Origin of the sequence: Mitsuaria chitosanitabida ATCC BAA-476 = NBRC 102408 (assembly GCF_001598255.1) — a bacterium.
Classification (GTDB): Bacteria; Pseudomonadota; Gammaproteobacteria; order Burkholderiales; family Burkholderiaceae_C; genus Roseateles; species Roseateles chitosanitabidus.
Genome location: NZ_BCYP01000022.1, coordinates 1 through 55925, shown reverse-complemented (window position 1 = coordinate 55925; position 55925 = coordinate 1). Strand labels below are relative to the sequence as shown.

At 70.5% G+C, this 55925-nt stretch carries 50 protein-coding genes (1 of these 50 running past the window's edge); 33 read left to right on the top strand and 17 right to left on the bottom strand.

The window, feature by feature from the left end; genetic code table 11:
- From MCHT01_RS26775 to MCHT01_RS14900, 3 genes are all read left to right on the top strand, one after another.
- A protein-coding gene (locus MCHT01_RS26775) for a YDG domain-containing protein (protein WP_067066135.1) crosses the window boundary here: on the top strand, nt 1-1673 show its 3' end. The gene continues 4174 nt to the left of window position 1, outside the view; the window shows 1673 of its 5847 coding nt (coding positions 4175-5847); the start codon falls outside the window, past its left edge; the stop codon is at nt 1671-1673.
- Nucleotides 1674-1914: 241 nt separating this feature from the next.
- Nucleotides 1915-3231 (top strand): GAF domain-containing protein, encoded by a 1317-nt coding sequence (locus MCHT01_RS14905; RefSeq protein ID WP_067066134.1) that lies wholly within the window; start codon nt 1915-1917, stop codon nt 3229-3231.
- Nucleotides 3212-3784 carry an MOSC domain-containing protein gene (locus tag MCHT01_RS14900; protein ID WP_067066133.1) on the top strand — a complete coding sequence of 191 codons (573 nt, stop codon included), beginning with the start codon at nt 3212-3214 and terminating at the stop codon, nt 3782-3784. Before MCHT01_RS14905 ends, MCHT01_RS14900 begins: the two co-directional genes overlap by 20 nt.
- Before the next feature lie 273 nt (nt 3785-4057).
- Here MCHT01_RS14900 and MCHT01_RS14895 read toward each other — a convergent pair whose 3' ends face one another.
- Entirely contained in the window at nt 4058-5134 is a 1077-nt protein-coding gene (locus MCHT01_RS14895; protein ID WP_067066132.1) for an alkene reductase, read from the bottom strand.
- Between the two features lie 287 nt (nt 5135-5421).
- Between MCHT01_RS14895 and MCHT01_RS14890 the strand changes: the two genes are divergently transcribed.
- On the top strand, nt 5422-6627 hold the full coding sequence (locus MCHT01_RS14890) for a right-handed parallel beta-helix repeat-containing protein (protein WP_067066131.1): 1206 nt from the start codon (nt 5422-5424) through the stop codon (nt 6625-6627).
- A gap of 199 nt (nt 6628-6826) precedes the next feature.
- Here MCHT01_RS14890 and MCHT01_RS14885 read toward each other — a convergent pair whose 3' ends face one another.
- On the bottom strand, nt 6827-8440 hold the full coding sequence (locus MCHT01_RS14885) for an anti-phage dCTP deaminase (protein WP_067066130.1): 1614 nt from the start codon (nt 8438-8440) through the stop codon (nt 6827-6829).
- Between the two features lie 209 nt (nt 8441-8649).
- Between MCHT01_RS14885 and MCHT01_RS14880 the strand changes: the two genes are divergently transcribed.
- The gene (locus MCHT01_RS14880; protein ID WP_067066129.1) at nt 8650-9504 is read left to right on the top strand and encodes a 23S rRNA (adenine(2030)-N(6))-methyltransferase RlmJ; all 855 of its coding nucleotides are present in this window, start codon (nt 8650-8652) and stop codon (nt 9502-9504) included.
- A 145-nt stretch (nt 9505-9649) separates the two neighbouring features.
- Here MCHT01_RS14880 and MCHT01_RS14875 read toward each other — a convergent pair whose 3' ends face one another.
- Entirely contained in the window at nt 9650-10291 is a 642-nt protein-coding gene (locus tag MCHT01_RS14875) for an NAD(P)-dependent oxidoreductase (protein WP_067066128.1), read from the bottom strand.
- Between the two features lie 152 nt (nt 10292-10443).
- Here MCHT01_RS14875 and MCHT01_RS14870 point away from each other — a divergent pair, with 152 nt between their 5' ends.
- A complete protein-coding gene (locus MCHT01_RS14870) occupies nt 10444-11421 on the top strand; it encodes a LysR family transcriptional regulator (RefSeq protein WP_084452679.1) in 978 nt (325 codons plus the stop codon).
- A 64-nt stretch (nt 11422-11485) separates the two neighbouring features.
- Entirely contained in the window at nt 11486-12160 is a 675-nt protein-coding gene (locus MCHT01_RS14865) for a CAAX prenyl protease-related protein (protein WP_067066127.1), read from the top strand.
- Nucleotides 12161-12229: 69 nt separating this feature from the next.
- On the opposite strand, the gene MCHT01_RS14860 is transcribed toward MCHT01_RS14865, so the two are convergent.
- Nucleotides 12230-12994: a helix-turn-helix domain-containing protein gene (locus tag MCHT01_RS14860; RefSeq protein ID WP_067066126.1), complete on the bottom strand. Its 765-nt coding sequence runs from the start codon at nt 12992-12994 to the stop codon at nt 12230-12232.
- Between the two features lie 147 nt (nt 12995-13141).
- On the opposite strand from MCHT01_RS14860, the gene MCHT01_RS14855 reads away from it, so the two are divergent.
- From MCHT01_RS14855 to MCHT01_RS14835, 5 genes are all read left to right on the top strand, one after another.
- On the top strand, nt 13142-14428 hold the full coding sequence (locus tag MCHT01_RS14855) for an amidohydrolase family protein (protein WP_067066125.1): 1287 nt from the start codon (nt 13142-13144) through the stop codon (nt 14426-14428).
- 169 nt (nt 14429-14597) lie between these two features.
- On the top strand, nt 14598-15071 hold the full coding sequence (locus MCHT01_RS14850; RefSeq protein WP_067066124.1) for a YiaA/YiaB family inner membrane protein: 474 nt from the start codon (nt 14598-14600) through the stop codon (nt 15069-15071).
- Between the two features lie 68 nt (nt 15072-15139).
- A complete protein-coding gene (locus MCHT01_RS14845; protein WP_067066123.1) occupies nt 15140-15583 on the top strand; it encodes a hypothetical protein in 444 nt (147 codons plus the stop codon).
- Nucleotides 15580-16428 (top strand): DUF2145 domain-containing protein, encoded by an 849-nt coding sequence (locus MCHT01_RS14840; RefSeq protein ID WP_245643319.1) that lies wholly within the window; start codon nt 15580-15582, stop codon nt 16426-16428. The genes MCHT01_RS14845 and MCHT01_RS14840 overlap by 4 nt, the downstream gene beginning before the upstream one ends.
- A gap of 46 nt (nt 16429-16474) precedes the next feature.
- Nucleotides 16475-18400, top strand: a complete 1926-nt coding sequence (locus MCHT01_RS14835; protein WP_067066122.1) for an MFS transporter — start codon at nt 16475-16477, stop codon at nt 18398-18400.
- 93 nt (nt 18401-18493) lie between these two features.
- Here the strand turns inward: MCHT01_RS14835 and MCHT01_RS14830 are convergent, their stop codons facing one another.
- Both MCHT01_RS14830 and tgt read right to left on the bottom strand, forming a co-directional pair.
- Nucleotides 18494-18994: a hypothetical protein gene (locus tag MCHT01_RS14830; RefSeq protein WP_067066121.1), complete on the bottom strand. Its 501-nt coding sequence runs from the start codon at nt 18992-18994 to the stop codon at nt 18494-18496.
- 116 nt (nt 18995-19110) lie between these two features.
- Complete coding sequence (gene tgt, locus MCHT01_RS14825; protein WP_067066120.1) at nt 19111-20238, bottom strand: tRNA guanosine(34) transglycosylase Tgt; 1128 nt, start codon at nt 20236-20238, stop codon at nt 19111-19113.
- Nucleotides 20239-20349: 111 nt separating this feature from the next.
- Here tgt and MCHT01_RS14820 point away from each other — a divergent pair, with 111 nt between their 5' ends.
- The 3 genes from MCHT01_RS14820 to argG all read left to right on the top strand — a co-directional run bounded on the left by MCHT01_RS14820 (nt 20350) and on the right by argG (nt 23336).
- Nucleotides 20350-21132 (top strand): substrate-binding periplasmic protein, encoded by a 783-nt coding sequence (locus tag MCHT01_RS14820; protein ID WP_067066119.1) that lies wholly within the window; start codon nt 20350-20352, stop codon nt 21130-21132.
- 58 nt (nt 21133-21190) lie between these two features.
- Nucleotides 21191-21787, top strand: coding sequence for an IMPACT family protein (locus tag MCHT01_RS14815; protein WP_067066118.1), 597 nt, complete (start codon nt 21191-21193; stop codon nt 21785-21787).
- A gap of 208 nt (nt 21788-21995) precedes the next feature.
- Complete coding sequence (gene argG / locus MCHT01_RS14810; RefSeq protein ID WP_067066117.1) at nt 21996-23336, top strand: argininosuccinate synthase; 1341 nt, start codon at nt 21996-21998, stop codon at nt 23334-23336.
- 114 nt (nt 23337-23450) lie between these two features.
- On the opposite strand, the gene sigJ is transcribed toward argG, so the two are convergent.
- From sigJ to MCHT01_RS14795, 3 genes are all read right to left on the bottom strand, one after another.
- Complete coding sequence (gene sigJ, locus MCHT01_RS14805; RefSeq protein WP_245643317.1) at nt 23451-24602, bottom strand: RNA polymerase sigma factor SigJ; 1152 nt, start codon at nt 24600-24602, stop codon at nt 23451-23453.
- Nucleotides 24603-24648: 46 nt separating this feature from the next.
- Entirely contained in the window at nt 24649-25692 is a 1044-nt protein-coding gene (gene queA, locus MCHT01_RS14800) for a tRNA preQ1(34) S-adenosylmethionine ribosyltransferase-isomerase QueA (RefSeq protein WP_067066116.1), read from the bottom strand.
- A gap of 178 nt (nt 25693-25870) precedes the next feature.
- On the bottom strand, nt 25871-26641 hold the full coding sequence (locus MCHT01_RS14795) for a substrate-binding periplasmic protein (RefSeq protein WP_067066115.1): 771 nt from the start codon (nt 26639-26641) through the stop codon (nt 25871-25873).
- A gap of 224 nt (nt 26642-26865) precedes the next feature.
- On the opposite strand from MCHT01_RS14795, the gene recG reads away from it, so the two are divergent.
- Nucleotides 26866-29013, top strand: coding sequence for an ATP-dependent DNA helicase RecG (recG, locus tag MCHT01_RS14790; protein ID WP_067066114.1), 2148 nt, complete (start codon nt 26866-26868; stop codon nt 29011-29013).
- Nucleotides 29014-29162: 149 nt separating this feature from the next.
- Here the strand turns inward: recG and MCHT01_RS14785 are convergent, their stop codons facing one another.
- The 3 genes from MCHT01_RS14785 to panB form a co-directional block, all read right to left on the bottom strand.
- Nucleotides 29163-29855, bottom strand: coding sequence for a peptidylprolyl isomerase (locus MCHT01_RS14785; protein WP_067066113.1), 693 nt, complete (start codon nt 29853-29855; stop codon nt 29163-29165).
- A gap of 257 nt (nt 29856-30112) precedes the next feature.
- The gene (gene panC, locus MCHT01_RS14780; RefSeq protein ID WP_067066112.1) at nt 30113-30946 is read right to left on the bottom strand and encodes a pantoate--beta-alanine ligase; all 834 of its coding nucleotides are present in this window, start codon (nt 30944-30946) and stop codon (nt 30113-30115) included.
- Nucleotides 30947-30959: 13 nt separating this feature from the next.
- Entirely contained in the window at nt 30960-31826 is an 867-nt protein-coding gene (gene panB, locus MCHT01_RS14775; RefSeq protein ID WP_067066111.1) for a 3-methyl-2-oxobutanoate hydroxymethyltransferase, read from the bottom strand.
- 86 nt (nt 31827-31912) lie between these two features.
- On the opposite strand from panB, the gene MCHT01_RS14770 reads away from it, so the two are divergent.
- From MCHT01_RS14770 to MCHT01_RS14760, 3 genes are all read left to right on the top strand, one after another.
- On the top strand, nt 31913-32833 hold the full coding sequence (locus MCHT01_RS14770; protein ID WP_067066239.1) for a hydrogen peroxide-inducible genes activator: 921 nt from the start codon (nt 31913-31915) through the stop codon (nt 32831-32833).
- Nucleotides 32834-33023: 190 nt separating this feature from the next.
- Nucleotides 33024-34508, top strand: coding sequence for a catalase (locus tag MCHT01_RS14765; RefSeq protein WP_067066110.1), 1485 nt, complete (start codon nt 33024-33026; stop codon nt 34506-34508).
- 282 nt (nt 34509-34790) lie between these two features.
- Entirely contained in the window at nt 34791-35312 is a 522-nt protein-coding gene (locus tag MCHT01_RS14760; protein WP_067066109.1) for a Dps family protein, read from the top strand.
- A 105-nt stretch (nt 35313-35417) separates the two neighbouring features.
- Here MCHT01_RS14760 and MCHT01_RS14755 read toward each other — a convergent pair whose 3' ends face one another.
- Entirely contained in the window at nt 35418-36377 is a 960-nt protein-coding gene (locus tag MCHT01_RS14755; protein WP_067066238.1) for a phosphate acetyltransferase, read from the bottom strand.
- A gap of 207 nt (nt 36378-36584) precedes the next feature.
- Here MCHT01_RS14755 and MCHT01_RS14750 point away from each other — a divergent pair, with 207 nt between their 5' ends.
- The 7 genes from MCHT01_RS14750 to MCHT01_RS14720 all read left to right on the top strand — a co-directional run bounded on the left by MCHT01_RS14750 (nt 36585) and on the right by MCHT01_RS14720 (nt 45193).
- Nucleotides 36585-39071 (top strand): DUF3141 domain-containing protein, encoded by a 2487-nt coding sequence (locus MCHT01_RS14750; RefSeq protein ID WP_067066108.1) that lies wholly within the window; start codon nt 36585-36587, stop codon nt 39069-39071.
- Nucleotides 39068-39868, top strand: a complete 801-nt coding sequence (gene fabI, locus MCHT01_RS14745) for an enoyl-ACP reductase FabI (RefSeq protein ID WP_067066107.1) — start codon at nt 39068-39070, stop codon at nt 39866-39868. Before MCHT01_RS14750 ends, fabI begins: the two co-directional genes overlap by 4 nt.
- Nucleotides 39869-39871: 3 nt before the next feature.
- On the top strand, nt 39872-41089 hold the full coding sequence (locus tag MCHT01_RS14740) for an acetate/propionate family kinase (RefSeq protein ID WP_067066106.1): 1218 nt from the start codon (nt 39872-39874) through the stop codon (nt 41087-41089).
- Nucleotides 41090-41327: 238 nt separating this feature from the next.
- The gene (locus MCHT01_RS14735) at nt 41328-41720 is read left to right on the top strand and encodes a hypothetical protein (RefSeq protein WP_067066105.1); all 393 of its coding nucleotides are present in this window, start codon (nt 41328-41330) and stop codon (nt 41718-41720) included.
- A 66-nt stretch (nt 41721-41786) separates the two neighbouring features.
- Nucleotides 41787-42398, top strand: a complete 612-nt coding sequence (locus MCHT01_RS14730; protein WP_067066104.1) for a type 1 glutamine amidotransferase family protein — start codon at nt 41787-41789, stop codon at nt 42396-42398.
- Nucleotides 42399-42547: 149 nt separating this feature from the next.
- Nucleotides 42548-44194 (top strand): peptide chain release factor 3, encoded by a 1647-nt coding sequence (locus MCHT01_RS14725; protein ID WP_067066103.1) that lies wholly within the window; start codon nt 42548-42550, stop codon nt 44192-44194.
- 189 nt (nt 44195-44383) lie between these two features.
- Nucleotides 44384-45193, top strand: a complete 810-nt coding sequence (locus MCHT01_RS14720; RefSeq protein WP_084452678.1) for a substrate-binding periplasmic protein — start codon at nt 44384-44386, stop codon at nt 45191-45193.
- 106 nt (nt 45194-45299) lie between these two features.
- Here the strand turns inward: MCHT01_RS14720 and MCHT01_RS14715 are convergent, their stop codons facing one another.
- A complete protein-coding gene (locus MCHT01_RS14715; RefSeq protein ID WP_245643327.1) occupies nt 45300-46367 on the bottom strand; it encodes an NAD-dependent epimerase/dehydratase family protein in 1068 nt (355 codons plus the stop codon).
- Between the two features lie 164 nt (nt 46368-46531).
- On the opposite strand from MCHT01_RS14715, the gene MCHT01_RS14710 reads away from it, so the two are divergent.
- Nucleotides 46532-47434, top strand: coding sequence for a LysR family transcriptional regulator (locus tag MCHT01_RS14710; protein ID WP_067066102.1), 903 nt, complete (start codon nt 46532-46534; stop codon nt 47432-47434).
- A gap of 58 nt (nt 47435-47492) precedes the next feature.
- Here the strand turns inward: MCHT01_RS14710 and MCHT01_RS14705 are convergent, their stop codons facing one another.
- Nucleotides 47493-48455 carry an MBL fold metallo-hydrolase gene (locus MCHT01_RS14705; protein ID WP_067066101.1) on the bottom strand — a complete coding sequence of 321 codons (963 nt, stop codon included), beginning with the start codon at nt 48453-48455 and terminating at the stop codon, nt 47493-47495.
- A 284-nt stretch (nt 48456-48739) separates the two neighbouring features.
- Between MCHT01_RS14705 and MCHT01_RS14700 the strand changes: the two genes are divergently transcribed.
- The 6 genes from MCHT01_RS14700 to ubiA all read left to right on the top strand — a co-directional run bounded on the left by MCHT01_RS14700 (nt 48740) and on the right by ubiA (nt 54521).
- Nucleotides 48740-49510, top strand: a complete 771-nt coding sequence (locus tag MCHT01_RS14700) for an ABC transporter ATP-binding protein (protein ID WP_067066100.1) — start codon at nt 48740-48742, stop codon at nt 49508-49510.
- A gap of 1 nt (nt 49511) precedes the next feature.
- Entirely contained in the window at nt 49512-50222 is a 711-nt protein-coding gene (locus MCHT01_RS14695) for an ABC transporter ATP-binding protein (RefSeq protein WP_067066099.1), read from the top strand.
- A 106-nt stretch (nt 50223-50328) separates the two neighbouring features.
- The gene (locus MCHT01_RS14690; protein ID WP_067066098.1) at nt 50329-51537 is read left to right on the top strand and encodes an ABC transporter substrate-binding protein; all 1209 of its coding nucleotides are present in this window, start codon (nt 50329-50331) and stop codon (nt 51535-51537) included.
- Between the two features lie 121 nt (nt 51538-51658).
- Nucleotides 51659-52546, top strand: coding sequence for a branched-chain amino acid ABC transporter permease (locus tag MCHT01_RS14685; protein WP_067066097.1), 888 nt, complete (start codon nt 51659-51661; stop codon nt 52544-52546).
- Nucleotides 52543-53520, top strand: a complete 978-nt coding sequence (locus tag MCHT01_RS14680; RefSeq protein ID WP_067066096.1) for a branched-chain amino acid ABC transporter permease — start codon at nt 52543-52545, stop codon at nt 53518-53520. The genes MCHT01_RS14685 and MCHT01_RS14680 overlap by 4 nt, the downstream gene beginning before the upstream one ends.
- An 83-nt stretch (nt 53521-53603) precedes the next feature.
- Nucleotides 53604-54521: a 4-hydroxybenzoate octaprenyltransferase gene (gene ubiA, locus MCHT01_RS14675; protein WP_067066095.1), complete on the top strand. Its 918-nt coding sequence runs from the start codon at nt 53604-53606 to the stop codon at nt 54519-54521.
- 106 nt (nt 54522-54627) lie between these two features.
- Here the strand turns inward: ubiA and MCHT01_RS14670 are convergent, their stop codons facing one another.
- A complete protein-coding gene (locus MCHT01_RS14670) occupies nt 54628-55248 on the bottom strand; it encodes a DUF4337 domain-containing protein (RefSeq protein WP_067066094.1) in 621 nt (206 codons plus the stop codon).
- A gap of 84 nt (nt 55249-55332) precedes the next feature.
- Nucleotides 55333-55925: CBS domain-containing protein (locus MCHT01_RS14665; protein ID WP_148661538.1), on the bottom strand; the 593-nt coding region annotated here is incomplete at its 5' end.

The window sequence follows — 55925 nt, the reverse complement described above, 5'->3', positions numbered from 1 at the left end:
CCATCGGCACGGTCACGCCCAAGACGGTGACCGTGGCGGTCGGCGCGGTGCAGGACAAGGTCTATGACGGCACGACCTCGGCGCAGTTCTCCAGCGGCGGCATCGCCGGCCTGGTGCGCGGCGACGACACGGCGCTGACCGGATCGGTCCGCTTCCTGGACAAGAACGCGGGCACCGGCAAGGCGGTCGATGTCTCGGGCCTGGGCCTGAGCGGCGCGGACGCGGCGAACTACGTGCTGGACACGCGCGGTGGCGCGACCGCGGCGATCACGCCCAAGACGGTGGACGTCGGCGCGATCACGGTGACCGGCAAGGTCTATGACGGCACGCGCACCGCGCAGGTCAGCACGGGCGGCGCCATCGGCGTCGTGGCGGGCGACCAGCTGGGCGTCAAGGTCTCGGGCCAGTACGACGACAAGAATGCCGGCACCGGCAAGGCGGTCGACGTGGCGCTGGCGCTGACCGGCGCCGACGCGGGCAACTACCAGCTGGCCTCGGGCACGAAGCACGCGACCGGTGACATCACCACCCGCACGATCCAGGCGCCGAGCGTGTCCGTGGTCGACGCGACCTACAGCGGCGACGCCACGGCGACGCTGGTGGTGGGCGCGCCGCGCGGCGTGCTGGCGGGCGACCAGGTGAGCGTGAGCGGCACCGGCCGCTTCGACACCCCGTATGTCGGCACCGACAAGTCGGTGGCGGTGCAGCTGCAGCTGCAGGGCGCGGACGCCCTCAACTACCGCCTGGAGCCGTCGACGCTGACGGTGACGGGCGCGGTGAACGCGCTGACCAAGCCGCCGGTCGACGGCCTGGTGGTGCAGCCGGTCGGCGGCAACGGCACGCAGGGCGGTGGCGACGGCAATGGAGGCTCGAAGACCGCCAACGTGCCGACCGGCAACGGCGGCAGCGGCGGCGGCACGGGCACCACGGTGGCCTCCGTCGCGGCGGGTCCGTCGGGCAATCCGAACGGCACCGTCGGCCTGGGTGATCCGGGCACGGGCTCCGGCGCGGGCGGCAACGCCAATGTTGGCCTCGGTGGCAATGGCAACGCGGGCGGCGGCAACGGCGGCCTGAGCGGCAACGGCAATGGGGCCGCCGGCAACGGCGTGAACGGCGCGGGAGCCAACGGCGGCAATGGTGCGTCCAACGCCAACGGCGCGGGCGGCACGGCCGGCGCGCCGGGCGACGGCGCCGGTCAGGGCAACGGTGGCAACGGCATCGCGCTGGCGACGCTGAGCCTGGAGCAGACGCTGCGTGACGGCGGCCAGGTGAGCCTGGCGGTCGAGGCCCCGGCCTACGACCAGGCGCGCCAGAGCCAGCTGCCGGTCTACGCCGACAAGGGCGAGCCGACGCTGCAGCCGCTGGGCATGTTCCGGGTCGACGACCTGGGCGACAGCCTCGCGCTGAAGCCGCTGCAGCAACCGGTCCCGGCGACGGAGCGCACCGCCACCGGCGTGACCCGCCAGGTGCGCGCCGCGGTGACGCTGGAAGGCGGCCAGTCGGCGATGCTGAACGTGGTGCTGATGGCCGACGGCACGCTGCGGGTGCAGGCGCCCGAGTCGGCCGACGCGCTGAGCGACGACCTGATCGCCGCGCTCGCCCTGAGCGCGCTCAAGCAGCAGACCGGCGTCGCGCCGACCAGCGTCCGCGCCGTGATGCTGCGTCGCGGCTGATCCCGACGCTCGCTCCCCCGATCCCCTGACGGGGATCCCCCCGACGCCGCGGCGTGCCTCACGCGCCGCGGCGTCGTCACGTCCGGGCCCGCCCCGATGCGGTGCGCCCCGTCGCCGGATTCCCGGGACGGCCCCATCGCCTCGGGGATCGGCCCGCGTGCGAATTGCGCCTATGCTCGGCCCCTGCGCCCGGGCAGGCCCGCCGGGTCCCGCGTCCGCCCTTCTCGCCGCCCGCCCGACCATGTCCGCCCCGTCCGGTCCGTCCATCCGCGCCCGCCTGCTGCTCGTGCTCGGGCTGGCGCTCGCGCTGGTCACGGCCTCGGCGCTGCTGGGCTGGTGGCAGTCGCGTCAGGCCGCGCGCATCGCCCAATCGCTCTACGACGATCGCCTCGTGCCCGTGGACCTGCTGCGCGACATCGAACAGGTGCTCGGCGCTCAGCAGCTGGGCACGCTGCTGATCTCGCAGGCCCAGGAGGCCGACGGCGCGCGCATGAGCGTCGCCAGCCAGCGCGTCATCGACAGCTCGCGCCAGGCCTGGACCCGCTACCTCGCCACCCACATGACCCCGCCGGAGCTCGCGCTGATCGCGCGCGTCCAGCCGCAGCTCGACCAGCTCTGGGCCGCGCTGGCCCAGGCCGGCGAGCCCACGCCCGAGCTGCTGCGCGAGATCAACCAGCGCCGCCTCGCGGTGATGCGGCTGGTCGACGAACTGATGGCCTTCCAGCTCAGCCAGGCCCGCATCGACACCGAGCGCGCGCAGGAGGCCGCCACCGACGCGGCCCGCCTGGGCCTGCTGCTGGTGCTGCTGTCGGCCGCCGTCTGCGGCGTGCTGGTCTGCCTGGTCTGGGCCCGCTACGACGAGGAGCGCCGTGCCGGCGACGCCTCGCGGCTGCGGCTGCAGCAGCTCTACATCGCGCTGTCCAAGACCAACCAGCTGATCGTCCGGCGCGAGGCGCAGGCCGTCGCCGACGAGCACGCCGAGCAGCACCTGTTCCAGGACATCTGCCGCATCTGCGTCGAGACCGGCCATGCGCGCTTCGCGTCCGTCGTGCTGATCGAGGGCGACGCGTTCGAGCGGGTGGCCGAGTCCGGCCCGGGCGATCGCCTGATCCCCGGCGCGCCGCGGCGCTGGTCGCGAGAGTCGCCGTTCGCGCGGGCCTCGATGGCCACGCGCGCCATCATCGGCGGCGTGCACCAGGTCAGCAATCACGCGGTGCAGGACCCGACCCTGGTCGTTTCCGGCGCCCCCGTCATTCCGCCCGGCGTGGAGGCGATGGCGGCCTTCCCGCTGCATCGCGGCGGCGAGATCATCGGCGCGCTCAGCGTGCTGGCGGGCGAGGAAGGCTTCTTCGATCCGCAGGTGCTGGGCCTGATGGACGAGATGGCGGGCGACCTCTCGTTCGCGCTCGAGTACCTGCAGCGCGAGCGCGACCAGGCCATCGCGCTGCACGAGGCGCGCGAGGCGCTGCGGCACTACCGCAGCGATTCGCAGATCACCGCGCCGGCGAGCTTCCGCGCCAGTGCGGGAGAATCGCCCGATGCAAGTCCTGAGCATTAACACCGCCCGCGCCGAGCCGCTGCTGATCGACGGCCGCGAAGTCCTCACCGGCATCCGCAAGCGTCCCGTCACCGGCGAACGGATCGTGAAGCCGCTGGGCCTCGACGGCGACGAGCAGGCCGACCTCAGCGTCCACGGCGGCCTGTCCAAGGCCGTGTACGCCTATCCCACCGAGCACTACGACTTCTGGCGCACCGTGCGCGCGCAGGCGCAGGTCGCGGGCTGGGAAGCGCCGCTGCCCTGGGGCGCGATGGGCGAGAACCTCAGCCTGAGCGGGCTGCTGGAAGGCGACGCCTACATCGGCGACGTGCTGGTCTTCCCCGGCTGCGAGCTGGCGATCAGCGAGCCGCGGTATCCGTGCTTCAAGTTCAACGCCGCGATGGGCTTCAACAAGGCGGTGAAGATGATGTCGCAGAGCGGCTGGTGCGGGTTCTATCTGGCGGTGCGCCAGCCCGGCACCATCGAGGCGGGTCAGTCCTTCGCGCTGCGACCGGGCCCGCGCGAGGTCTCCGTCGCGGAGATCTTCCGGTCCAAGATGAAGGGCAAGGCCTGACCCTCCTCGGGCCTGCGCGACCGGCGTCCTGCCACGCTCCCACCCTCACCCCTGCCCTCTCCCGCCCCGCGGGAGAGGGTGTGAGCGCAGGCGAGCGGCGGAGGATCGCTCGGGTCCGCCCGAGGTCAGCGATTGAGAACCCGTCGAATCCGCTCGAAGGCAACCGGCGAGCGGCCATTGGGTCCGCCCGAAGGCAGCGAGCCCCACGACTCCCTCGCCCGCTTGCGGGAGAGGGTGGGGGTGAGGGTCTTCGGGCCGGACGGCCCTCCCCCGTCAGTCCGCCAGCGCCGGATAGTCCGTATACCCCTCGGCCCCGCCGCCATACATCGTGGCCGAATGCGCCTTCTGCAGCGGCGCGTTCAGCTTGAGTCGACGCACCAGGTCCGGGTTCGAGATGAAGCTGCGGCCGAAGGCCACCGCATCGGCATGGCCGGTCGCGACGGCGTCGATGGCCATCTCGCGGGTGTAGCCGTTGTTGGCGATGTACACGCCCTTGAAGCGCTCACGCAGCGCGTTGTAGTCGAAGGGCGCGATGTCGCGCGGACCGCCGGTCTGGCCTTCGATGACATGCAGGAAGGCCAGCTTGAGCGGCGCCAGCTGCTCGACGACGTAGTTGAACAGCGCCTGCGCGTCGCTGTCCTGCCCCGCGTCGTTCACCGGCGTGACCGGCGACAGACGCAGACCCGTGCGGTCCGCGCCGATGGCCTCGGCGATGGCCTTCATCACCTCCAGCAGCAGCCGGGCGCGGTTCTCGATCGAGCCCCCGTAGGCGTCGCTGCGGTCATTGACGCTGTCGCGCAGGAACTGGTCCAGCAGATAGCCGTTGGCACCGTGCACCTCGACCGCGTCGAAGCCCGCGGCCATCGCCGACTTGGCCGCGTGGACGTAGGCCTGGACGATGCCGGGCAGCTCGTCGATGGCCAGCGCGCGCGGTTCGGCCACGTCGACGAAGCCGGCTTTGGTGAAGGTCTTGCTGTTGGCCTGACGGTCGGTGGAGGACTGCGGCTTGGCGCCGTTCGGCTGGAACTCGCTGTGGGAGATGCGGCCCACGTGCCACAGCTGCACGGCGATCTTGCCGCCGGCCTCATGGACGGCGTCCGTGACCAGCTTCCAGGCCGCCGTCTGCTCGGGCGAGTAGATCCCCGGGGTGTCGAGGTAGCCCTGGCCCTCGGGCGTGATCTGGGCGCCCTCGCTGATGATCAGGCCGGCGCTGGCGCGCTGGCGGTAGTACTCGACGGCCAGCGGGCCGGGCAGCAGGCCGACCGAGCGGTTGCGCGTCAGTGGGGCCATCACGATGCGGTTGGCCAGCGACACGGCGCCGACTTGCAAGGGGTCGAAGAGACTGGGCATATCGATTCGAGGATGCGGGGTGAGGGGGAAACGCGGCGCGGGGTTCCCGGCCGGGTCGGAAGTCATGGCGCGCAGCTTAGCCAGATGCCCCGCCCGCCGCTGCGCGTTGGCGACAGTCCGGACGCCCGCTGGGGCCTTGGCCGGGCGTCACCGGCGGGACCGGTCGCTTGGCTACACTCGCCCGGCCCCGCGCGCCACCGCTCCCGAAAGGAGCGCCGTCGCCCTGGCATCCCGCCTGCCCCCACGCCTCTGTCGCCGCCCCGCGCGGCCTTCCGGGAGTCCCCACGATGTCCGGTTCCGCGCTCGATCAGGCCCTGCTCTCCCGCCACCGACGCCGCCTGCTGCTGGCCGGCACCGCGCTGACGCTGCCGACCGCGTCTCCCCTGTGGCTGCCGGCGGCGCGGGCGCAGGGTGGGTCCAGGCCCGTGCTGAAGGTCGGCCGCGATCACCCCGTCAAGACGCTGGCCGCGGCCGCGGCCCAGGCCAAGCCGGGCACGACGATCGAGGTCCAGGCCGGCGAGTACCCCGGCGACGTGGCCGCCTGGTCGCAGGACGACCTGACCCTGAAGGCGGTGGGCGGCCGGGTCCGCCTCCCCGCCAACGGCGCGCATGCGCAGGGCAAGGGCATCTTCGTCACCCGCGGCAAGCGGATGACGATCGAGGGCTTCGACTTCATCGGCGCGAAGGTGCCGGACCGCAACGGTGCCGGCATCCGCCTGGAGCAGGGATCGCTGACGCTGCGCGACTGCCGTTTCCAGGACAACGAGAACGGCCTGCTGGCCGCGAACGACGCCTCGATCGAACTGCGCCTCGAGTCCTGCGACTTCGGCGCGATCGCGCCGGGCGACGGTCACACGCACAACTGCTACGTCGGCGCGATCGGCAAGCTGGTCGTGCTGGGCAGCTATTTCCACCATGGCGCGAGCGGCCACCTGCTCAAGACCCGCGCGGCGGTGAACCACCTCTTCTACAACCGTCTCACCGACGAGACCGGCCATGCCAGCTTCGAGCTGGAGTTCCCCAACGGCGGCCTGGCGCTGGTGATGGGCAACGTGATCCAGCAAAGCCCGTCGACCGAGAACTACCACCTGATCGCCTACGGCAGCGAGGGACTGAGCCACCCGCGCAACGAGCTGCACCTGATCAACAACACGCTGGTGGACCGGCGGCCGCAGGGGGGCGTCTACCTGCGGATGGCCCAGCCGGCGCAGAAGCTGCGGCTGATCGACAACCTGCTGCACGGCAAGCAGGAGCTGCCCGCCGGGCCGGACCGGGAGCAGCACCACAACTACTTCGTCGGCCTGGACGCCTTCGTCGACGCGGACCGCTACGACTTCCGCCTGCGGCCGGGCTCGCCGCTGATCGGTCGGGCGGTGGATCCGGGTGAGGTGGACGGGCAATCGCTGCGGCCGGCGATGCAGTACCAGCACCCCTGCGCGCTCAAGGAAGTGCCGGCGGGGACGGCGTATTCGCCGGGGGCGTTCCAGGTGTGAGGATCAGCGCGTGTGGGTGACCTGCTCGCGGGCCTCGGCCATGCGGCGGCCGCGGGTGATGTCGATGTGGCGGATGCTCTCGAAGATGGCGTCGTACGCTGCCGAAATCACTTGGGCCTCCCTGCGCGCTCGAGCGTCGGCGAGTTGAAGAACTTGCGCCCGCGGAGGCTCGCAAGGCACCGCCTCCAAAACCGCGAAGTCAAACGGGATCTGTTCCGGGTGCTTCATGTTCTACGGCGTGCAAGGGAGCGAGGGGTTGATGAGTCTCGATGAGACTTCGGCGACGGAGCGATTCTATGACTAGCCCTTCCAGAGCTGGCAAGGCTTCAAGACTCTTCTCAAGCTTCGGCGTGGCGATGTCAGGAGCAATGCGCACGACTCGGCCATCCTTCTTGCGAGAGTTCGGCTTCATCTTGAACAGGCTGAGGTACCGCGTCGGCGCGACCCCGTCATAGGGAATCAAACGCACCTTGTCGGACGTCTGCTCGCTTTCAGTCATTGCGTCCCCATGCAGCTTGGTGGCCAAGCTCTTCTTGTAGGGCTCGATGAAGTAGACCTCCTTGATGCCCGCCGCAACGATGTGTCTCGCGCAGGAGTGGCACGGGTAGGTCGTGACGAAGATCTTGCCTCCCCGCACACGATCCCCCTTCTGCCGCAACGCGGTGAGGATCGCATGCATCTCGGCATGAATGGCGCGGGAGAACTCAATCAACCCGCGCAGCTTCTTGTTCTTCGATACCGCCTGCGCGGCATCTGCTCGCTTGTTCTCGTGGATGTACGGCGCGAGGGCTTCAATGACGTGCGCAGCAAGGATGCTCTTCTCCTCGTCGTTGTGGCACTTTCCCCCGTAGTTCCAGCAACGCTTGTCCTTGTCCCCAGTCGGATCGGATGCGAGGTCGGTCACGTAGAGGTCGCCGAACGGCCGAGGCACGTCGTTCCATCCGATGGCGAGCACCTCGCCATCCTCGTCGGTCACCGCGGCTCCCACCTGCCTCGAAAGGCAGGCCGAGTTCCCCGCTGCGGATGCGGCCGCGTACATCGCAGTCTCGGCTCGCGTCGGCGTGATGACCTGTGTCCCCAGTATCAGGTGAAGGAATCGCTCCACTCGACCGCGCAACTGGGTATCGGTATTGGCATCCATACGAAGAAAGAAGTCGCACTGCGGGAACGTCTCGTCGACGGTCTGCCCCGCGGCTAACTCCTCCCCGGAATCCCTGTCCATCAGCTTGGCGATGTCGCCGTTGTCCAGCCCCTGATTTCGCAGCGCCTCTTCACGATTCGGAAGCGGGGAGAAGACTCCGACCACGTACAGCACCTCTCGATAGACGGTGCGCAGCAGCTCCAACTCTTGCTGGTTCTTAATCGAATCGATGATGTGACACATGCGCCGCGGAGCAAACTGCCCTGTCGCCTTGTCCTTGTGATGCAACTCTCTACCGAGTCGTATCTCGTTCACGGCAAGCTCCGCCAGAACGCTTGCCCCGTACACACCCCTCATCTCATCGCCCAGACTGATAAGGTCGTTGCGACGTGGCGCCGGCTTCGTCGACAGCGGGCGGCCCGCGCGCTTGGCGTGATCCTGGATGTAGTCGCTGAGCCGAAGAATCGAGCAGTCGTAGCCGAACGTGGTCTTGAGCATCAGTTCGAGCTTCGACGCGACCTCGTGGAGAGGCGATCCCATCGGCCCGCACAACGCAATCACGAGCTCCTGCGTGTGGGTCGACGCGATCATGTCCGTCGAGGACATGTCTCCAAACAAGTCTTGCACCGGCACAGCGGCTGGCAGGTCGGACTGACGAAGCTTCGTGTTCATGCGCCATCTCCTCGAAAGGCATGATCCTGCTCCGGCCCGGAAGAGGTCATCCGCAGCCCTTGGGATGCAGCCATCTCTTTCGGGACGTTTCCAACAGGGCCGCGCGGGAACATTGATCGATCGCGACTCGCCGGTTTCAGTCGCTGAGCGGACGCTGCGATCGTGTTCGCGGCGGCGATGCCGCCGGGATCGCGGGTACAGTGCCGGACATGCTCGCTTACCGACACGCTTTCCACGCCGGCAACCATGCCGACGTGCTCAAACACCTGGTGCTGGCCGAGGTCCTCCGCTACATGGGCGAGAAGGACAAGGCCTACACCGTGGTGGACACCCATGCCGGCGCCGGCGGCTACGCCCTGGACGGCCGCTATGCCCAGAAGAACGCCGAGCACGCCGGCGGCATCGCCGCCCTGTATGCCCGCACCGACCTGCCGGAGCCGCTCCAGCAGTACGTCCAGCTGGTGCACGACTTCAACCCGGGCAAGAAGCTCGAGCAGTACCCCGGCTCCCCGGCGATCTCGCGCTTCCTGATGCGCGACCAGGACCGCCTGCGCTGCTACGAGCTGCATCCCACCGACCACCGCATCCTCGCCAGCTACCTGGAGGACCGGCCCAACACGCAGGTCATGATGCAGGACGGCTTCGCCTCGCTGAAGGCCGAGCTGCCGCCCCCGTCGCGCCGCGGCGTGGTGCTGATCGACCCGCCCTACGAGATCAAGGCCGACTACGGCAAGGTCGTGGCCGCGCTGCGCGAGGGCCTGCAGCGCTTCGCCGACGGCACCTTCGCGATCTGGTACCCGCAGCTGCAGACCATCGAGTCGGCCCAGCTGGTGCAGCGCCTGAAGTCCGCCGCCGACCCGGTCGCCAAGAAGGGCTGGCTGCACGTGCGGCTCACCGTCACCCAGGCCGACGAGCGCGGCTTCGGGATGATGGGCTCGGGCATGTTCGTGGTGAACCCGCCCTTCACGCTGCACGACAAGCTGGCCGAATGCCTGCCGATCCTGGTCGACACGCTGGGCCAGTACGACGACGCCAACTACCTGCTGGAGCAGCAGTCCGCCTGACGCGAAGCGCGCGATCCGCGCGCTCCCCGGTGGAAACGACAACGCGCGCCCTCGAGGCGCGCGTCGCGTTTCAGGGCCGCGCGTGAGGCGCGGCGATTCGTCGAATCGATCGTCCGGGACCCGTGCCCCGGGATCGACGCGCCGATCAGTAGCCGACCGTGAAGCGGCGGCGGATGTGCTGCGGGCGCTCCAGTTCGTCGACGATGGCGACGGCCAGGTCGGCGGTCGACACGTGGGCCGGGCCGTCGGCGTCCATCACCGGCGTGTCCAGGCTGACGCGGTAGCTGCCGCGGCGCTCGCCCGGCTCCAGGTGCACGGCCGGCGACAGGAAGGTCCAGTCCAGCGAGGTTTCCAGGCGGATCAGGTTCAGCGCCTCGCGGGCCGCCAGCGCGCCCTGCTTCCACTGCTCGGGGAACTCGGGCGTGTCGACGATCTGCAGGCCGGGCGCGGCGTACAGGCTGCCGGCGCCGCCGACCACCAGCAGGCGCTTCACGTCGGCGCGCTTCACGCCGTCATAGATGGCGCGGGTGCCTTCCAGGAACTCGGTGTGGATGTCAGCCACCGACCAGCCCGGGTTGTAGGCGCTGACCACGGCGTCCGTGCCCTTGACCGCCGCGGCGATCTGGTCGGCCTGCTTGGCATCGGCCTTGACCACGGTCAGCCCGGCGCGGGCTTCCAGCTTGGACGGGTCGCGCGCCAGGGCGACGACGTCATGACCGCGGGACAGCAGTTCCTTCAGCACGGCGCTGCCGACGAATCCGGTGGGGCCGATCAGGGCGACTTTCATGGGAGTTCCTTTCGAGGAGAGGGGAGAAGCCTCCGCGTCTCGGGGGGAGAGAAGCGCTTCAGCGATGGGATGAACTGTAGAAACTTCACAATCGCAGCAGAAGTCCTCAGAATCGGCTTTCATTCTTTAGACGATCTACACAATCAAACGCGATGCTGGACCAATTGCGACGGATGGCGGTGCTGGCGACCGTCGTGGAACAGGGCAGCCTGGTGGCCGCGGCGCGGCAGCTGCAGACGACGACCTCCGCGGTGAGCCAGCAGCTGCGAGCGCTGGAGCGCGACATGGGCGTGACGCTGCTGCACCGCTCGACGCGCCGCATCAGCCTGACCCCGGCGGGCGAGCGCTTCGTGCAGGGTTGCCAGGCCATGCTGGCCGCGGCGCGGGAGGCCCAGACCCAGCTGCACCACCTGCGCGACGCGCCGGAGGGGGAGCTGCGGATCAGCGCCCCGGTGGGCTCGGCGCGGCAGATCGGGCCGGCACTGGCGCCGCTGGTGACCGCGCACCCCTTGATGAGCCTGCATCTGGAGGTCGACGACGGCTTCACCGATCTCGTGGCCAAGCGCATCGACCTGGCGGTCCGCTTCGGGCGGCTGCCCGACAGCAGCTGGGTGGCGCAGCGCGTCGGCGCGAAGACGGTCGGGCTCTATGCGGCGCCGGCCTATCTGGCGCGGCGCGGCGTGCCGACCTCGATGGCGGACCTCACCCGGCACGACTGGCTGGCCCTGCGCTCCGATGCCGGCGCGCCCAAGCCGCTGCCGCTGCGCGGGCCGGACGGGCGGGAGGAGCTGCTGCGCGTGACGCCGCGCGCGAGCAGCAACAACCAGCTCAGCCTGCAGCAGCTGTGCGAGGCGGGCATGGGGCTGGCGATGCTCAGCCCCGAGGACGTGGACGAGGCGCAGGGACAAGGCCGGCTGCTGCCGCTGCTGCCGGGCTGGTCGCTGCCGGTGCTGCCGGTGCACGTCATGACCCCGCAGCGCGACGCCCAGCCGGCCAAGGTCCGGCACGCGATCGAGGCGCTCCGGCATGCGTTCTCGGGAAGCGCGGCGGGACATGCCGCGGGGAACGCCGCCGGAAGCGCGGGAAGCGCCGCAAGTGCCGTCAGCGCGGTGGACAGCAGCATCCCGTGAAACCGCGACCAGGGTCAGGCCTTGTCCCCATGGTCGATTCACGGGTCGCCGCTACATTGGCCGCATGACATTGAGTCCTGCCGCCTGGGCCCGCATCGTCCCCTTCGCCCTGTTCATGGGGCTGCTCGCGCTGCGCGGCGCGCTGCCCGAGCACAACGCCTGGGGCGTGGACGCGCGCTGGATCTACGGGCTGAACCTGGTCGTCGTCGGCGGCGCGCTGGCCTGGTACTGGCGCAGCTACGGCGAACTCGCCCGCCAGAACCGCCCCACCCTGCGCGAGGCCGGCCTGGGCGTCGTCGTCGGGCTGGTGGTCTTCGGCCTGTGGATCTCGCTGGACGCGCCGTGGATGCAGCTGGGCGAGGCCACGGCCGCCTTCGTGCCCATGACGGCCGACGGCCGGCCCGACTGGCCGCTGATCGCGATCCGCTGGATCGGCGCGGCACTGCTGGTGCCGGTGATGGAGGAGCTGTTCTGGCGCAGCTTCCTGATGCGCTGGATCGCCAGCCCGCAGTTCGAGTCCGTCGATCCGCGCGCGGCCGGCCTGCGGGCGCTGGTGCTCTCGACCTTCGTCTTCATGCTGGCGCACACGCTGTGGCTCGCCGCCATCGTCGCCGGCGCCGCCTATGCCTGGCTCTATCAACGCACCGGCAAGCTGTGGACGGCGGTCATCGCGCACGCGGTGACGAATGGCGTGCTCGGCGCGTGGGTCGTCTGGAGCGGGCGCTGGGAGTTCTGGTGAATCCCCGGCCCGGCCCGGCGCGACGCCGTCGCCACTCGCCCGAAGGGAGGGCGGCGACCCGAGCCGTCCTCAGCGCTTAAGCGCCTTGGCCACGCCCGCCGGCCGCTGCAGGTGCTTGAAGCGCTCGAAGAGCCAGCAGCGCATGCCCATCACCAGCGTGAACTGACGCTTCTCCTGCTCGGGCAGCTTCTGATCCAGCAGGTGCTGGCGCGAGAAGTCCTCGGCCACGCGCTGCAGACGGTCGCGCAGCTCGCGGGCCATGCCGGGGCTGAGCTGGCCGTGGACCAGCATCAGCAGCTCCGCGTCGCCGTCGAAGCCGCCGCCGAAGAAGTCCTGCATCACGTGGTCGCGGAAGAAGCTCATCACCGGCCCTTGCGGCCGCCAGCGGAAGGTCTTGGCGACCTGCAGCCGGTAGCGGTTGAGCGGACGCAGCTCGATGATGCCCAGCCGGTCCAGCTGCGCGAGCGCGCGCGTCGCGTCGGCCTCGCTCATCCGGTAGGTCGAGACGATCTGCTCGAAGGTCCATTGGCTCAGGCAGCAGATCGCCGTCAGCAGCAGCTTCTCGTCGGCGACGACCTCGCGCTCCTGCTGCAGCGTCAGCTCGCGGCGCAGCGGCTGCGCTTGCGCCAGGCGCTGCGAGAGCTCCGCGAAATCGGTCCTCAGCACCCGGCAGATCTCGTCGATGCGCGACAGCGGCATCTCGCCGCCGACGGCGAACATGCGCTTCACGCTGGACTCGGAGAGGTCCAGTTCCTTGGCCAGCTGCGCGTAGCTGACGCCGGACTGCTTGAGCTCCGACTTGATGAGGTCGATCAGGGTTTGGGTGCTGGACATGGGGGCGGACGTTAGCGCACTTCCTCCCCCCGGTAGCGCCGGCCGACACCGGCCGGACCGCCGCGCGATACCGACGCCATCCCCCGGCCGCGCGACGCGCCGACCTGCCGACGATCACGTCCGTCTCCACTCCCTCGGGCGGCGGTCATGCTCCGACGACGTCATCTCCTGTGCTGCGGCGCTGCCGCCGCGGCCGGTCTCTTCAGCGCGCTGGCGGCCGATGCCGGGCCCTGGCGCAATCCCTGCGGCCATCCCGCGCCGCCCATTCCCGGCGTCGATCCGGACTGGCTGACGCGCGTCTGGGACGGCCTCGATCCCGCGCAGCTCTGGGACGTCCACGCCCACCTGATCGGCACCGGCGATTCGGGCTCGGGCTGCTGGATCGCGCCCTCGCTGTCGCAGTGGTGGCATCCGGTGGAGCTGGGCCGCAAGCACGCGATCCTCAACGGCGCCTGCGTGGACCGCCGCGCCGTGGCCGCCGCCGACATCGACCGCGCCTATGTGCGCCGCCTCACGGCCCTGGCCGACGCCTTCCCGGTCGGCGCGCGCTGGCTGCTGTTCGCCTTCGACGAGGCGGTGGACGCGACCGGCCGGCCTCGCCCGGACTGGACGACCTTCCATGTCCCCGACGGCTACGCGCGCGCCGTGGCCGAGGCCCGCCCCGACCGGTTCGGCTGGGTGGCGAGCATCCATCCGAACCGGGAGGACGCGCTCCCGCGCCTGGACCGCGCGATCGCCGGCGGGGCGCTGGCCATGAAGTGGCTGCCCAGCAGCATGGCCATCGACCTGCGCGACCCGCGCCTGCGGCCCTTCTATGACCGGCTCGCCGCGGCGCGGATGCCGCTGATCGTCCATTGCGGCGAGGAGCACGCCGTCCCCGGCGCCGACCGCCAGGACCTGGGCAACCCGCTGCTGCTGCGCGAGCCGCTGCGCCACGGGGTACGCGTGATCGCGGCGCATTGCGCGTCGCTGGGCCTGGCGATGGACCTGGACCTGCCGCGTCCCCGCCCCGCCCAGGCGTTCGAGCTCTTCTCCCGCCTGATGGACGAGCCGGCCTGGCACGACCTGCTGCTGGGCGACGTCTCGGCGATGTTCCAGTTCAACCGCCGGCCCGAGGTCTGGCGCTCGGTGCTGCGCCGCCAGGACTGGCACGAGCGCCTGCTGCACGGCTCCGACTACCCGCTGCCGGGGGTGATGCCCCTGGTCCGGCTGTCGCGACTCGTCCGTGCGGGGGTGCTGGACGAAGGTCACGTCGCCCCTCTGGAGGCCTTGCGGGGTCACCATCCCTTGATGTTTGATCTCGCCCTCAAGCGACTGGCCCGGTGGCAGGGGGACGCCTTCGGCGCCCCGGTCTACGCGACCGCGCGGCACTTCGCCGCCCGGCGCGCCGGGCCCGAGCGCGCGACACCACGGTCGACCGTCTCCCCCGGGTAGCGGCTACCGATACCCACCCAGCCGCGCGGCGATACTCGCCGCGAAACAACCGGCCGGGCGGGCGGGTCGCGACGACAGTCACGTCATCGCCTCCCGGCAACAACGAACGGGGGCGACGAACCCCGGCAACCCGCCGGTCGAACGACCGGCCCTCAGGAGGAACAGCATCATGACCAGCCACCCCGCCCGCATCCAGCGCGACACCAAAGCCTGGCGCCTCCAGGTGTGGATCTCCTTCGGCATCAGCGTCGCGCTGTGCGCCATCGGCCTGGCCTGGCTGCCCGGCGCCGACCTGGATCGCGCCTTCATGGTCATGGGCTACGTGTTCTGCCTCTCCACCGCCTTCGCCCTGTCCAAGTACATCCGCGACAACCAGGGCACCCGCTCCGACACCCCGATGTGGGGCCTGGTCGTCTGGGCCGGCTTCGGCCTGGCGATGGCGCTGACCGCCTGGGGCCTGTGGCGCATGGAGATCCAGCCGGTCTGGAAGGCCTACCTGCTGGTGTGCTGGCTCTACCTGATCTCCAACGTCTTCACCCTGGCCAAGATGCTGCGCGACGCCCATGAGGCCGACCTCGCCGACGCCCGCCTGCAAGGCCGCCGCGAGGCCCATCGCGACGCCGCCGGCCTCGTCACCGAGTGACCCGCGGCGACAGCGCCCGCGCCCCCCAGTCCCCTGTCTCGTTTGAATCGACCCCAAGGAGCCTCGTCATGCGACCCCGCGCCTCTCTCCTCAGCGTTCTGACCGCCGCCGCCCTCGCCTTCGGCACGACCGGCGCGGCCCGGGCCCACGGCGGCCCGAGCGACGCCAGCGCCGCGCTGTCCGCGGTGCCGGTGGCCCTCTCGGTGGTGGCGCCCTCCGCGGTGCTGGTCGGCGGGGCGGCCTTCGTCGTCGTCGCCGTCGAGAGCACCGCCCGCGGCACCGTCTGGGTGCTGGAGCGCGCCTCCGATGGCGTGCGCATCAGCGTGGAGTTCTCCGGCAAGGTGCTCAGCGGCGCCGCGACCTCGGTCGGCACCGCCATCGTCGTCACCGCGATCAGCACCGGCTACGTGCTCTCCGCCGCCAGCGAGGCCGTGGCCTTCATCCCGAACGAGATCGGCGCCTCGCTGCTCCACAACGAGCGCGTCACCGACAAGGACCGGGTCCTGCGATGAGCGCCCTGCGCGTCATGTCGGGCGGCCTGCGGCGCCACCTCGCCGCGGCGGCGCTGATCGCGCCGATCGCGCTGCTGGCGGCAGCGCCGGCCCAGGCCGGCCGCCCCTGCGAGGACAAGAAGCCCACGCTGGACCAGATCCGCCGCGGCATGGCGCTGGCGCAGGCCACGGCCGAGGCGCTGGACCGCAGCGGCGCCGACGTCGTGCTGCTGGCCCGCGCCGGCCAGGACCTGAGCGAGTACGGCCTGCGCTGGTCGCACGTGGGCTTCGTCTATCGGGACACGATGGGCAGCGGCGCCGACGCCAAGCCTGTCTGGCGCGTGATGCACAAGCTCAACCAGTGCGGCACCGCGCTGGCGGACCTCTACCGTCAGGGCCTGGGCGAGTTCTTCATGGACAACCCGGTCCGCTACGAGGCGGCCTATGCCGTGCTCGCGCCGGCACTGCAGCAGGCGCTGCTGCCGCTGCTGCGCGAGAACGCTCGCGCGGCCGCGCTGCACAGCCCCGCCTACAGCATGGTGGCCTATCCCTGGGCGACCGAGTACCAGCAGAGCAACCAGTGGGCGCTGGAGACCCTGGCCTCGGCGGCCGCGCCGGGTGAGGTCTTCAACCGGCCGCAGGCGCAAGCCTGGCTGCGCCGCCAGGGCTACACGCCCACCGACCTGCGGCTGTCGACCGCCAAGCGGCTGGGCGCGCGCATCGGCATGGCCAACGTCGCCTTCGACGACCATCCGTCGGCACGACGCTTCTCGGGCCACATCGACACCACGACCGCCGACACCGTCTTCAGCTGGCTGACCCGCAAGGGCCTGGGCCAGGCGCCGCAGGTGGTCAAGGCGCCCTGAGCGCAGCCGCCGCGGTCCCCCCGAACTCCCACCACGAGCCCCTCCCATGAGCGACTCCTCCCACACCAGCCAGTTCGCCCTGCTCGGGCAACGCCGCTTCGCGCCCTTCTTCTGGACGCAGTTCCTCGGCGCCGGCAACGACAACCTGTTCAAGTTCGCCTTCACCGTGCTGGTGACCTACCAGCTCAACCTGAGCTGGCTGCCGCCCAAGCAGGCCGGCCTGGCGATCGGGGCGCTCTTCATCCTGCCCTTCGTGCTGTTCTCGGCCACCAGCGGCCAGCTCGCCGACAAGTACGACAAGGCGCGGCTGATGCGGCTGGTCAAGAGCCTGGAGATCGTGATCATGGCGCTCGCCGCCTTCGGCTTCTACACGGTCAACGTGCCGGTGCTGCTGGGCTGCGTGTTCCTGATGGGCCTGCACTCGACGCTGTTCGGGCCGGTCAAGTACGCCTACCTGCCGCAGCACCTGGACGACCGCGAGATCACCGGCGGCAACGGCATGGTGGAGATGGGGACCTTCGTCTCCATCCTGCTGGGCAACCTGGCCGGCGGCCTGCTGGTGGCGACGCCCATCGTCGGGCCGCAGCATGTCGCGGTGGCCTGCGTGATCGTCGCGGTCCTGGGCCGGCTGACAGCGCAGGCCATCCCGGCCAGCCCGTCCACCGATCCGCACCTGGCCATCAACTGGAACCCGATCACCGAGACCTGGCGCAACCTGAAGCTGGCGCACGGTCAGCTGGCGGTGTTCCGCTCGCTGCTGGGCATCTCGTGGATGTGGTTCTTCGGGGCGGTGTTCCTGGCCAACTTCCCGTCCTTCGCCAAGGAGGTGCTGCATGGCGACGAGCATGTCGCCTCGCTGCTGCTGATGGTGTTCTCGGTGGGCATCGGCGTGGGCTCGCTGCTGTGCGAGGTGCTCTCGCGCCGCCACGTCGAGATCGGCCTGGTGCCGCTGGGCGCGATCGGCATGAGCGTGTTCGCCATCGACCTGTACTTCGCCTCGCGCGGCCTGCCGCCGGCGAACGCCCTGGGCGTGGGCCAGTTCCTGTCGCAGCACGCCCACTGGCGCGTGCTGGCCGACCTGGCGCTGCTGGCGCTGTTCGCGGGTCTGTACAGCGTGCCGATGTATGCGCTGATCCAGATGCGCGCGCAGCCCTCGCACCGCGCCCGCATCATCGCGGCCAACAACATCCTGAACGCGCTGTTCATGATCGCCAGCTCCGTCCTCGCGGGCGCGCTGCTGGGCGCGGGCCTGTCGATCCCGGAGCTGTTCCTGGCGGTGGGCGTGGCCAACGCGGTGGTGGCGTTCTACATCTTCCTGGTGGTGCCGGAGTACCTGCTGCGCTTCATCGCCTTCGTCGTGTCGCGCCTGGTCTACCGCTTCCGCCTGAGCGGCGACCATCACATCCCGACGCAGGGCGCGGCGGTGCTGGTCTGCAACCACGTGAGCTTCGTCGACGCGGTGCTGCTGATGGCCGCGAGCCCGCGTCCGATCCGCTTCCTGATGGACCACCGCATCTTCCGCATCCCGGTGCTGGGCTGGATGTTCAAGCTGGCCAAGGCGATCCCGATCGCGCCGCAGAAGGAAGACCCCGCGACCTACGAAGCCGCCTTCGCCGCCGCCCGCGCGGTACTGGACGACGACGAGCTGGTCTGCATCTTCCCCGAGGGCGGCATCACCCGCGACGGCACGCTGCAGCCCTTCAAGGGCGGCGTCATGAAGCTGGTGGAGAACCACCCGGACCTGCCGGTGGTGCCGATGGCGCTGCAGAACCTGTGGGGCTCGTACTTCTCCCGGGTGGAGAAGGGCGAGGCGATGGTGCGGCCGTTCCGGCGCGGGATGTTCTCGCGCGTCGGACTGGTGGCCGGCGCGCCGATCCCCGCGAAGGACGTGACACCCGAGCTGCTGCGCGAGCGGGTCGGCGCCCTGCTCGGCACGCCGGACGGCATGACGGCGCAACCCGCCAAGGCATGATCCCCGGTTGAACGAAGAAGGCCTCCGCAAGGAGGCCTTCTTCGTTGGGGGGGACGCTTCGATGGTCAGGCCTTCGGAGTTCCCGGTCAGTCTTCAGGCGCTGCGCACGCCCCGCCGCAGCGCGCGCTTGATCCGGAGCTTGATCGTCCGTGCCGTGCGCCACGCGGCGCTGGTACGGACCCACGCGAGCAGTCCGTCCTTCCACACCGTCCAGCGCGCATACAGCCGCGCGAACCAGGGCAGCGTCATCAGCGCCGGATGCGTGAGCGCGAAGATGCGCGCCACCACCGCGGTGCCGAGCACCTTCGCCAGCACGATCACCGCGAGCCCCAGCCCCGGTCGCCCGACGCCCATCAGCCACACCGCGGCGACCTTGATCGGCAGCAGCAGCAGTCCGGGCAGGAAGAACACGACCAGCGCCAGGTAGGGCGGCAGCCGCCTCACGGCGGCCTCGAGCTGGCGGAAGACCGGCAGCCGGCCGATGGCGGCCATCGCGCGCTGCAGCGGCTCCCAGCCCCATTCCTCGAAGAGGATGACGATGGCCAGGACCACGCGGATCAACCAGCGAAACGGCGCGATGAGCAGCTTCAGCATCGCTCGATCTTCACACGCGGCGCCTTAGGGGCCCATGAAGCCCACGCCGGGAAAACCGGCTTGGGCCTGGCATGAAAGCCGGTGGGGGCCGGCCTTGATGACCCGCCCGATCGACCTCAGATCCCGCGCGCGCGATCCGCCAGGAAGCGCCGGCGGAAGCCCTCGAAGTCGCCCGCGTCCAGCGCCTCGCGGACCTCCTTCATGAGGTTGAGGTAGTAGTGCAGGTTGTGCACGCTGGTCAGCATCGGGCCGAGCATCTCGCCGCAACGGTCCAGGTGGTGCAGGTAGGCGCGGCTGAAGTTGGCGCAGCAGTAGCAGCTGCAGGTCTCGTCGACCGGCTTCTCATCGGCCTTGTAGCGCGCATTGCGCAGACGCAGGTCGCCGAAGCGGGTGAACAGGTGGCCGTTGCGCGCGTTGCGGGTCGGCATGACGCAGTCGAACATGTCCACGCCCTGGCGCACGCCCTCGACCAGATCCTCCGGCGTCCCCACGCCCATCAGGTAGCGCGGCTTGTTGTCAGGGAGCTGATGCGCGATGTGGTCCAGCACCCGCAGCATGTCGGCCTTGGGCTCGCCCACCGACAGCCCGCCGATCGCGTAGCCCGGCAGGTCCAGGTCCTTGAGCCCCGCCAGCGACACGTCGCGCAGGTTCTCGAACATGCCGCCCTGCACGATGCCGAACAGCGCGTTGGGGTTCTGCAGCCGCTCGAACTCGTCCTTGCAGCGCTTGGCCCAGCGCAGGCTCATCTCCATCGACAGGCGGGCTTCCTTCTCGGTGGTGAGCTCGCCCTTGGTCTCGTACGGCGTGCACTCGTCGAATTGCATGACGATGTCGCTGTTGAGGATGGTCTGGATCTGCATGGAGATCTCCGGCGTCAGGAACAGCTTGTCCCCGTTCACCGGCGAGGCGAACTTCACGCCCTCCTCCGTGATCTTGCGCATCTCGCCCAGCGACCAGACCTGGAAGCCGCCCGAGTCGGTGAGGATGGGCTTGTTCCAGCTCTCGAACTGATGCAGGCCGCCGAACTGCTTCATGATGTCCAGGCCCGGCCGCATCCACAGGTGGAAGGTGTTGCCCAGGATGATCTGCGCGCCCATCTCCTCGAGCGATCGCGGCATCACGCCCTTCACCGTGCCGTAGGTCCCCACCGGCATGAAGATGGGTGTCTGCACGACGCCGTGATTGAGCGTCATGACGCCGCGACGCGCGCGGCCCTCGGTCTTGAGCAGTTCGAACTTCAGCATGGGCGCGATTATCTCAGCCCCTCTCCGCCCCCTTCTCCAGGGGGCATCCGGTCCCCCGCCCAGGCGTATGCTCGACCGCCAAGAGGGGCTCGGACTCCCGGGGAGACATCGTTGAGGACCTGGATCGCCGCCATCGCGCTGACGGCCGCGGGCATGGGCGCATCGCCGGCCGCGCTGGCCTGCGGGCCGTACTCGGTCGGGATGTACGAGTACAGCTCGCTCTATTACCGCGACGCCGGGGGCCAGTGGACCGGCATCGACAAGGAGGTGGTGGACGAGCTCGCCCGCCGCACCGGTTGCCAGCTCGTCCCGCGCGCCGAGTCGCGCGTGCGCATCTGGGCGCAGCTGGCCTCGGGGCAGATGGACATGACGGTGTCGGCGCTGCCCACGCAGGAACGGGCGCTGCTGGTGGAGTTCATCCCCTACATCGAATCGCGCCAGTACGTCGTGATGCGACCGGCCCTGGCGGCGGCGCTGACGACGCCGGCCGCCTTCCTGGCCCAGCGCGAGCGGCGGGTGATCGTCGTGCGCGGCTACGCCTTCGTCCCGACGCTGGAGAGCTGGCTCACCCGCATGCGGGTGCAGGGCCGGGTGGTCGAGGCCCCGGACCAGACCACCGCGATGCGCGTGTTCAAGGCCGGCCGCGCCGACGCGCTGGTGCTGGGCGCCCACAGCCTGGCGACGGCGCGCCGCAACGATCCCGCCTTCGGGGAGTACACCGCGCTGTCCTACGCGCCGCAGGAGCGGAGCATCGGCGCGCTGGCCCTGTCCCGGCAGCGGATCGCGCAGGAGGACCGCGACCGGATGCGGCACGCCATCGAGGAGATGCTGCGCGACGGCACGCTGGAGGCGATCAAGAAGCGCCACCTGGGCGATCTGTCCGAGACGCCCTGATGCCCGGCCGGCCGCTGAGCGCGCGGCCGCCGCGGCGCACGCATCGACAATCGCGCCCATGCCCTCGAGTCTCGCCGCCCCGGTCCACGCCGAACTGATCATCAAGAAGAGCCGCTTCATCGGATGCGTGGAGTCGGTGCCCGATCGCGCGGCGGCGCTGGCCCGCGTGGAGCAGCTGCGGGCGGCGCATCCCGGCGCGGCGCATGTGTGCTGGGCGCTGATGGCGGGCGGGCAGTCCGCCGCCAACGACGACGGCGAGCCCGGCGGCACCGCCGGCCGGCCGATGCTGGAAGTGCTGCGGCACCAGGACCTGGACGGCGTGCTGGCGACGGTGGTGCGCTACTTCGGCGGCGTGAAGCTGGGCGCGGGCGGGCTGGTGCGGGCCTACACGGACGCGGTGGCGCAGGCGCTGCTCCAGGCGGAGAAGGTGCCGATGGTGCGCCTGCGGACCTTGCGCTGCACCCTGCCCTACGCGCAGGAAGGCCTGCTGCGGCGCGAGGCCGAGAAGGCCGGCGCGGCGCTGGTCGAGGTCGCGCACGGGGCGCTGGTGGACATCACGCTGCGCCTGCCGGAGACCGCGGCCGATGCCTTCGTCGCGGGCTTGAATGAATCGGGGCAGGGGCGGATCGGGTGGTTGAAGGCAGACGCGGATTGACGCGCGCACCATGACGGTCCTTTTAAGGGCCACTATCCCTCGGATGGCGACTTTCTGGCCCTTATAAGGGCCGTTATCCGACGGGCCACGCCACGCCCTGCCACCCCTGCATCGCCCATCCGCGAAGCCTCCCCAGCGGCTTGCTCCCGAGCCCGGCCTAGAATCACGGGCTGCATTTCCCCCACCCTCTTACTGCGCGAGACGTCCCGTGGCCGCAACCATCCTCCAAAAGATCCCCTCTGGCGAACGCGTCGGCATCGCCTTCTCCGGCGGCCTGGACACCAGCGCCGCGGTGCACTGGATGCGCGCCAAGGGCGCCATCCCTTGCGCCTACACCGCCAACCTGGGCCAGCCCGACGAGTCCGACTACGACGAGATCCCCCGCAAGGCCAAGGCCTACGGCGCCGAGATCGCCCGCCTGATCGACTGCCGCGCGCAGCTCGTCGCCGAAGGCATCGCCGCGATCCAGTGCGGCGCGTTCCACATCAAGAGCGGCGGCGCCACCTACTTCAACACCACCCCGCTGGGCCGCGCCGTCACCGGCACCGCCCTGGTGGTGGCGATGCGCGACGACGGCGTCAACATCTGGGGCGACGGGTCGACGTTCAAGGGCAACGACATCGAGCGCTTCTACCGCTACGGTCTGCTCGCCAACCCGTCCCTCAAGATCTACAAGCCCTGGCTGGACCAGACCTTCATCGACGAGCTCGGCGGTCGCAAGGAGATGAGCGAGTACCTCATCGCCAACGGCTTCGACTACAAGATGAGCGTGGAGAAGGCCTACTCGACCGACTCCAACATGCTGGGCGCGACCCACGAGGCCAAGGACCTGGAGTTCCTGAACAAGGGCATGAACATCGTCAACCCGATCATGGGCGTGGCCTTCTGGAAGGACGACGTCGCGATCAAGGCGGAGACGGTCACCGTGCGCTTCGAGGAAGGCGTCCCGGTCGCGCTGAACGGCCAGAGCTTCCCGAACGCGGTCGAGCTGTTCATGGAAGCCAACCGCATCGGCGGCCGCCACGGCCTGGGCATGTGCGACCAGATCGAGAACCGCATCATCGAAGCCAAGTCCCGCGGCATCTACGAAGCCCCCGGGATGGCGCTGCTGCACATCGCCTACGAGCGCCTGGTCACCGGCATCCACAACGAGGACACCATCGAGCAGTACCGCATGAACGGCATGAAGCTGGGCCGTCTGCTGTACCAGGGCCGCTGGTTCGACCCGCAATGCCTGATGCTGCGCGAGACCGCCCAGCGCTGGGTCGCCCGCGCCATCACCGGCGAGGTGACGCTGGAGCTGCGCCGCGGCAATGACTACTCGATCATGGACACGGTCAGCGCCAACCTGACCTACGCGCCGGAGCGCCTGTCCATGGAGAAGGTCGAGGACGCCGCCTTCTCGCCGGCCGACCGCATCGGCCAGTTGACCATGCGCAACCTGGACATCGCCGACACGCGCGAGAAGCTGGGCGTGTACAGCCGCGCCGGCCTGCTGGGCAAGAACTCGGAAGGCTCGATTCCGCTGCTGACCGGCGGCGACGAGTAAGGTCCACCGCCTGGAGCGCGACGTCGCTTCAGACGTCCATGAGAAAGCCGCTGATCGCTCAGCGGCTTTTTTGTTGTCCCGCGCTTGCGGAGGCCTCGCCCGTCGCGTCCGGCATCAGGCGTCGCGCGAGGTCCCGCCCCGAGGCGCCAGGGCGTCCGGAGACGCCGGATCCACCACCACGACGGCCGCGCGCGGCGCGCCCTCGCCGGGCAGCGGTGCGATCGGGGCCAGGTGCCGCAGCTTGTCCGGGTTGCGCTGCACGTAGATGGCGCTGATCCGGCCCGGCTCGGCGGCCGGCCGCAGTGCCACGGTCTGGATGGGCGCACCGTCCGGGCCGTAGACGATGTAGCCCGGCAGACCGTTGACCCGCGCCTGGCGCACCCGCCAGGCGCTGCTGGTCGGCAGCTTCGCGAAGCCGACGAAGGCCCGCGCCACCAGCGCCCCACCCTCCAGCGCCTTGGGCACCGCGGAGACCTTGCCCCCACCATCGGCCAGCAGCACGGCGTCCTCGGTCAGCACCTTGGCCAGCGCGTCGACGTCGAAGGAGGTCAGCGCGTCCATGAAGGCGCCGAACAGCCGCTGGCGCTCCTCGTCCTCGACCTCGTGGCGGGCGTAGTCCGCCTTGACGTGCTGGCGGGCACGGCTGACCAGCTGGCGGCAGGCCGCCTCGCTGCGGTTCAGGCGCCGGGCGACCTCGTCGAAGTCCAGCTCGAAGACCTCGCGCAGCAGGAAGGCGGCGCGCTCCAGCGGTGACAGGCGCTCCAGCGTCAGCATGAACGCCACCGACACGTCCTGCGCGAACTCGGCCTGCGTCTCCGGGCTGGGCGACCAGTCGCCCGCCTCGTCGACCAGCGGCTCCGGCAGCCAGACGCCGACGTACTGCTCGCGCCGGACGGCCGCCGACTGCAGCCGGTCCAGGCACAGGTTGGTCACCAGCCGCGAGAGGAAGGCGCCGGCATGGTTCACCGTGGCCTCGTCCACCTCGGCCCAGCGCAGCCAGGCCTCCTGGACGATGTCCTCGGCCTCGGCCCGCGAGCCCAGCATCCGGTAGGCCAGCGCCCGCAGCGAGCGCGCATGGTCACGGTCGAAGCGCAGCGCGCGGGCGGCCGCCGAGTGGGCGTCGAGCGCCGGCGGCCCGCTCGGCGACAGCGCCGGGGGGAGGTCCGGATCGGTCCGTGGATCGACCCGGGGATCGGCGATGGAACCGAGGGTCGGATCGGGGATCGGATCGGTGGCGTCGTGGGTGGCTGGCATCGCGGTCGTCATGAGCTTGTCCTGTGGACAAGACGACGCAGCCTACCCGCTTGTGACGTCAATCCCCGCGGCGCTCGAGCAGCATTGCGTCGCCGTAGCTGAAGAAGCGGTAGCGCTGGGCGATCGCGTGGCGGTAGAGCGCCATGATCGGCTCGTACCCGGCGAAGGCCGAGACCAGCATCATCAGCGTGCTCTTGGGCAGGTGGAAGTTGGTCACCAGCCGGTCCACGACCTGGAATTCGAAGCCGGGGGTGATGAAGATGTCGGTCTCGCGCGCGCCGGCCGTCAGCGCCCCGCCGCGCGCGGCGGACTCCAGCGCCCGCAGCGTGGTCGTCCCCACGGCCGTCACCCGGCCGCCCGCGGCCCGGCAGCGCTCGATCGCGGCCACGGTCTCGGGCGTGACCTGGAACCACTCGCTGTGCATCTTGTGCTCGGCCAGCGATTCCACCCGCACCGGTTGGAACGTCCCGGCGCCCACGTGCAGCGTCACGTGCGCGGTGCCGACGCCGCGCTCGGCCAGCCGGGCCAGCAGGGCCTCGTCGAAGTGCAGCGCGGCGGTGGGCGCGGCGACGGCGCCGGGCTCGCGCGCGAAGACGGTCTGGTAGCGCCGCACGTCGTCGGCGGAGTCGTCATGCGCGATGTAGGGCGGCAGCGGCACATGGCCGTGGCGCTCCAGCAGCTCGAACGGATCGCCGGACAGGCGCAGGTGGAAGAGGCCGTCGTCCGGGCCGCAGCGGCCCAGCACCTCGGCGTCGAAGGCCTCGGCGAAGCGCACCACCGCGCCGGCCTTGGGGCTCTTGCTGGCGCGCATGTGGGCCCAGACCTCGCGGGTGCCGGGCAGCACGCGCTCGACCAGGGCCTCGACCGCGCCGCCGCTGGACTTCTGGCCGTACAGCCGCGCCTTGATGACCTTGGTGTCGTTGAACACCAGCAGGTCGCCGGGGTTGAGCAGATCCGGCAGCTCGCGGAACACGCGGTCCACGGGCGGGTCGACGCGGCCGTCGAGCAGACGCGAGGCGCTGCGCTCGGCGGCGGGATGCTGGGCGATGAGGTCGTCGGGCAGAGCGAAATCGAAGTCGCTCACCGTGAAGAGTCGGGACATGCGCGTTGAGGGCCGGACGGACCCGTGCCAATCGGAGAGGGGGAATCGCACCGGCCGCGCGGGGCCACCGAGGCCGCCGGGCCTGTCCGGGCCCTCGGGGACGCCGCCAGGCCCCGGTCGGTGCGGGGAGGCCGCGATTGTCCCATGCGTCCGCCGGCGGGATCGCCCCGCCTCGCGCTCACTGCCAGCGCGCGCCCTGGTGCAGCAGCGCGGCCAGGCGACCGCTGGACTGCATGTCCCCGATGCCGCGCGCGAAGGCGGCGGCCTGCCGCTCGCCCTCCGGCCGGGTGCGAGAGAAGGCGGTGTACAGCGGGATCTCCGCCACGGCGGGCTCCAGCCAGACCAGCTTGCCCGCCCCTTCGCGCAGCTGGGTCTCGAGCAGATGCATGGCCACGCCCTTGTCGATCAGCGCCAGGTCGACGCGGCCGGCCAGCAGCTTGCGCAGGTTGGCCAGGTCGTCGACCGCGCCTTCGACCGGCAGCTTGGCGGCCTCGAAACGCTCCGGGTTCGCATACCCGTTGACCACGCCGATGCGCTTGCCTTGCAGCGCGCTCAGGTCGTCCACGCGCAGCCCGGCCCCGGCGCGCGCCATGAAGCCGATCTGGTTGAGGATGCCCAGCGGGGTCGGGAAGCGCATCGTGCGTTCGCGCTCGGCGGAGCGCCAGGCGCCGACGACGGCGTCGAAGTCACCGCGCTGGAACTCCAGCAGCGCGCGCGCCCAGGGTCGGAAGCTCAGGGTCACCGACTGGCCGGCCTGGGCGAGCGCGGCCCGCGTGATCTCGCTGGCGATGCCGCCGCCGGGCAGCGCGCTGCCGGTGTAGGGCGGGAACTCGGTGGCGACCAGGCGCAGCGGCGCGTCCGCGGCGCGCGCGGGCACGCCCAGTCCGGCGGCGGTGGCGCCGACGGCCACGGCGGTGAGGTGGAGCAGGCAGTCGCGTCGGGAGGTCATGGACGGTGGGGGCCCGATCGGGCGGAGTCGGCCAGTCACGCGGCCCGCTCCGGGGGCCGCACGGGCGCGAGCCTAGCAGGCGGCGCGGGCCCTCCGCGTACTCACAGACCCGGGTGGCGACGTGGCGATCCGACGAAGGTCGTCCGCGCTGGCGGGCGCTCCCCGATGCCACGACGGGCGTGACTCCGCGGAGACGGGAAACGGCGCAGGCAGAATGCCGCCCCATGTCCGAGGCCCGATCCGTTCCGTCGTCGAAGCCGCCGCCCGGCGCGGCCGGTGGCGACGCGCCGGCCAAGGCGGCGCCGGCGCAGAAATCCGCCCCGCAGAAAGCCATGGAGAAGCTCGGCCTGACGCGCGACATCGACCTGGCGCTGCACCTGCCGCTGCGCTACGAGGACGAGACCACGCTGGCCCCGCTGGGCGACGCCCGCGACGGCGACACGCTGCAATGCGAGGGCGAGGTGATCGAGAGCCGCATCGAGATGCGTGGCCGCCGCCAGCTGCTGGTCAAGCTGCGCGACGACGAGGGCGCCCTGCTGCTGCTGCGCTTCCTGCACTTCTATCCCTCGCACCAGAAGACCCTGGCCGTGGGCGCGCGCGTGCGGGTGCGCGGCGAGATCCGCGTCGGCTTCTTCGGCCGCGAGATGGTCCACCCCAACTTCCGCAAGGTCGAGGCGGACACGCCGCTGGCGACCTCGCTCACGCCGGTCTATCCGACCAGCGCGCAGCTGCCGCAGGCCTACCTGCGCAAGGCCGTCGCCTCAGGGCTGCGACGCGCCCCGCTGGACGAGGTGCTGCCGCAGGCGCTGATCCCGCGCGGCCTGCCGCCGCTGCGCGACGCGCTCAACTTCCTGCACCACCCGCCGCCCTCGGCCGGACTCTCCACGCTGGAGGACCACACCCATCCGGCCTGGCAGCGGCTCAAGTTCGAGGAGCTGCTGGCCCAGCAGCTCAGCCAGCAACGCGCCCAGCGCGAGCGCGCCCATCTGCGCGCGCCCGCCTTGCGCGGCCAGCCGGGCGGACTGCATGAGCGGCTGCTCGCCGCCCTGCCCTTCGCGCTGACCGGCGCGCAGCGGCGCGTGTGCGAGGAGATCGCCGGCGACCTCGCGCGCCCGCAGCCCATGCACCGGCTGCTGCAGGGGGACGTGGGCTCGGGCAAGACCGTGGTGGCCGCGATCGCCGCGGCCGTGGCCATCGACGCGGGTTGGCAGTGCGCGCTGATGGCGCCCACCGAGATCCTGGCCGAGCAGCACTTCCGCAAGCTGATCGGCTGGCTGGAGCCGCTGGGCATCCGCGTCGCGTGGATCACCGGCAGCGTCAAGGGCAAGGCGCGGCAGAAGATGCTGGACGCGGCCGCCTCTGGCGAGGCCACGCTGATCGTCGGCACGCACGCGGTCATCGAGGACAAGGTGCGCTTCCACCGGCTGGGGCTGGCGATCATCGACGAGCAGCATCGCTTCGGCGTCGCGCAGCGACTGGCGCTGCGCAAGAAGCTCGCCGACGAGGCGGCCGGCGTGGCGGATCCCTCCACGCCGGGTTCGGGCCCGCTGGAGCCCCACCTGCTGATGATGAGCGCCACGCCCATCCCGCGCACCCTGGCGATGACCTACTTCGCCGACCTGGACGTGTCCACCATCGACGAGCTGCCGCCCGGCCGCAGCCCCATCGTCACGCGCGTCTTCGCCGACGGACGGCGCGACGACGTGATCGAGAAGATCGCCGCGTCGGTCGAGGACGGGCGCCAGGTCTACTGGGTCTGCCCGCTGATCGAGGAGTCCGAGGCGCTGGACCTGAAGAACGCCACCGAGACCCACGCCGAGCTCAGCGCCGCGCTGCCCGGCCGCATGGTGGGGCTGCTGCACGGCCGCATGCCGCCGGCGGAGAAGGCCGCGGTGATGTCGCTGTTCAGCGGCGGACAGCTGAGCGTGCTGGTCGCGACCACGGTGATCGAGGTCGGCGTCGACGTGCCCAACGCCAGCGTGATGGTGATCGAGCATGCCGAGCGCTTCGGCCTGTCGCAGCTGCACCAGCTGCGCGGACGCGTGGGTCGGGGCTCGGTCGCGAGCGTGTGCGTGCTGATCTACACCGGGCCGCTGTCGGACACCGGCAAGTCGCGGCTGCGCGCGATGGCCGAGACCACCGACGGCTTCGAGATCGCGCGGCGCGACCTGGACATCCGCGGCCCCGGCGAGTTCATGGGCGCGCGCCAGAGCGGCGCGCAGCTGCTGCGCTTCGCCGATCTGCAGGAGGACGCGCCGCTGCTGAGCGCGGCGCGGGCGCTGGCGCCCAAGCTGCTCGACGAACAGCCGCGCGCCGCGCAGCTGCAGGTGGAGCGCTGGCTCGGCCACAAGACCGAGTACCTCAAGGCCTGATCCCGTCCGCGCGCGTCACGGCCCGCGCCATGGCCTCGCAACGGCCCGCGCCGTGGCCGCGAGCGGCCACCAACGACAACGCCGCCGGCGGTCCCAGGAGGACCCCGCGGCGGCGCTGGGCGGGACCGGCCGCGCGGGCCGGTCGTCGATCACTTCAGCTGGATGGCCCAGTACAGCAGGACCTCGGTCGCCGGGGTGTCGGCGCCGGGAGCCAGTTGCGGCTCGGCGTTGATCTTGTCGATCGTGGCCGTGCCCGAGATGACGCTGCCGAAGACCGCGTAGCCGGGGTTCAGCGCGTCCTTGTAGTCCAGCTGGCCGCTGTTGTCGACGCTGTTGAAGTAGAACTGGCTGGTCGCCGAGTCGGCGGCCGCGGTGCGCGCCATGCCGATCGTGTACTTCTTGTTGGACAGGCCGGCGATGTTGGATTCCAGCTTGATCGCCGCGTTCAGGCCGGTCTTGGCCGCGCCGCCGCTGACGAAGCCGCCGCCCTGCGCCACGAAGTTGGGCACCACGCGATGGAAGATGGTGTTGTCGTAGAACTTGGCGTTGACGTACTTCAGGAAGTTGTCGACGCTCAGCGGCGCGCGGGCGTCCAGCGCGACGACGATCTCACCGTCGCTGGTCAGCATGCAGACCGTGTGCGCGGCCGTGCTGGCGGTCGATGCGGCGATGCCCGCGGCGCTGCAGCTGGTCGTCGGCGCGACGGTCACGGGGTTCGGCTTGGGCAGGAGCGGGCCGGAATCGCCGCCACCGCCGCCGCAGGCGGCCAGGAAGACGGCGCCGCCGAGCGCGGCGGACAGGGCCAGCAGACGGCCGGCGTTCGGGATGGTGTGGGACTTCATGGGAGGAGGCGGGGAGTTCGTGACTCCCGGTCGGGCGTGGAAAGCGCGCAGTATCGTGTCAGCCCCGACACAATCCAGCCCCGCCGTGCGTGCGCCGCACGAGAGCACCCCAGGCTTTCCCTAACGCTTTCTTAACCGGGTGTTGCAGTTCACCCAGCGTCCAGGAAAGTCCCCGCCGGTCGGGCATCGGCGCGCTGTCGATCCGGCGCCCGAGGGCGTCCATGCCCCGTCGATCCGGCGCCTCTCGGCGCCGCGGATCAGCACTCGAGGTTGTCGATCAGGCGCGTCTCGCCGATGCGCGCGGCGGCCAGCGCCACCAGCGGTTCGCCCTCGCGGGCGGGGCCCAGGTCGTGGCGGCGGCGCAGCGTCAGATAGTCCGGCGCCCAGCCCGCGTCGCGCAGCGACCGCATCGCGTCGGCCTCGATGCGGTCCAGGTCGCGCTCGCCCGCCTGCCAGCGCGCGATCAGCGCCTTCAGCGTGCGCGACAGCAGCAACGCGTCCTGCTTCTGCTGCTCGCTCAGGTAGCCGTTGCGCGAGGACAGCGCCAGGCCATCGGCGTTGCGCTCGGTCTCGCCGGCGAGGATGCGGATGGGCATCGCCAGCTGGTCCACCATGCGGCGGATCACCATCAGCTGCTGGTAGTCCTTCTTGCCGAAGACGGCCACGTCCGGCTGCACGATCTGGAACAGCTTGGCCACCACCGTGCAGACGCCGATGAAGAAGCCGGGCCGGAAGTGTCCTTCCAGGATGTCGGCCAGCTCGGCGGGGGGATGCACCTTGTAGCCCTGGGGCTCGGGGTACATCTCCTTCTCGTCCGGCGCGAAGATGACGTCGCAGGTCGCGCTTTCGAGCAGTTCCGCGTCGCGGGGCAGTGTGCGCGGGTAGCGGTCGAAGTCCTCGTGCGGCGCGAACTGCAGCCGGTTGACGAAGATGCTGGCGACGACGACACCGTCCGGTCCCACCGCGGCGCGCGCCTGACGCACCAGCGCCAGATGCCCCTCGTGCAGATTGCCCATGGTGGGGACGAAAGCGACGGACTTGTCGCCCGCGAGCGCGGCCCGCAGGCCGGCGATGTCGTGATGGATCTTCATGGCGAGGGCCCGATCAGTAGGTGTGCTCGGGCGCCGGGAAGGCGCCGGACTTCACGTCCGCGACGTAGCGGGCGAAGGCCTCGCCCACCGAGGCCGAGCCTTGCATGAAGTCGCGCACGAAGCGCGGCTTGCGCCCGCCGCCCACGCCCAGCATGTCGTGCATCACCAGCACCTGGCCGGAGCATTCCGCGCCGGCGCCGATGCCGATCACCGGCACGCCCAGCTCGCGGGTCAGCTCACCCGCGAGCGCGGCGGGCACCATCTCCAGCAGCAGCATCTGCGCGCCGGCGTCGACCAGTTCGCGCGCATGGGACTTGATCTGGGCGGCGCTCTCGGCGTCCTTGCCCTGGACCTTGTAGCCGCTGAGCGCGGTCACGGTCTGCGGCGTCAGGCCCAGGTGGGCGCAGACGGGGATGCCGCGCTCGGTCAGGAAGCGGACGGTCTCGGTGGTCCAGCCGCCCCCTTCGAGCTTGATCATGTGGGCACCGGCCTGGGCCAGCTGCATCGCATTGCGCCAGGCGACCTGGGGCGACTCGTGATACGTGCCGTAGGGCAGGTCCGAGACGATCCAGGCCCGCTGGCGGGCGCGGGCGACACAACCCGTGTGATAGACCATCGCGTCCAGCGTCACCGGGACCGTGGTCTGCAGGCCCTGCACCACGTTGCCCAGCGAATCCCCGATCAGGATCGAGTCCACGCCCGCGTCCTCCATCGCGTGGGCGAAGGTGGCGTCGTAGGCGGTCAGCATGGCGATCTTCTCGCCGGCGGCATGCATGTCGAGCAGGCGCTGCAGCGTGACGGGCTTGCGCTCGGGGGAAGTCGAGGAGGCGGCCGCGGACGGGCGCGGCGCGCTGGCGTAAGGGGAGGTCGGTTCGGTCATGCGTGTCCCCTGGAAGGGAGGCCCATGGGTGGGGCGGCAGTGTACCGGCGGTGCCAGGAGGGCGCTTTCTGAGGACAATGCCGGCCATGACCCTCACCGAATTGCGCTACATCGTCGCCGTCGCCCGCGAGCGCCATTTCGGCCGCGCGGCCGAAGCCTGTTTCGTGTCGCAGCCGACCTTGTCGGTCGCGATCAAGAAGCTGGAAGAGGAGCTGGACGTCAAGATCTTCGAGCGCGGCGCCAACGAGGTGACCATGACCCCGCTGGGCGAGGACATCGTGCGCCAGGCCCAGTCGGTGATCGAGCAGGCCAGCGCGATCAAGGACATCGCCAAGCGCGGCAAGGACCCGCTGGACGGGCCGCTGCGGCTGGGCATCATCTACACGATCGGCCCGTATCTGCTGCCGGAGCTGGTCAAGCATTGCATCGACCTCTACCCACGCATGCCGCTGATGCTGCAGGAGAACTTCACCCAGAAGCTGCTGGACATGCTGCGCACCGGGGAGCTGGACTGCGCCATCATGGCCGAGCCCTTCCCCGACGCCGGCCTGGCGGTGGCGCCGCTGTACGACGAGTCCTTCGTCGTCGCGGTTCCCGCCTCCCACCCGCTGGCCAAGAAGGAGCGCATCAGCGCCGAGGAGCTCAAGGCCGAGACCATGCTGCTGCTGGGCAACGGTCACTGCTTCCGCGATCACGTGCTGGAGGTCTGCCCGGAGTTCGCGCGCTTCTCGACCGACGCGGAGGGCATCCGCAAGAGTTTCGAGGGGAGCTCGCTGGAGACGATCAAGCACATGGTGGCGTCCGGGATGGGCGTGACCGTGGTGCCGGCGCTGAGCGTGCCGGACGTGGTCCCGGCGCACCTGCGCTACGTGCCCTTCGAGGCCCCGGCCCCGACGCGCCGCGTGGTGCTGGCCTGGCGCCGCACCTTCACCCGCTACGAGGCCGTCGCCGCCCTGCGCAATGCGGTCTATGCGTGCGAGCTGAAGGGGGTGGAGCGCTTGTCGTGAGCGAGCGCCTGCAGGCGCTCAATCGCTCACTTTGATTTTGGCTATGGTCGCGCTTAGGCTATTCAAATAGCCTCATCAATAGCCAATCCCTAAAGTCTCTCCTCATGCCGATCCGGCGCCCCTCCTCCGGGAGAGGCCCGGGCCATCGAAGCGGCCTACAAAGCCAGTCCCAGCATCGAGGAGTGCCCCCATGAGCGCCAAGCCCCATCATCCCGCCCAGTGCCCGGTCATGACCACGACCGCCGGCGCGCCCATCGCCGACAACCAGAACACCCTGACCGCCGGCCCCCGCGGCCCGGTCCTGATGCAGGACTACCAGCTGCTCGAGAAGCTGGCCCACCAGAACCGCGAGCGCATCCCCGAGCGCGCCGTCCACGCCAAGGGCTGGGGCGCCTTCGGCACCCTCACCGTCACCCACGACATCTCCCGCTTCACCCGCGCCAAGCTCTTCGCCGAGGTCGGCAAGCAGACGCCGATGCTGGCCCGCTTCTCGACCGTCGCCGGCGAGCAGGGCGCCGCCGACGCCGAACGCGACGTGCGCGGCTTCGCGCTCAAGTTCTACACGGACGAGGGCAACTGGGACCTGGTGGGCAACAACACGCCGGTCTTCTTCATCCGCGACCCGCTCAAGTTCCCCGACTTCATCCGCACCCAGAAGCGCCACCCGGTCAGCAACCTGCGATCGGCCACCGCGGCCTGGGACTTCTGGAGCCTCTCGCCCGAGTCGCTGCACCAGGTCACCATCCTGATGAGCGATCGCGGCATCCCCGTCAGCCCGCGCTTCATGAACGGCTACGGCTCCCACGCCTTCAGCTTCTGGAACGCCGACGGCGAGCGCTTCTGGGTCAAGTTCCACTTCAAGACCCGCCAGGGCCATCGCACGATGACCAACGCCGAAGCCTCGGCCGTCATCGCGCAGACCCGCGAGAGCTTCCAGGAAGACCTGTTCGGCGCCATCGGCAAGGGCGAGTTCCCGCAGTGGACGATGTTCGTGCAGGTCATGCCCGAGCTCGACGCCGACAAGACCCCGTACAACCCCTTCGACCTGACCAAGGTCTGGCCCCATGCGGACTACCCGCTGATCGAGGTCGGCGTGCTGGAGCTCAACCGCAATCCCGAGAACTACTTCGAGGAGATCGAGCAGGCCGCCTTCTCCCCGAGCAACGTCGTGCCCGGCATCGGTTTCAGCCCGGACCGCGTGCTGCAGGCCCGCATCTTCAGCTACGCCGACGCGCACCGCTATCGCCTGGGCACGCATTACGAGGCGCTCCCGGTCAACAAGCCGCAGTGCCCGGTCCATCACTATCACAAGGATGGCTCGATGAAGTTCTTCCGCACGCCCACCGGCAACGCGGACGCCTACTACGAGCCCAACAGCTTCGGCGGCGCGACGCAGGATCCCTCCGTGGCCGAGCCCCCGCTGCGCCTGACCGGCGACGCGGCCCGCTTCGACCACCGCGCGGGCAACGACGACTACGGCCAGCCCGGCGCCCTGTTCCGCCTGCTGGGCGCGGAGCAGCAGCAGCGCCTGGGCCGCAACATCGCCGAGTCCATGCGCGGCGTGCCGGCCTTCATCATCGACCGCCAACTGGGCCACTTCGACAAGGCGGATCCCGACTACGGCCGGGTCGTCCGCGCCGCGCTCAGCGCACTGGACATCGAGCACACGGCCTGATCGCCGCGCGGGTGACGTCGACGGCGGACGTCGGCGTCGATTTCATTTGCAAGGAGCACGACATGACCCCGAAATCAGGACAACGCACCATCGGCTGGCTGCTGGTCGCGGCCGGGTCCGCGCTGAACGTCCAGACGCTCGTCGACTGGATGCGTCACAGCGTGGCCTGATCGGGTCGCGTCACGCCCATCGGACGCCTCGCCGCCTCGCCCCGGGTCACACAGATGGGTTAGGCTGCGCGGCGTCTTTCTTGTTTCATTCATTCCCCTAAGGAGTCCCTCGATGGCCAAGAAGAGCCCCTCTCCCGCCAAGGCATCCGCCAAGGGCGCGCCGTCCATCCAGATCGGCATCAGCGACAAGGACCGCGCCGCGATCGCGCAAGGCCTGTCCAAGCTGCTGGCGGACACCTACACGCTGTACCTGACCACGCACAACTTCCACTGGAACGTGACGGGGCCGATGTTCAACTCGCTGCACGCGATGTTCATGGCCCAGTACACCGAGCTGTGGAACGCGGTCGACCCGGTCGCCGAGCGCATCCGCTCGCTGGGCCACAAGGCGCCGGGTTCCTACGCGCAGTTCGCGCAGCTGAGCTCGCTGCCGGACGCCCCCGCCACGCCGCCCAAGGCGCTGGACATGGTCCGCATCCTGGTGGACGGCCATGAAGGCGTGGCCCGCACCGCCCGCGCGCTGTTCGACCTGGTCGACAAGGCCAGCGACGAACCCACCGCCGACCTGCTCACCCAGCGCCTGACGGTGCACGAGCAGACCGCGTGGATGCTGCGCTCGCTGCTGGAAGAGTGATCGCGCCGCGCGTGAGGGCACCCGCCTGAACGCGCGATGCCGACGAACGACGGGGACCTCACGGTCCCCTGCCCGTTTTCTCGTCGGCGGCTTCTCTCGGTGCTCTCAGCCCACGGCCTTGATGCGCCCGGCCCGGCGGGCCTCGGCCAGCATCAACGCCAGTGCGCAGGATGCCAGCCGCGCGGCGCGCGAGTCGGCCCGGCTGGTCAGCACGATGGGCACCCTCGCCCCCAGGACCACGCCCGCCGCATAGGCCTGGGCCAGGAAGCTCAGGCTCTTGGCCAGCATGTTGCCGGCGTCCAGGTCCGGCACGATCAGCACGTTGGCCTTGCCCGCCACCGGCGACACGATGCCCTTGATGCGCGCGGCCTCCGGATCGATGGCGTTGTCCATCGCCAACGGGCCGTCCAGGATCGCGCCGGTGATCTGGCCGCGGTCGGCCATCTTGCACAGCGCCGCCGCGTCCATCGTCGACGGCACCTTCGGATTCACCGTCTCCATCGACGACAGCAGCGCCACCCGCACCTCCGGGAGCCGCAAGGCATGGGCCAGGTCGATGGCGTTCTGGACGATGTCGACCTTGTCCTCCAGCGTGGGGACGATGTTGATCGCGGCGTCCGAGATGATCAGCGGCTGCGGATGTCCGGGCACGTCCATCACGAAGCAGTGGCTGATGCGGCGCGCCGTCCGCAGCCCGCCCTCGCGGCGCACCACCGCGCCCATCAGCTCGTCGGTGTGCAGGCTGCCCTTCATGAGCGCGTCCACCTCGCCCTTCAGCGCCATGGCCACGGCCGCCTCCGCCGCCGCGTGGCTGTGCGGGACATCGACCAGCGTGAGCCGCGACAGATCGACGCCGGCCTGCGCCGCGGCTTCGGACACCTTGCCCGCCGGACCGATCAGCACCGGTTCGATCAGCCCCAGCGACGCGGCCTCGGCGGCGGCCAGCAGGGCCACGTCGTTGCAGGGATGGACGACCGCCATGCGCAACGGGCGCAGGTGGCGCACGGCGTCGATCAACCGGTCGTAATGGGGATGGGCACTGGGCGGATGGGCGCCGGACGACAGCGTCGGCGAGGTCCGGACGCCCGTGGGCGGAACTGGCGGAGAAGTGATCACTGGTGCTCCCTGAGACGTGAAATTCCGTTAACCCTGCGTGATCCTCGGGCTTTAACAACGGATCGCGGACGATGATGCATGCTGCGGTGCAACATGACAAGCCGTCCGGGTTCCGACGAAGGGCTCCGGCGGGTCGACGACGCAGGGAGAAGCGACATGTTCCAGTGGCTCCGACAAGCCGGCTCCGACACCGAGGGCACGTCCCTCGCACCGCCCGACCTGGCCGGCCGCGCCGCCGAGGCCTGGCGCGCCTATGCCGCCGATGCCTGGCAGCGCACCGTGCTGACGCTGGACGTGATGCGCGAGCGCGGCAACGTCTTCCTCGACCACCTGCACGCGGGAAAGCCGGCCCTGCTCAAGTTCGAGCACGAACTGCTGATGGACGGCCACGACCTCCCGCAGCCCTGCAACTACTCGCTGCTGCGCATCCTGCCGCCGGATGGCTCGGTCGTCGACCCCAAGCGCCGGCCCATCGTCGTCATCGATCCGCGCGCGGGTCACGGCCCCGGCATCGGCGGCTTCAAGCCGGACTCCGAGATCGGCGTCGCGCTGCGCGCCGGCCACCCGGTCTACTTCATCACCTTCGAGCCCGAGCCCGTCGAGGGCCAGACCCTGCTGGACGTGGCGCGCGCGGAGGCCCTGTTCATCGAGGAAGTCGGCCGCCGCCATCCCAAGGCGCCCGGCCTGCCGGCGGTGATCGGCAACTGCCAGGCCGGCTGGGCCGTCGCGGCGCTGGCCGCCGTGCGCAGCGACCTGATGGGCCCCATCGTGCTCAACGGGGCCCCGCTGTCCTACTGGGCCGGCTCCGCGCAGCAGAACCCGATGCGCTACGCGGGTGGCGCGCTGGGCGGCGCCTGGTTGTCGGCGCTGTCGGCCGACCTGTGCGGCGACCGATTCGACGGCGCCTATCTGGTCTCCAACTTCGAGAACCTCAACCTCGCCAACACCTGGTGGGACAAGTACTACCACCTCTACGCCAACGTCGACGCGGAGCGCGAGCGCTTCCTGGACTTCGAGCGCTGGTGGGGCGGCTACTTCCGCATGACCGGCGAGGAGATCGAGTCCATCGTCGAGAACCTCTTCATCGGCAACCGCCTGGCGCGCGGCGAGGTAGAGATGGAGGGCTACCAGCTGGACCTGCGCAACATCGCGGCGCCGATGGTGATCTTCGCGTCCTGGGGCGACAACATCACCCCGCCGCAGCAGGCGCTGGACTGGATCATCGACGTGTGGGGCAGCGAGAAGGCGCTGGTGAAGGCGGGCCGCACCATCGTCTACATGCTGCATCCGCGCATCGGCCACCTGGGCATCTTCGTCGGCGGCGCGATCGCGCGGCGCGAGCATGAGCAGATCGTCGACACGCTGGAGCAGATCGCCGCGCTGCCGCCCGGGCTGTACGAGATGAAGATCGACGCGCGCGATCCCGAGGCCCCGCTGGCCGCGCTCGAGTCGGGCGACTACAGCGTGAGCTTCGAGACCCGCAAGGTCGACGACCTGCGCGCGCTCAATCCCGACGGACGCCGCGACGAGGCGCTGTTCAGCACGATCGCGCAGGTGTCGGAGTCCAACATCCGCGCCTATCGCCAATGGCTGCAACCCGCGGTGCGCGCGGTCGGCAACAAGCCGCTGGGCGAGCTGCTGCGCTGGCTGCATCCGCTGCGGCAGCAGCATCTGGCGATCTCCGACCTGCATCCGCTCGCGCCCTGGATCCGCCAGGCGGCCGACGGCGCGCGGGAACGTCGCGCGCCCGTGGACGCCGACAACCCCTGGCTGCGCTGGGAACAGCTGGGCTCGCGCTGGATCAGCGAGAGCCTGGACCGTGTCGGCCACCAGCGCGACAGCGCGCTGGTGCGCTGGGTCGAGGCCGTCTATGGACCCAACGGCCTGGGCGCGCTGCTGCCGCCGCGGGCCGACGACGTCGCGTCGAGCACCGCCCACAGCCTCGCCGACGAGGCCGAGGGCCGGCGCGTGGCGCTGGCGCAGGTCGATCAGGGCGGCTTCGCCGAGGCGGTCTGCCGCATCCTGCTGACCGGCCTGGCGCATCGCGGCGTGCTGCAGCGGCGCGGCCTGATCCTGGGCCAGCTGCTGGCCGACTCGCATCGCCGCATGGCCACCCGCATGGCAGGCGCGGCCGCCGCGGCCCCGTCGGAGGACTGGGCCTCGCTGCTGCATCGGCAGGCGCTGGTCGTCGCCTTCGCGCCGGAGGAGGCCATCGACGCCCTGCCCCGCCTGCTGCCCGAGCTGGCCGATCGCGAGCAGGCGGTCGCGCTGGCCAGCGCCGTGCTGATGAGCGAGGCCGAGCTCAGCGACCCGAGCTCGCCGGCCGCGCGCTACGTGCATCGCGTGCTCGAGGTCGATCCCGCCCGGGTCGCGGCACTGGCGCAGTCGCTGTCGACGCCGCCCGCGGCCACCGTCACGATCGCGGCCTCGCCGATGCCGCAACCGGCGCGAGTGCCCGGGCCGCGCTCGCGCGCCGCGTCGACACCGGCATCGAAGCCCGCGTCCAAGGCCGCCGCCAAGGAGCGCGCGAACGGTCAGGAAGCGGCGCCGCGCGCACGGCGCGCGTCGGCGGCCTCGACCACCGGCGCCACCCGGACACCCGCGCGCAAGGCCGCCACGCGGTCCCGCAAGGTCGCCGCATGAGCGGCGCCTCGCAGGCGCACCCCGCGCCGCCGCCCCCGCTGCTCGCCGGCCGCAAGGTGCTGGTGACGGGCATCGCCAATGACCAGTCCATCGCCTACGGCTGCGCGCGGGCCTTCCGCGCGATGGGCGCGAACCTGGCGCTGACCTACCTCAACGACAAGGCCCTGCCGCACGTGGCGCCGCTGGCGGAGGCACTGGACGCCGACCTGCTGCTGCCCCTGGACCTGCGCCAGCCCGAGGCGCTCGAGTCCGTCTTCGCCGCCATCGCCGAACGCTGGGGCGTGCTGCACGCCGCGTTGCACTCGATCGCCTTCGCGCCCAAGGACGACCTGCACGGCCGCCTGGTCGACAGCAGCGCGGCCGGCTTCGCGCAGGCCATGGACATCTCGTGCCACAGCTTCATCCGCATGGCGCGGCTGGCCGAACCGCTGATGCGCGGCGGCGGCACGCTGTTCACGATGAGCTTCCAGGGCGCCTCGCGCGTGGTCGACCACTACAACCTGATGGGTCCGGTGAAGGCGGCGCTGGAGGCCTCGGTGCGCTATCTGGCGCATGAGCTCGGGCCCGCGGGCATCCGGGTGCATGCGATCTCGCCCGGACCGATCGCGACGCGGGCGGCCTCGGGGCTGGCGGAGTTCGACCACCTGCTCGCCGACGCCGCGGCGCGCGCGCCGGCGCATGCGCTGGCCACGATCGACGACGTCGGCTTCGCCACCGCCATGCTGGCCGCGGATCACGCGCGGCTCATCACCGGCACCACGCTGTTCGTCGACGGCGGTTATCACATCATGGGGTGAACGATGGATCCACGCTTGGAAGGTGAGTTCATCGCCGTCGTCAACGCGGGCTCGTCCAGCATCAAGCTGTCGATGTTCTCGCTGCACGAGGACCGCAGCCGCGGCCCGCTGCGCCTGGAGCTGCGCGCCCAGGTCGAGGGCCTGGGCACCACGCCGCACTTCGAGGCGCGCCATGCCGACGGCTCGCCGGCCGGATCGCGCGACTGGCCGGTCGGCGAGGGGCTGTCGCACGAGGGCGCGCTGGACCACCTGGTCGAGTTCGTCCGCCACGAGTTCCCGCGGCTCGAGATGCTGGGCATCGGCCACCGCGTCGTGCATGGCGGCACCGGCTTCGACGCGCCCATCGTCGTCACGCCCGAGGTGCTGCGCCAGCTGGAGGCGCTGATCCCGCTGGCCCCGCTGCATCAGCCGCACAACCTGGCCCCGGTCCGGCGCGCGTTCTCGGCGCTGCCCGGGCTGCCGCAGGTCGCCTGCTTCGACACCGCCTTCCATCGCGGCCAGTCCGACGTGGCCGACGCCTTCGCCCTGCCCTATGCGCTGTTCGAGGCCGGCGTGCGGCGCTACGGCTTCCATGGGCTGAGCTACGAGTACATCGCCTCGCGCCTGCCGGCGCTGTCGCCGCGCCTGGCCGACGGCCGCGCGGTGGTGCTGCACCTGGGCAACGGCGCCAGCGCCTGCGCGATGCAGCGCGGCCGCAGTGTCGCGAGCAGCATGGGCTTCACCGCGCTGGACGGCCTGCCCATGGGCACCCGCAGCGGCGCCATCGATCCGGGCGTGCTGATCTACCTGATGGACGAGCGCCGCATGGACGCGCGCGAGCTGGAGGCGCTGCTCTACAAGGAGTCGGGCCTGCTGGGCCTGTCGGGCGTCTCCAGCGACATGCGCCAGCTGCTGGCCAGCGACGCGCCGCGGGCGCGCTTCGCGGTGGACGTCTTCGTGCACCGCGTGGCGCGCGAGATCGGCGCGCTGGCCGCCGAGATGGGCGGTCTGGACGGCGTCGTCTTCACCGCGGGCATCGGCGAGCACGCCGCGGAGATCCGCCGCCGCGTGATGTCGCGCTGCCTGTGGCTGGGGCTGACCGGACACGACGGCGCCAACCGCGAGGGCGCGCCGGAGCGCCGCATCAGCGCCGTCGACAGCCGGTGCGAAGCCTGGGTCATTCCCACCGACGAGGAGCTCATGATGGCGCGCCACACCTTCCGGTTGCTGGCCGGCGAATGAGCCGTCACGATCCACCGATCGACACGCCGAGCGCGCGGATCATGGCCACGCCGAGCCGATTCCTTGTTTCCTTGCTTCCGCGCGCGGGGCGATCCCTTGTTCACCGCTCGCCTTTTTCCCCGATTCCCGTGACGATGGACGCCCGTGATGCCGCGCGCCCTTGCGCGGCCGGGCCGATAACGTTTTCCCCCGCATCCATCGGGATGGACCGCCATCCCGCCTGTGAAAGGACACCGCCATGAGGACCCCCAAGCAGCGTTACAGCGCCGAGGAGTGGGAGAAGACCGTCGAGGACGTGGACCTGGAGATCGCGCAGCTGGCGATCATGTGCCGCATCCGCCTGCTGGAACCCGGCGTGATCGAGCACGTGCTCGACAACGACCTGCGCATCTGCCCTGATGGTCACGAAACCGGCTTCGAGAAACTGCGGGGCATGCTCTACCTGCATTACGAGGTCCAGACCCGCCTGGCGGAGGAACTCGGCCCCGCCGACGCGACCCAGGTGATCCAGCGCGTGCGCCAGCACCTGATGGTGCGCATCGGGACGCAGTTGGGCGTGCCCGCCGAGGGCAGCCCGCTCGACGGCCCGCTGCCCCGCGCCGAAAGCGACAGCGAGGGCGGCGCGCAATAACCCCACCCGCTTGGGCGATCCGGAGGGCGGCGCTACAGTCGGCCGCATCGCCTCGCGGGTCCCGCCATGCGCATCGCCATCCTCTCCTTCGACGGCTTCAACGAGCTGGACAGCTTCGTCCCGCTCGGTCTGCTGAACCGGCTCAAGCCGCTGGGCTGGTCCGCCGAGCTCTGCGGCCCCGGCGCCGCGGTGACCTCGATGAATGGGGTCTCGGTGCAGCTGCAGCGCCCATTGGAATGGGCCAACGAGGCCGACGCGGTCTGGTTCGGCTCCGGCATCTACAGCCGGGCGATCGCGGAGAACTCCGCCCTGCTGGACCGCCTGCAGATCGATCCGACCCGCCAGCTGATCGCGGCCCAGTGCTCCGGCGCGCTGATCGCGGCGCGCCTGGGCCTGATCGGCAACGCCCCCGCCTGCACCGACACCACCACCCGCCCCTGGCTGGTCGAGGCCGGCGTGCGGGTGCTGGACGAGCCCTTCCACGCCCGGGGCCCGGTGGCCAGCGCGGGCGGCTGCCTGGCCTCGCAGTACCTGTCGGCCTGGCTGATGTGGCGCAAGGCCGGGGAGGCCGCCGCGCGCGACGCGCTGACCTACGCCGCGCCGGTGGGCGAGAAGGCGGAGTACGTGGAACGGCTGCTCGCCCGCGTGCGGCCCTTCATGGATCCCGAGGCCGGATGAGGCGGCGCCGGCATCGGGCGCCGCCCGGGGCGGCCCTTCGCCGATAATCGCGGGTTCGCCGCCGGGCCCAGCGCCCGCGGCCCGATCCCTTCACCGATCCCAGCGCGCACGGTCGACCTCGACGCGGCGCGCGCAGCCCCTCTCGCGCCATGTCCACCGACACCGATCAGCCCAGCCGCATCCAGTCCGAAGTGCGCCGTCGCCGCACCTTCGCCATCATTTCCCACCCTGACGCGGGCAAGACCACGCTGACGGAAAAGCTGCTGCTGTTCTCGGGCGCGATCCAGATCGCCGGCTCGGTGAAGGCGCGCAAGGCCTCGCGCCATGCGACCTCCGACTGGATGGAGATCGAGAAGCAGCGCGGCATCTCGGTGGCCTCGTCCGTGATGCAGATGGAGTACCGCGACTGCGTCATCAACCTGCTGGACACCCCGGGCCACCAGGACTTCTCCGAGGACACCTACCGCGTGCTGACCGCGGTGGACGCGGCGCTGATGGTCATCGACGCCGCCAACGGCGTGGAGCCGCAGACCCGCCGCCTGCTGCAGGTCTGCCGCGCGCGCAACACGCCCATCCTGACCTTCGTCAACAAGCTGGACCGCGAAGTGCAGGAGCCGCTGGCGCTGATGGACGAGATCGAGCGCGAGCTGGGCATGACGGTGGTCCCGTTCACCTGGCCGGTGGGCATGGGCAAGCACTTCCACGGCGTGATGGACCTGCGCCAGCAGCGCATGCGCGTGTTCTCGCCCGGCGAGGACCGCGCGGCCGGCACCGAGGAAGTGCTCGAAGGTCTGGACAACCCGGCCTACGTCGAGCGCTTCGGCATGCAGTACGAGAACGCGCAAGGCGAGATCGAGCTGGTCAAGGAAGCCGCCCCGGCCTTCGACGAGGAGGCCTTCCTGACGGGCAAGCAGACGCCGATGTTCTTCGGCTCCGCGGTGAACAACTTCGGCGTGCAGGAAGTGCTGGACGCGCTGGTGGAGCTGGCGCCCGCGCCGGCCGAGCGCGCCGCGATGCAGCGCGTCGTGCAGCCGGAGGAACCGAAGTTCACCGGCGTGGTCTTCAAGATCCAGGCCAACATGGACCCGGCGCACCGCGACCGGATCGCCTTCCTGCGCGTGGCCTCGGGCCATTTCGAGCGCGGCATGCGGCTCAAGGTCGTGCGCTCGGGCAAGGAGCTGCGGCCCAACACGGTGGTGAGCTTCCTGTCGCAGCGCCGCGAGCTGCTGGACGAGGCCTTCGCCGGCGACATCATCGGCATCCCCAACCACGGCGTGCTGCAGCTGGGCGACACCATCACCGAGGGCGAGGCGCTGCAGTACACGGGCCTCCCGTTCTTCGCCCCTGAGATGTTCCGCTCCGTCGAAGTGGCGGACCCGCTCAAGACCAAGCAGCTGCGCGAGGGCCTGCGCCAGTTGGGCGAGGAAGGCGCGATCCAGGTCTTCCGTCCCGAGGCCGGCAGCGTGCTGCTGCTGGGCGCGGTCGGTCAGCTGCAGTTCGAAGTCGTCGCGCACCGGCTGGAGCACGAGTACGGCGTGAAGGCCCGCGTGATGGCCGCGCGCTACAACGTCGCGCGTTGGGTGACCTGCGACGAGGCCGACGGCGGCGAGAAGGAGCTGCGCCGCTTCATCGACCACAACGCCCACCGTGTGGCCTGGGACGCGGTGAACGCGCCGACGGTGCTGCTCGAGTACGCCGGCGAGCTGCGCGCGATGCAGGAGAACTGGCCCAAGATCAAGTTCCACGCGCTGCGCGAGCACGCGGGCCTGGTCTTCCAGAAGCAGATGGACGCCTGATCGCCCGGGTCGCCCCGGTCGTCCTGGCATCGCGCCGGGGTGTCCCCTCCGCGGGGTCAGGTCTGGCCGGGCCGCCGCGCGCGTATCCCCCCTCGCCCGCCTGGGCGCTGTGAATTTGTTGGCGCCCCGGGAGCGGCCCCGGGCCGACACCGTTGTCGGCCTGTCATCCCGACTCCCTACACTGCCCCGATGCCCCACCTGATCGAGCCCCCGCCGGAGCGCCGTCTGTGCTGCCTCCTGCTGGCGGCGGGCATGCTCGCGGCCGCGGCGCCGTCGCTGGCGGCACCGCCCGGCCCGCGATCGGTGGTGGACGAGGACGCGCGCGAACTGGTCGCGTACACCGAGAACCTGCCGCCGCTGAACTACGCCGACAAGGGCCAGGCGCAAGGCTTCAGCACCGAGCTGCTCAAGGCCATGGCCGCCGAGGCGGGCCTGCGGCTGCGCATCGAAGTGCTGCCCTGGCAGCGCTCGGTGCAGGAGGCGGCGCGGCGGCCGGACAGCGTGCTGTTCTCGCTGACCCGCACGCCGGAGCGAGAGACCCAGTACCGCTGGGTCGGTCCCATCAGCCCGCGCCGCATCCTGGTCTACCGCCTGAGCCACCGCACCGATGCGCATCCGGCCAGCCTCAAGCAGCTGAACGGCCTGCGCCTGGGCGTGGCGCGGGATTCGGCCTCGGCCAAGCAGCTGATCGCGGACGGCCTGCGGCCGGAGGTGGAGCTGGAACTCGGCCTGGACGACGCGACCAACCTGCGCAAGCTGCTGGCCGGCCGCATGGACCTGATCGTGCTGCTGGACTGGGCCGCGGCCTGGCACCTGCGCGAGCTCAAGCTGCCCTATGCGACGCTGACGCCGGTGCTGGCCATGGACGTCGACAAGTCCTACTGGTATGGCCTGCCGGCGGATGCCGATCCGGTCATCGCTCGGCGCTTGCAGGACGCGCTGGACCGCATCAAACGCGACGGGCGCTACGACCGCCTGCGGCAGCGCTACTTCAGCTGACGCGCCTGCGCCGACCTGTCCGGTTGCGCCGACCCCGCGAGGGCCGGATGGCGACGTCAGGTCGGCCGGATCGCCTTCGTCCTCTCCGTCCGGGGGATCGCCTCGATCAACTGAACGACGGCGACGTCGTCCGGCGTCGCTCGCTCTTGTCCGTGGGCAGGCATCCCAAGGATTCGAGCGTGCGCTCGACGGCGATCTCCAACGGCGTATGCGGCTCACCCCCCTCCCGGCCGAGCTCGCGGGCGAGCCGGGCCCCGTCCATGCGCAGCGGCTCGCGCCAGAGGTAGCGCATCTCGGCGAGCTCCCGGAACAGCGGCACCACCGGCCGGGCCAAGGCCACCGCCCACCACGGGAAGCGCGAGACCTTGGGCGTGACGCCGGTGCGGCGGCGCACGACGCGCTGGATCGCCTCGGCCATCTGACGCCCGTCTGCGTCCCAATGCCCCGCGAAATGGAAGCGGGCGAAGGCGGGCAGCTGCTCGCGGCGCTCGATCAGCGCGCTCATCGCCGCCGCGACGTCCGGCAGATAGGCCCACTGGTGGCCTGCGCCGTCGCGGCCGGGTTGCTGGATGCGCGTCACCGCGCGGCCCGGCGTGACCAGGCCCTGCGAGAACCAGCTGTTGGCGGCACCGGGCCCGAAGAAGTCGCCCGCCCGCAGGACGATGGCGCGGAACTCGCCGCGCTCGGCGCCCTGCTGCAGGCGACGTTCCATCTCGACGCGGATCGCGCCCTTGCGGGTCAGGGGCCGCTGAGGCGCGTCCTCGCCGGGATGCGGGAAGGCGTCCGGCCCGTAGTTGTAGACCGTGCCCGGCAGCACCACGGTGGCGCCGCGCGCCCTGGCGGCGGCGAGGGTGTTGTCGAGCATCGGCAGCACCAGCTCGTTCCAGCGGCGGTAGCCCGGCGGGTTGACCGCGTGGACGATCACCTCGCAGCCCTGCGCCGCGCGCTGCACGTCCATGGCCTCGAGCGCGTCGCCGCGCAGCCAGAGCAGGCCGTCGCGCTGTTCGGACTCACCGGCCAGGCCGCGCTTGAGCGCCCGCACCGTCCACCCGGCATCGCGCAGCGCACGCGCCACCGCGCCGCCGATCCCGCCACTCGCGCCCAGCACCAGCGCGGTCCGCTTGGCCACCGCCGTCATCGCGGCCAGCGTGCCGATCGCATCCATCGAGGTCATCGCATCCATGTTCAGCTCCTGGGAAGGGGGTTGGAGAGAAAGGCCTGGGAACGCGGCGCCTCATCGCTTGAGGCGGCCGTGTCGGGAAGGCATGGAGCGGATTCTGGGCATCGACGTCCTGTTTGAAAATTGCCGAGCATCGACCAGCGGCTATACATTTCCGCATGGCAACGACGATCGCATGGGAGTGGTACCGCTCCTTCCTGGGCGTGCTGCGGGAGGGCTCGCTCTCCGGCGCGGCGCGGGCGCTGGACCTGACGCAGCCGACGGTGGGGCGCCACGTGGCGGCGCTGGAGGCGCAGGTCGGGCAATCGCTGTTCGTGCGCACGCCCGCAGGGCTGCTGCCGACGGAGGCGGCCCTGTCCCTGCGCCCCTACGCCGAGGCCATGGACAGCACGGCCGCCGCGCTGGAGCGCACCGCCCGCAGCCATGGCGACGGCGTGCGCGGCGTGGTGCGGGTCACCGCGAGCGAGGTCGTGGGCGTCGAGGTCCTGCCGCCGCTGATCGCGGACCTGCGCGAGCAGCATCCGGAACTGGTGATCGAGCTGGTGCTGAGCAACAAGGTGCAGGACCTGCTGCGGCGCGAGGCCGACATCGCGGTCCGCATGACGCCTCCGAAGCAGGAGCAGCTGATCGCACGCCGCGTCGGCGTGATCGAGGTCGGCCTGCACGCGCATGAGCGCTATCTGAAGGCGCATGGCACGCCGCGCTCGATGCGGGCGCTGATCGACGAGGGTCACGCGCTGATCGGCTACGACCAGCCGGCGCCCTATGTGCGCGAGCTCGCGCGGCGCTACCCGGTGATGGCCCGCGAGCGCTTCGCGGTGCGCGCCGACAGCGACCTCGCCCACCTGGCGCTGATCCGCGCCGGCGCGGGCCTGGGGCTCTGTCAGGTCGCGGTGGCGAAACGGGATCCCGCGTTGAAGCGCGTGCTCAAGCGCGAGCTCGGCATCCCGCTGGAGACCTGGCTCACCATGCACGAGGACCTGCGGGACAGTCCGCGTTGCCGGGTGGTGTTCGAGGCGCTGGTCGCGGGCCTGGCCCGGCACGTCGGCGCGGGCCGATGACGGACCGGCCCGAGAAGCCGGCGGGGCGAGGCCGCCTCCCGCGGCCCCGCCGCGTCCGTCACGGCTTGATGCTGTAGTTCGCCGGCACCCAGCGATAGCCCTTGCCGTCGGCGGCGACGTGGCCCAGGCCCGGGAAGGACACATGGGCGATGGCGACCCAGTAGCCGTTCTTCGCGGCGTCCGCGTAGGCCTTCTGGCGCTGCGGCATGGCCTGCTTCGAGTCCGTGTCGAAGCTGATCGTCACCGTCGGGTCCGGGAACTGCACCGCCGCGACGTGCATCAGGTCGCCCCACACCGCCAGCTTCTGGCCCTGGCTCTCCACCAGGTAGACCGTGTGGCCCGGCGTGTGGCCGAAGGCGGCGTGCGTGCGAATGCCGGGGACCAGCTCGGTCTCGCCGTTGAAGGGCTTGAGCTTGCCCGCGTCCTGGTACGGCTTGAGCGCCGTCGCGGCCGCGCCGAAGAAGTCCTTGTGCGCCGGATCCTTGGCCGCGTTGTCCGCGTTCAGCCAGAAGTCGGCGTCATGCTGGTCCATCCGGACCACGGCGTTCGGGAACACCGCCTTGCCGTCCTGCACCAGACCCATCGCGTGGTCCGGGTGCAGGTGGGTGATGTAGACCTCATCGACCTGCTCCGGCTGGTAGCCCGCGGCCTTCAGGTTGGCCAGCAGCTTGCCGGTCGTCGGACCGAAGGCGCCGTTGGCGCCGGTGTCGATCAGCACCAGCTTGGTGCCGGTGTTGATCAGGTAGGCATTGATCGAGGTCTCGACCGGCGGCTTGAGATAGCTCTTCTGGAGCGCCTTCACCACGGTGCCGGGCTTGGCCTTGTCCATCAATTGATCGACAGGCAGGTCGATCGTGCCGTCGTTCAGCGCGGTGATCTCGAAGTCGCCCAGCATCATCCGGTAGTAGCCGGGCGCCTGCGTCTTCACCTGCGGCGCGGCCGCCTGCACGCCCGCGGCGGCCAGCGCGAGCGCCAGTCCCAGCGCGGCGAATCGGGGGGTACGGAAAGCGGAACGGGTCATGGGGGAACCTCCAGGGTTGTCGTCGTGGCATCGACCGCGCGCGGCGGTCCGCCAAGGCGGATCCGCGACGCGATGTCAGGGTCGGCGCGCAGCATATCCAGGTGACCTCCTCGTGTGCTGCGCACATGGGAGAAGCACCCTTCTCCCACAGGAGATTCCGATCCGAGGGTTAGCCCTTGCGCAATGCTGCGTAAAGGGTTTTACGCTGTCGAAGGCCCCTGCCGGAGCCCTAAATTCCTGGCTCCACTCAACGAGGCTCCGACAACGGCGCCCGCATTGCGCCGATGAGCAACCTCATCCTGGAGACACGCAAACTGACCAAGGAGTTCAAGGGCTTCACCGCCGTGGACTCCGTGGACCTGCAAGTGCAGCGCGGCCACATCCACGCGCTGATCGGCCCCAATGGCGCCGGCAAGACCACCTGCTTCAACCTGCTCACGAAGTTCCTGACCCCCACCCGCGGTCAGATCCTCTTCAACGGCGTCGACATCACCGGCGAGAAGCCCGCCCAGATCGCGCGACGCGGCGTGATCCGCTCGTTCCAGATCTCCGCGGTGTTCCCGCATCTGACGGTGCTGGAGAACGTGCGCATCGGCCTGCAGCGCTTCACCGGCACCAGCTATCACTTCTGGACCGGCCTGTCCGCGCTGCACAAGCTGGACAACCGGGCGCTGGAGTTGCTGGAGCTGGTCGACCTGCGCGACATGGCCTCGGCCCGCGCGGCGGACCTCCCGTACGGCCGCAAGCGCGCGCTGGAGATCGCCACCACCATGGCCATGGAGCCCGAGCTGATGCTGCTGGACGAGCCCACGCAGGGCATGGGCCATGAGGACGTGGACCGCGTCACCGCGCTGATCAAGCGCGTCGCGCAGGGCCGCACGGTGCTGATGGTCGAGCACAACATGAAGGTCATCAGCAGCATCGCCGACCGCATCACCGTGCTGGCGCGCGGCGCCGTGCTGGCCGAGGGCGACTACGCCGCCGTGTCCAAGCATCCCAAGGTGCTCGAGGCCTACATGGGCTCCGAGGCCGCCGAGCTGCAGGGAGCGCATTGAGATGAGCTATGCGCTGGAGATCAAGGGCCTGCAAGCCTGGTATGGCGAGAGCCACATCCTGCATGGCATCGACTTGGCCGTCCCGCAGGGTCAGGTCTTGACGCTGCTGGGCCGCAACGGCGCCGGCCGCACGACCACGCTGCGCGCCATCATGGGTCTGACCGACCGCCGCAGCGGCTCGATCAAGGTCCACGGCCAGGAATCGGTCAAGCTGCCCACGCACCGCATCGCGCGACTCGGGCTGGGCTACTGCCCGGAGGAGCGCGGCATCTTCGCCTCGCTCAGCACCGAGGAGAACCTGCGCCTGCCGCCCCCGCTCAAGGGCGGCCGCGGCAAGGTGATGTCGGAGCAGGAGATCTACGCCATGTTCCCCAACCTGTCCGAGCGCCGGCACAGCCCGGGCACGCGGCTGTCGGGCGGGGAACAGCAGATGCTGGCGGTGGCCCGCATCCTGCGCACCGGCGCGGACATCCTGCTGCTGGACGAGATCTCCGAGGGCCTGGCCCCCGTCATCGTGCAGGCGCTGGCCCGCATGATCACGGCGCTCAAGGCGCAGGGCTTCACCATCGTGATGGTGGAACAGAACTTCCGGTTCGCCGCGCCGCTGGCGGACCACTTCGTCGTGATGGAGCACGGTCAGGTCGTCGAGTCCTTCCCCGCCGCGCAGCTCGAGAGCAAGCGCAAGCTGCTCGACGAGCTGCTGAGCGTCTGAGGACCGAGAGAGACGCCGCCCACGACGCATCGAATCTTTCCGAGCTTGAGTTTTCGAGTCTGAACCCCGCCAGGCCCGTCGAGGCCGATCAACAAGGAGACAAGCGATGAAGACGACCCTCAAGACCGTTGCCCTGGCCTCGGTGCTGGCCTGTGGCACCCATGCCGCGCAGGCCCAGATTTCCGGCGACGTGGTGAAGGTCGGGATCATCACCGACATGTCCAGCGTCTACGCGGACATCGACGGCGCCGGCGGCGTGGAGGCCATCCGGATGGCCATCGCCGACATGAAGGGCCAGGTGGCCGGCAAGAAGATCGAGCTGGTCTTCGCCGACCACCAGAACAAGGCCGACGTGGCCGCCTCCAAGGCGCGCGAGTGGTTCGACACGCAAGGCCTGGACCTGCTGATCGGCGGCACCAACTCCGGCACCAGCCTGGCCATGGCCAAGGTCGCGGCCGAGAAGAAGAAGCCCTTCATCTCGATCGGCGCCGGCACCTCGCGCCTGACCAACGAGGAGTGCTCGCCCTTCACCATCCACTACGCCTACGACACGGTGGCCCTGGCCAACGGCACGGGCGCGGCGGTGACCAAGGCCGGCGGCAAGACCTGGTACTTCCTGACCGCGGACTACGCCTTCGGCACCTCGCTGCAGGCCGACACCTCGGCCGTGGTGACCAAGAGCGGCGGCCAGGTGCTGGGCGCGGTCAAGCATCCGCTGAACGCGAGCGACTTCTCCTCCTTCCTGCTGCAGGCGCAGAGCTCCAAGGCGCAGATCCTGGGCCTGGCCAACGCGGGCGGCGACACCATCAACGCGGTCAAGGCGGCCAACGAGTTCGGCATCACCAAGACCATGAAGCTGGCCGGTCTGCTGATGTTCATCAACGACGTGCACTCGCTGGGTCTGAAGACCACCGAGGGCATGTACCTGACCGACAGCTGGTACTGGAACCAGAGCCCCGAGGCGCGCACCTGGAGCCGCCGCTTCTTCGAGAAGATGAAGCGCATGCCCTCGTCGCTGCAGGCGGCGGACTACTCGGCGGTGACGCATTACCTGAAGGCGGTCGAGGCGCTCAAGAGCGACGACGGCGAGAAGGTGATGGCGCAGATGAAGGCCACCCCGGTCAACGACTTCTACACCAAGGCCACGATCCGCAAGGAGGACGGCCGCGCGGTGCACGACATGTTCCTGCTGCAGGTGAAGTCGGCCAAGGAGTCAACCGAGCCCTGGGACTACTTCAAGGTCGTGACCCGCATCCCGGGCGAGGACGCCTTCACCAAGCTGGCCGATTCCAAGTGCCCGCTGGTCAAGAAGTGATCCACAAGTGATGGCATCGCCCCGCGGCCGGCATGACGCCGGCGGGGGCGATCGCGCGACCGGGGCCGCCCGTCTGAGGCGGCGGATCGCGCGGGACTGAAACGCAGGAAGAGCGCTTGCTATGTCTGAGGTCTTTGGAGTTCCCTTGCCCGCCTTGCTGGGCCAGCTGTTGCTGGGCCTGGTGAACGGCTCGTTCTACGCGATGCTGTCGCTGGGGCTGGCGGTGATCTTCGGCATGCTGAACATCATCAACTTCGCCCACGGGGCGCTGTACATGATGGGCGCCTTCCTCGCGTGGATGGGCCTGGAGTACCTGGGCATCAACTACTGGGCGATGCTGCTGATCGCGCCGCTGATCGTGGGCGCGTTCGGGCTGGTCATCGAGCGGCTGCTGCTGCAGTGGCTCTACAAGCTGGACCACCTGTACGGCCTGCTGCTGACCTTCGGGCTGACGCTGGTGGTCGAAGGCGTCTTCCGGTCCTTCTTCGGCGTCGGCGGCCAGCCGTATCAAGTCCCGGAGGCGCTGTCGGGCGCGACCAACCTGGGCTTCATGATCCTCCCGAACTACCGGGCCTGGGTGGTCGTGGCCTCGCTGGTGGTGTGCCTGGCGGTGTGGGTGCTGATCGAGAAGACCTCGCTGGGCGCGACGCTGCGCGCGGGCACCGAGAACCCGAAGCTGGTGCAGGCCTTCGGCGTGAACGTGCCGCGGCTGGTGACCCTGACCTACGCGGGCGGCGTGGCGCTGGCGGGCTTCGCGGGCGTCCTGGCGGCGCCGATCCTGCAGGTGAATTCGCTGATGGGGTCCAACCTGATCATCGTCGTCTTCGCGGTGGTGGTGATCGGGGGCATGGGCTCGATCCTGGGCTCGATCCTGACCGGGCTGGGCCTGGGCGTGATCGAGGGCCTGACCAAGGTCTTCTATCCGGAAGGCTCCAACACCGTCGTCTTCGTCATCATGGCCCTGGTGCTGCTGGTGCGTCCGGCCGGCCTGTTCGGCAAAGAGAAATGAACAAGAAACCGCTGGGCTACGCCGCCCTCTTCATCGCCGTGGCGCTGCTGCCGTGGCTGGGCGTGTATCCGATCTTCGCGATGAAGGTCATGTGCTACGCGCTGTTCGCCTGCGCCTTCAACCTGCTGATCGGCTTCACCGGGCTGCTGAGCTTCGGTCACGCGGCCTTCCTGGGCACGGCGGCCTACGCGGCCGGCCACGCGCTGAAGGTCTGGGGCTTCCCGCCGCTGCTGGGCATCGCCTTCGGCACGCTGATGGCGGCGCTGGCGGGGCTGGTGTTCGGGCTGCTGGCGATCCGGCGCTCGGGCATCTACTTCGCGATGATCACGCTGGCGCTGGCGCAGATGCTGTTCTTCTACTTCCTGCAGGCGCCCTTTACCGGCGGCGAGGACGGCCTGCAGTCGGTGCCGCGCGGTCACCTGCTGGGCATCGACCTGGAGAACGACGTCGCGCTGTTCTACGTGGTGCTGGCGATCTTCGTGCTGGGCTTCTGGCTGATCTACCGGACGGTGCATTCGCCCTTCGGTCAGGTGCTGACCTCGATCCGCGAGAACGAGGCCCGCGCCACCTCGCTGGGCTACGACGCGGCCCGCTTCAAGCTGCTGGCCTTCGTGCTGTCGGCGGGGCTGGCCGGGATGGCGGGCGCGACCAAGACCCTGGTGCTGGGCTTCGCGACGCTGACCGACGCGGTGTGGACGACCTCGGGCCTGGTGATCCTGATGACGCTGGTGGGCGGCATGGGGACCATGGTCGGCCCGATCGTCGGGGCGCTGGTGATCATCGCCCTGGAGAACAAGATCGGCGACCTCGGCCAGTGGCTGGCCGGCGTGACCGGCGTGCAGTGGTTCACCGGCCTGGGCGAATCGGTCAGCCTGGTCACCGGGCTGATCTTCATCCTGTGCGTGCTGGCATTCCGGCGCGGGCTGGTGGGGGAGGCGGGGGCGCTGTGGGAGCGGCTGCGCAAGCCGAGCTGAGAGGCTGAATCCTCCGGCGCCGGCTGTGCGAGCACCGGGATGGCGACTCGCTGTCGAGGCTGCCCGGCGCGACAATCCCCGCCATGACCCCCGCCGCCCCTTCCCCCGCCGAGCCATCGAGGCTCTCGCTCTACCTGAACCTGATCCGCTGGGACCGGCCGGCCGGCACCTATCTGCTGCTGTGGCCCACGCTGGCCGCGCTGTGGATGGCCGCGGACGGCTGGCCGGGCTGGCATCTGCTGGCGGTCTTCACGCTCGGGACCTTCCTGATGCGCAGCGCCGGCTGCGCGGTCAACGACGTCGCCGACCGCGAGTTCGACAAGCACGTCAAGCGCACCGCCAACCGGCCCGTGACCTCCGGCGCCATCACCGTCAAGGACGCGCTGCGCCTGGGCGCGGCGCTCTCGCTGATCGCCTTCGGCCTGGTGCTGACCACCAACCCGCCCACCATCCTGCTGTCCTTCGCGGCACTGGGCGTGACCATCCTCTACCCCTTCACCAAGCGCTGGATCTCGATGCCGCAGGCGGTGCTGGGCGTGGCCTTCTCCTTCGGCATCCCGATGGCCTTCTCCGCCGCGCTGGGCGGGCGCGAGTGGAGCTTGCAGGCGATCGGCGCCTCGGTGCCGCTGGCCGCCTGGGGCCTGCTGGTGGCCAATCTGTTCTGGGTCCTGGCCTACGACACCGAGTACGCCATGGTCGACCGCGACGACGACATCCGCATCGGCATCAAGACCTCCGCGCTGACCCTGGGCCGCTTCGACGTGATCGGCGTGATGGCCTTCTACGTCGTGTTCCTGGCGATGTGGACCGTGCTGGGCCTGCGCCTGGGCATGGGCCACTGGTTCCTGGCCGGCCTGGCGGTCGCGGCCGCGCAGGTGGTCTGGCACTACACGCTGATCAAGGACCGAGGCCGCGAGGGCTGCTTCAAGGCCTTCCGCGAGAACCACTGGGTCGGCTTCGCGATCTTCGCGGGCACCGCGCTGGACCTGGCGATGCGCTGAGCGCGCTCGCTCATCGGCATGAATGCGAACGGGCGCCCACTGGGCGCCCGTCGTCGTTTCGGGAGGCCGCGTCCGACCTCGATGTCGACCGCGATGCCGAAGCCCGTCAGGACAGCAGCTGCACGATCATGTCCGGATGCAGCGGCCAGCTGGCGAGCCCGGCCAGGCCCATCAGCACACCGAAGAAGGTGGGCACCAGGGTCACGACGTAGAGCCACCACATCTGCGTCAGCGCGGTGATGGCCAGCATCGCGATGGAGATCGCAAGCAGCGCATCCGACAGGTCGAACTGGTCGTCACGGTAGTTGAGCGCGTCGTAGCGCTGCTGATCGGCCTCGGCCTGCTTGCGGAGCTCGTCCTTCTTCGCGGCCTGGTCGGCGGCCAGCGACTCGTAATGGGCGATGGCCTGCTGGTAGCCCTCGGCGGCCGAGGCGGGCGCGCCGATGGCCTGCAGCCTGAGCTGCGTCAGCGTGGCCTTGGCCGTCTCCTCGCGGGCGTTGCGCGCCTGGTAGAAGGCCCAGTGGTCGATCTTGTCGGCCTGGGCCTGCTGCATGTTCTGGTTGATGTTGTCGTCCTTGACCTTGCAGATGCCCATGAAGGTCGCCAGCAGCGCGACCGTCACGGCCACCGCCACGTTCAGGCGCGACTGGCGCTGCGGCGCCGGCGCGTCCGGCAGGTCATGCGCCTGGCGGGCGCTCTCGATGAGTTCTTCGGGATCGATGTCCATCGGCGTCGCGGGGAGTGGAGGTCGGAACGGCCGGCCACGAGGGCCGGAGCCGGCGGAGTCTAGCGCCGCGACCTGAGCGCGACCTTAGAGCCCGTCCACCCGCGCCAGCGCCGCCACCAGGTCCGACTGCGTCAGGATGCCCACCAGACGGGCTTCGTCGCCGACGATGGGGATGTGGTGGTGCCCGGTCGCCGCGAACATCGGCACCAGGTCCGCCAGCGGCCGGTCCGCGCTGGCCACGCGCACCTGGCGGCTCATGATCTGGCCCACCACCTCCGGCTTGTCGCTGTGCGTCGACGGCGTCGGGCGGATCAGCTGCCGCAGCCGCGCCGCCCAGTCGGCGTGATCGTCCAGCACCGCGCCGCGCAGGAAGTCCGCCAGGGTCACGATGCCGATCACGCGCCGCGCGCGATCCACCACCGGCAAGGCCTTGATGTGGTGCTCGCGCAGCAGCGACCAGGCCTCCTGCAAAGGCGTGCCCCACTCGACCACCCGCGGCTCGCGCGACATCACGTCCGCGCAGCGCAAGGTGTTCAGCCGGCGCCGCGCGGCCAGCAGGCCGGCCTCGTCGATGATCGCGCGCAGGTCGTCCTCGGGCAGGTCGACCACCTGGTTGTAATGCGCCAGCACCGTCTCCAGGTCCGCGCCGCTGAAGGCGGGCGCGCCCGCCGGCGGGG

Bases quoted from the DNA above. Each gene is read 5' to 3' on its own strand.
- MCHT01_RS14905 (WP_067066134.1), top strand. From the start codon at position 1,915: ATGTCCGCCCCGTCCGGTCCGTCCATCCGCGCCCGCCTGCTGCTCGTG.
- MCHT01_RS14900 (WP_067066133.1), top strand. From the start codon at position 3,212: ATGCAAGTCCTGAGCATTAACACCGCCCGCGCCGAGCCGCTGCTGATC.
- MCHT01_RS14895 (WP_067066132.1), bottom strand. From the start codon at position 5,134: ATGCCCAGTCTCTTCGACCCCTTGCAAGTCGGCGCCGTGTCGCTGGCC.
- MCHT01_RS14890 (WP_067066131.1), top strand. From the start codon at position 5,422: ATGTCCGGTTCCGCGCTCGATCAGGCCCTGCTCTCCCGCCACCGACGC.
- MCHT01_RS14885 (WP_067066130.1), bottom strand. From the start codon at position 8,440: ATGAACACGAAGCTTCGTCAGTCCGACCTGCCAGCCGCTGTGCCGGTG.
- MCHT01_RS14880 (WP_067066129.1), top strand. From the start codon at position 8,650: ATGCTCGCTTACCGACACGCTTTCCACGCCGGCAACCATGCCGACGTG.
- MCHT01_RS14875 (WP_067066128.1), bottom strand. From the start codon at position 10,291: ATGAAAGTCGCCCTGATCGGCCCCACCGGATTCGTCGGCAGCGCCGTG.
- MCHT01_RS14870 (WP_084452679.1), top strand. From the start codon at position 10,444: ATGCTGGACCAATTGCGACGGATGGCGGTGCTGGCGACCGTCGTGGAA.
- MCHT01_RS14865 (WP_067066127.1), top strand. From the start codon at position 11,486: ATGACATTGAGTCCTGCCGCCTGGGCCCGCATCGTCCCCTTCGCCCTG.
- MCHT01_RS14860 (WP_067066126.1), bottom strand. From the start codon at position 12,994: ATGTCCAGCACCCAAACCCTGATCGACCTCATCAAGTCGGAGCTCAAG.
- MCHT01_RS14855 (WP_067066125.1), top strand. From the start codon at position 13,142: ATGCTCCGACGACGTCATCTCCTGTGCTGCGGCGCTGCCGCCGCGGCC.
- MCHT01_RS14850 (WP_067066124.1), top strand. From the start codon at position 14,598: ATGACCAGCCACCCCGCCCGCATCCAGCGCGACACCAAAGCCTGGCGC.
- MCHT01_RS14845 (WP_067066123.1), top strand. From the start codon at position 15,140: ATGCGACCCCGCGCCTCTCTCCTCAGCGTTCTGACCGCCGCCGCCCTC.
- MCHT01_RS14840 (WP_245643319.1), top strand. From the start codon at position 15,580: ATGAGCGCCCTGCGCGTCATGTCGGGCGGCCTGCGGCGCCACCTCGCC.
- MCHT01_RS14835 (WP_067066122.1), top strand. From the start codon at position 16,475: ATGAGCGACTCCTCCCACACCAGCCAGTTCGCCCTGCTCGGGCAACGC.
- MCHT01_RS14830 (WP_067066121.1), bottom strand. From the start codon at position 18,994: ATGCTGAAGCTGCTCATCGCGCCGTTTCGCTGGTTGATCCGCGTGGTC.
- tgt (WP_067066120.1), bottom strand. From the start codon at position 20,238: ATGCTGAAGTTCGAACTGCTCAAGACCGAGGGCCGCGCGCGTCGCGGC.
- MCHT01_RS14815 (WP_067066118.1), top strand. From the start codon at position 21,191: ATGCCCTCGAGTCTCGCCGCCCCGGTCCACGCCGAACTGATCATCAAG.
- sigJ (WP_245643317.1), bottom strand. From the start codon at position 24,602: ATGACGACCGCGATGCCAGCCACCCACGACGCCACCGATCCGATCCCC.
- queA (WP_067066116.1), bottom strand. From the start codon at position 25,692: ATGTCCCGACTCTTCACGGTGAGCGACTTCGATTTCGCTCTGCCCGAC.
- MCHT01_RS14795 (WP_067066115.1), bottom strand. From the start codon at position 26,641: ATGACCTCCCGACGCGACTGCCTGCTCCACCTCACCGCCGTGGCCGTC.
- recG (WP_067066114.1), top strand. From the start codon at position 26,866: ATGTCCGAGGCCCGATCCGTTCCGTCGTCGAAGCCGCCGCCCGGCGCG.
- MCHT01_RS14785 (WP_067066113.1), bottom strand. From the start codon at position 29,855: ATGAAGTCCCACACCATCCCGAACGCCGGCCGTCTGCTGGCCCTGTCC.
- panC (WP_067066112.1), bottom strand. From the start codon at position 30,946: ATGAAGATCCATCACGACATCGCCGGCCTGCGGGCCGCGCTCGCGGGC.
- panB (WP_067066111.1), bottom strand. From the start codon at position 31,826: ATGACCGAACCGACCTCCCCTTACGCCAGCGCGCCGCGCCCGTCCGCG.
- MCHT01_RS14770 (WP_067066239.1), top strand. From the start codon at position 31,913: ATGACCCTCACCGAATTGCGCTACATCGTCGCCGTCGCCCGCGAGCGC.
- MCHT01_RS14765 (WP_067066110.1), top strand. From the start codon at position 33,024: ATGAGCGCCAAGCCCCATCATCCCGCCCAGTGCCCGGTCATGACCACG.
- MCHT01_RS14760 (WP_067066109.1), top strand. From the start codon at position 34,791: ATGGCCAAGAAGAGCCCCTCTCCCGCCAAGGCATCCGCCAAGGGCGCG.
- MCHT01_RS14750 (WP_067066108.1), top strand. From the start codon at position 36,585: ATGTTCCAGTGGCTCCGACAAGCCGGCTCCGACACCGAGGGCACGTCC.
- fabI (WP_067066107.1), top strand. From the start codon at position 39,068: ATGAGCGGCGCCTCGCAGGCGCACCCCGCGCCGCCGCCCCCGCTGCTC.
- MCHT01_RS14740 (WP_067066106.1), top strand. From the start codon at position 39,872: ATGGATCCACGCTTGGAAGGTGAGTTCATCGCCGTCGTCAACGCGGGC.
- MCHT01_RS14735 (WP_067066105.1), top strand. From the start codon at position 41,328: ATGAGGACCCCCAAGCAGCGTTACAGCGCCGAGGAGTGGGAGAAGACC.
- MCHT01_RS14730 (WP_067066104.1), top strand. From the start codon at position 41,787: ATGCGCATCGCCATCCTCTCCTTCGACGGCTTCAACGAGCTGGACAGC.
- MCHT01_RS14725 (WP_067066103.1), top strand. From the start codon at position 42,548: ATGTCCACCGACACCGATCAGCCCAGCCGCATCCAGTCCGAAGTGCGC.
- MCHT01_RS14720 (WP_084452678.1), top strand. From the start codon at position 44,384: ATGCCCCACCTGATCGAGCCCCCGCCGGAGCGCCGTCTGTGCTGCCTC.
- MCHT01_RS14715 (WP_245643327.1), bottom strand. From the start codon at position 46,367: ATGACCTCGATGGATGCGATCGGCACGCTGGCCGCGATGACGGCGGTG.
- MCHT01_RS14710 (WP_067066102.1), top strand. From the start codon at position 46,532: ATGGCAACGACGATCGCATGGGAGTGGTACCGCTCCTTCCTGGGCGTG.
- MCHT01_RS14705 (WP_067066101.1), bottom strand. From the start codon at position 48,455: ATGACCCGTTCCGCTTTCCGTACCCCCCGATTCGCCGCGCTGGGACTG.
- MCHT01_RS14700 (WP_067066100.1), top strand. From the start codon at position 48,740: ATGAGCAACCTCATCCTGGAGACACGCAAACTGACCAAGGAGTTCAAG.
- MCHT01_RS14695 (WP_067066099.1), top strand. From the start codon at position 49,512: ATGAGCTATGCGCTGGAGATCAAGGGCCTGCAAGCCTGGTATGGCGAG.
- MCHT01_RS14690 (WP_067066098.1), top strand. From the start codon at position 50,329: ATGAAGACGACCCTCAAGACCGTTGCCCTGGCCTCGGTGCTGGCCTGT.
- MCHT01_RS14685 (WP_067066097.1), top strand. From the start codon at position 51,659: ATGTCTGAGGTCTTTGGAGTTCCCTTGCCCGCCTTGCTGGGCCAGCTG.
- MCHT01_RS14680 (WP_067066096.1), top strand. From the start codon at position 52,543: ATGAACAAGAAACCGCTGGGCTACGCCGCCCTCTTCATCGCCGTGGCG.
- ubiA (WP_067066095.1), top strand. From the start codon at position 53,604: ATGACCCCCGCCGCCCCTTCCCCCGCCGAGCCATCGAGGCTCTCGCTC.
- MCHT01_RS14670 (WP_067066094.1), bottom strand. From the start codon at position 55,248: ATGGACATCGATCCCGAAGAACTCATCGAGAGCGCCCGCCAGGCGCAT.